We start from the raw sequence: 57,671 nt of genomic DNA, 5'->3' as shown, positions 1-57,671 counted from the left end.
TAATCATGATGGGGTTTGCCTTAAATAAATTATCAGTCATGTCTGTTAAATAATAACAGCAAAAGAATAAATTTTCCTCATTTGGTCATACTGTTTGATAAGAAAAAAGCGTAAAGTGAGGGTTTGTCATATGTTATATTTACATGATGTATGGGTGAATTGGTTTGAAGGCGAGGAGAATGGTTATAACATCTGTTCTTTTCACGAATGGCGGACTTCTGATGGTATTGAAATATTAGATCAAGTCCCTGTACTTTATATTGATGAAAAAACCTTTCATACGATTGAGAACGACTTACATGACATACCACGGGAAATATTAGACCAGATTTATAAGCGTGCATATACACGGAAAAACCAAGACAGAAAAGTATTAGAATATGCATGTATAGTGACAGATGGTCAGGCTATTATTGCTTTTGATACGATGGGGTATCAAATACCAATAAGGAAAAGTCGCTTAATCCCAAGACAGGAAAGGCTTGTATTAGAGTTAATTGAAGGAAGAGAAGCAAAAACATATCATATTGATAATGTAGAGGAAAAGGAATTCCATATCCTTTCACTGCCTCCTGAATCTATGACAGGTCTGACAAGAAGAGAACGGCAATTAAAGCAGCTGCTCATGATCGCTCTGGACCAGCTCCAAGTTTCCCAATGTCTTGAGGAAATCAGATATTGGCTTACAGAATGGCAGCCTGAGAATTATTCTGTAATAAAAAGAATGAATTTTAATCAAGCATGGGAGCATTTGTACAATGATTTAGTAACAGGATGGTCGAACAAACATGAAAACTTCTGCAGGCAAATAATGAAAGGGCAAGCCTTTTATGAAAACATACTGGAAGAAGAACAAAACAATATGACAACAAAGTCTGTAAAATAAAGGGACTCTGGTCAGTGGGGGTGTCTGCTGCTGTAAAGGCTGTTCGAAATCAAAAAGAGCATTCAATAAATGCTCTTTTTATTATTTCATTTAGTTTCCATATTACTTCTTCTTAACGCGTCCAAGCCCCATTGCTTTTTTCGCTTTAACAATCATTTTATTAGCAACAAAGTTTGCTTTTTCGGCTCCTTGGTCAAGTAATTGATCAAGTTTTTCCGATTCCATCAATTCCTGATACTTTTGCTGAATTGGTCTTAGTGTACTGATTACTGCATCAGCAGTGTCCTGCTTGAAGTCTCCATAACCTTTTCCTTCATATTTTGCTTCCAGTTGTTCAATACTTTCTCCAGTACAACTAGCATGAATTGTCAGTAAATTACTGATTCCTGGCTTGTTCTCTTTGTCAAACTTCACAATCCCTTCAGAATCCGTTACTGCACTCTTAATTTTTTTCTCAATTTGCTTTTCTGTATCAAGCATAAAGATTGAAGCTTTCTGATTTTCATCAGATTTACTCATTTTCTTCGTTGGTTCCTGCAATGACATGATCCGTGCACCAACCTTAGGAATGCTGATTTCAGGGATGGTAAAAATATCATTATATCGATTATTGAATCGTTGAGCTAAATCACGAGTTAATTCCAAGTGCTGTTTTTGATCTTCTCCGACTGGCACAATATCTGTTTGATATAAAAGGATATCTGCAGCCATCAGTGGTGGATATGTCAGTAAACCTGCTGATACTGCTTCTTTTCCTTTTGATTTATCTTTAAATTGCGTCATTCGTTCTAATTCCCCGATATAGCTTACTGTTTGCAGCATCCAGCCAAGCTGTGTATGTGCCGGCACTTCTGATTGGATAAATAATACCGACTTATCCGGGTCGATACCTGATGCTATATACAATGCTGCAAGGGATTTGATATTCTGACGCAGTTCCAGACGATCCTGCGGTACGGTGATGGCATGTTCATCAACCACACAGAAATAACACTCATTTTCCTCTTGTAATGTCACGAAATGTTTCATTGCTCCTAAATAATTTCCTAATGTTAATGTTCCACTTGGCTGGATTCCTGAAAAAATCTTTTTCATCTTCTCACCTCATAAAATTATTAAATACAAAAAAGGCCCATTCTCCCTTCAGACAGAAGGGACGAATGAACCCCCGTGTGCCACCGTACCACTATACTTTGGGTATGCAAATTCCTCATTCGTCCCATTAAATTCATCTAAAGCCTCTATTATAAAGTTTATTATACTAGCCTCATCTTTTCCAATTTTGTTGGGATCTTTATCCCATAAGGTAGCTAAAAGACTAAATAGGACTATTTGATTTTGTTCTTTTACTTTCTTTTTACTAACTCTTCCTTTTTCCGTTTTTATTTCTTGTTTTAATTCTTTAAACTTTTCAGTAGGTACGGTGGCGATGCTCATTGACTTCTTCGCAAACTTTAAATTCATTACAATTTCCTTATTTGGCTTATACTCAATTGATTCTATCACATGTTTTAAATAATTTCTTACTTGCTTAGTTGTTTGATTTTTATAAAGGGTTTCAGGCTGAAGTAATAACCCTACGACTTCCTGCAATTCAACTTTTTTCATATTTTGTTCTTCTTGTTCATCATTTAATTCATTTTTCTGCTTTCTTAATTGTCTAATTTGTTTTGATAATTCCTCACCTTGACTTATTAATTTCATCTTAAAATCTGGATCGGTTACCTCGCCAATACTTGATATAACATTCTGCTCTGCAATTTCCGCTTTTTTTATTTTGTTTTCAAGTTCATTAATTTTTTCGAGATATGCAGTATTGTTTTCTAATGCATCCTTTTGATAATTATATAACGTCTTTAATACATTAAGCAGTACAGTTGCATTACCAAATATGTCAAGAACTATATTATCAACCTTTTCACAACGTACCATTTTCTTATTACTACAGTTTTGACCTTTACTTTTTATAGCTACATCACATTTATAGTAATAAAACTTTGAGCGTGTACCATCTTTTTTTGTTTTTCCCATTGTATAAGTACCATTCATAGCCCTTCCGCATTCATTACACTTTAACATGCTAGATAATAGATAGGGGCTATTTTCTCTTTGAGGATCATAGTGCTCTTGTTTAGGCTTTCTTGCTTGCATTTTTTGTTGAACCTTCTCCCATGTTTCAAATGAAACAATTGGAGTGAAATCAGGTTCTTTTCCTTCTCTAAAATTTTTACTCCAATACCATTCTTCCATCGGATTATCTTTTCTTTTCTTTTTAGTTATTCTTTCTCTTCTGTTCTTTACCATATAACCTGTGTAAGATGGATTTCTAAGTATTCTCCAGATTTTCTTACTGTTAAAGTACACTCCGTTATAATGGTTCTCAGTCCCATTTTTACGGTATTTTTTTATATCATTTTCATTTAAAATATCGGCATATTGCTCATCTGCTAAACGTACTATTTCACTTAGGCTTTTATCATCTTCTAAATACCATTTAAAAATATTTTTAACCAACTCAATTTCTTTTGTATCCCCTAAACAATACCTTTTTCTTTTTCTTTCATTAATTTCTACTTCTTCTATTGAAAGCCCAATCGGAATGGGCCCTCCTATATAGCAACCCATATCTACAAGTTCATTTATATTGGCTTTCACCTTCTTTCTCACATCTTCACGCATATTTTGGTCAAAAATTGACTGGATTAAATCCATCATTGTGTTATTGTTCCAGTCAAGGAGATTTACTTCCTTGCCACTATTTGCTAAGAAGATTTTAACGCCTTTTTCCTGTAAGTTGGTGGTCATATTTATAAAATCCTTAACCACACGAGTGTAACGACTGCTATCATAAAATATAATGTACTTAATATTGTACTTATCAATATCTTCTAACAGTTGTTGGAAAGCAGGACGGTCTTCAAAGTTTTCACTAGAAACATCTTCATCGTAATAACCCTCATTAACAAGTGTAATAGAGTTGTTATCTGCAAAGCCCTTAATTGCATTATATTGCTGTTGTGGACTAATTTTGTTTCCAGTTTTATCTACACTTGTTCGTATATAAGCGGCACCTAGTTTCATTATATAACCTCCATTTCCACCATTAATTTGGGTAAAAACCCTTCTGTATTAAGAGTTATAACCTTAAATATGTATTTACCTTTGTATAAAATTAATTAAGATTACAAGGCTTCTTTTTTATAATACTTTGTCCTTGTCTTTTGCACAAAATTTTTGTACGAAGAAGACACTTCAGATAAAACAATTATACTACCTTTTTCCTAATTTGATAAAGAATGAATTAGTCGTATTTACCAGTTTGATAATTGGACGAAATTTAGAATGGCAAATTTTGATTGTCAATAGTTATTCTTCTACCCAAGGATGTCGTAAATTAAAGAATATGAAACTCAAAATGATACGGGTCTTAACTTCTTTTATATTATTGGCGGAGAAATTAGAGAAAACGCGTTAAAATAGTTTTAAATAAAACGGAGGTGGGTGGACGTGGGGAAAGTGATTGACTCACTATGGCATAAGTTGGCTTTGTTAGGTTTAATGATTTACTACTCAGGAATTTTTACAACTATTTATTTACCCATGATGTGGTTACATTACAGTATACCAGCTATAGATTATTATATTTTTTCTTTAGGGATATTGTTTTCGGGTGGGTTGATATTCAATGTGATTTTGAATATTTATCCAATAAAAGAAGAGGAATTAGAGGAGTGCATCCCCAAGTATATTGTCATCAGGGCTTTTGCTGGCAAATTTATTGCCTATATTGTATTAAGTCTTGTCATTCTTGTTTTAACAGACAATTTTATTCTTAGTGTATATAATTTATTGTTTTTGTTGGCTGGAGGATTTTTTTGGTTCTGTATTCTGAGGGGCTATATTTTAGCAAAAAATGATTATAAAGAAAGTGAACTTGACAAAGGGATTACTTGGCAGGGTAGGGTTATGGTGTTTAGTATCCCAATTTCTTTGATACTGGGATATTTTATGCTTCGTTAACGGGTTTTAAAACATCTACCACAACATCAAAGGGGGTGTCTCATTTTTATAAATACTTGATTAGGACCCCTTATAATTACAAGAGAGATACAAACGTGAAAGGGCGGGATATAAATGAATAGCGAAGTATCAAAAGTAATGATAGGAAATCAACTACAGCATTTGTTAGAAATTAATGGTTTTAATATTTCTGGAGATATTCTGTTAGAGGATTTGGGTTTTAACCGATTGACTCTGCAAAAATATTTAAGCAATGCAGAAAGACCAACCTTGGAAGAAATCGTTCAACATGCAAAATTCTTTAATACCTCAGTTGATTATATCGTAGGAAATTCGGGGTATGTATTGGATACATGGGACTTTAACTTCCTAGAAGAGTTTTTTCAATACTCATCAAAAAAAATTAAAGACCATTTTGAGGATCGGCATAATACACAAATACCTAATGAAGATAATCTAGAACCAATACTATTTGGATTATTAACTTATATGACACTATCAAGAACTGGGAGGTCATTTGAAGACCTAACGGAAGAAGAAATTGCAAATAAAAAAGATACATTTGCAGAAATAATCTCACTGTTTCATAGTTGTATAACGATGAGTAATCAAGATTGTTTTGATATAAAAGAGTTAAGGGATTTAAATAAAAATATTGTAGACTATTTGTTTGGAGATTTCAGTTTTGCCAAAGAAGGATCTTAAAAGAATTGTTTAGCGTGACCAGATAATTCATTTGATAATTAAGTAATAATATAGGATAAGGGCCTAAATATTGAACATATTCATTTGAGGTGAGATTCAATAATGGAAAACAAAAGTCTTTACATTAAAGAAAGAGACAAGCTGCTAATAAAGGTGAGAAGTTTTAATTTAAAGGAAGTGCATGTAGGATATAAAGCATTAATTAAAGAAAGTTATTCACATAGTAAAGTTTATGAGCAATGTTCTAGAGTAGGAGTAATTAACAAAATTACTCCTAACCATATAATTGTTAAATTTGAGTCGGATGTGCTTGTCTTAGTTAAGAGAAAAGATATTGAATGTCTTCTGTTGGAACTAAATGGATAGTTAGAATTACATTAGTATCACTTGTAAAATATGTTTCTATTAAAATATTTAAATGAAAGAAATTTATGTATGAGCACATTATTCACTTTTTTTCAGGAATAATGTGCTCATATACATTTTTATCAAAAAATTTTATCAATTTGATATGTATGTAATCCAAAGTAAAGATGTATTCCTATTTCTGCTTGTTACAAACAACTAACAATAATAAATATTTTTTACATCTAATGAAAAGTTATAATTTCTTTATAAAAATAATTTAAACTGTAACAGGGAAGTCACTAAATTATCTACATAGCAGGTAGGTGTTAATACATGAAGAAAGTCATATTATTTATTACAATTATCGTTTCATTGAATATCTTGTTTATGTCTAAATCATTTGCTGACCTTAGAGTTTAAGTCATAAAAGTTAAATACAAATAGATAATCCCAAATCCAAATGCCCCAATAATTGAGCAATATAATGCAGATGAATTCTTAACTGCCTCTCCAAAAATCTCTTTTATTGCAACCATAAAAATCACAGCAATGGCAAGGTTAATCATGAACGCAAGTGATAATGGCATTCCGATATCAAAAAATTGTCCTAATAACGCCCCTAATGCAATAGGGATCGCAATAATTGTTGTGAATAAAATCCAAGTAAGGAAACCAAATCCGGCTAAAAACAGTGGTGTGAAAACAATAATTCCTTCTGGTATGTTATGTAATACAAGTGTTGTTAACATCAAATTTCCAATGTCTGTACCTATTGTAGGTCCAAGTGCAATGCCAACAGGGAAGTTGTGAATCGCAATACTAATTGTTAAAAGTACACCAGAACGCACAAAGATATCTTTTTGATGACTGTCGGTAATAATCGTAATTTTACCCATTAATCGATGTATATATATAAAAAGTAACAACCCAACTATTATACCGAATACTAACACGACCCATCCGCCTAATTTAATGCTTTCTGGTATCATTTCAAGAAATAAAAGTCCCATTATCAGCCCTGTACACAGTGAATAAATAAAATTAAAACCACGTTGAACACCTTTCATTATCCATGCTAGTCCACCGCCAACACCAATTCCAATAGCTGAAGCGAACGCCCCAATCATCCATGCTGCACTCATTAAATCGCTCCTCATAAAAAAGACTGTGTTAATTTTATATTACTAGTGACAATCAAATATAATACATGTATAAATCAATATATATTTGTTGTTTGACAATGACAATTGATATTTATATAATATGAGCATATGTTAATATATGCAGATATACAAATGAATATTATTTGAACTCTTCTGAATATAAGATCTGTTAGGTTGTATGCTATACATAAAATTTTGAATTAGAATTAAAAAGCGAGGGAAAATTAATGGAAGAACACAAAGAAAATGTGGGAAAAGAAAATGATAAAGAATTGGATGAGGAAACATTATTTGTAGTATCACAGACATTCAAAGCATTAAGTGATCCAACCAGAATTCGAATTCTTCATTTACTTTTTCATAAAGAATACCCCGTAAATGGGATAGCAGAGAATTTACAGCTCAGACAATCAACTGTTTCTCATCAATTACGGTTTCTGAAAAATCTTCGGTTAGTAAAATATCGTAGAGAAGGAACAACATTATATTATTCTCATGATGATGAGCATGTAATGCATATGTTAAAGCAGACGATTGACCATGCTTGTCATAGTTAATATTTTAAACACTTTTAACTATGAATAATAACCTACATCATTAATATTATTATATGAACATATGCGAATATATATAAATAATTTATAGGAGGTATTACAAAAATGGGACACGATCATGGGCATGACCATACGCATGGTGCAAACAAAAAAGCGTTGATGATTAGTTTTATTATTATTACTGGGTATATGATTGTCGAAGCTATTGGAGGGTTCCTAACCAACAGTCTTGCTCTCTTATCAGATGCAGGACATATGTTAAGTGATTCTATATCATTAGGAGTTGGGTTGTTAGCCTTTACATTAGGAGAAAAGGTGGCTAGCTATAGTAAGACTTATGGATATAAACGTTTTGAAATACTGGCTGCTGTATTTAACGGGGTCACTCTTATATTAATTTCAATTTACATTTTCTATGAGGCTTTCCAACGGTTTTCAAATCCACCTGAGGTAGCCTCAACTGGAATGTTAATTATCGCTTCCATCGGCTTGCTAGTAAATGTTATTGTTGCATGGATGCTTATGAAGGGTGATACAGAAGAGAATCTAAATTTAAGAGCCGCTTTTCTCCATGTATTAGGTGATTTACTTGGTTCCGTTGGTGCAATTGTAGCGTCATTATCAATTATATTTTTTAACTGGGGTTGGGCCGATCCACTAGCGAGTGTAATTGTGGCTATACTTGTATTAATAAGTGGTTGGAGAGTTACAAAAGACGCTATTCACGTATTGATGGAAGGTACGCCAAAAAATGTAGAATTGGATGATATTATAAATTCTATGGAAAAAACTAAAGGTATTATTAGTATACATGACCTGCATGTATGGAGTATAACAAGTGGACAAAATGCTCTTTCCTGTCATGCGGTAGTAGATGGTGATTTATCCGTTAATGAGTGTCAAGAACTATTACGAACAATAGAACACGAATTAGAGCATAAAGGTATTGGTCATGTAACAATTCAAATGGAAAGTAAAGAACATCCACACGATGATTCGCTAATGTGTCAAAATGATGAGGATTCATCATCCCATACGCATAATCATGAACATTAAAATCAACTTAGTGAAAATACCATAAATAACCTCCACCGAGAAGTCGATGGAGGTTATTGTATGTCTGAATATCACTCGCGTTATATAAAATTTATGTTTGACGATTTTCTTACATTTAGGGGTGAGGAATCACTTTATAGACAGTTAATGCTATTATTACAACTGTACGGATTAACAACGAGAAAGTAAATATTGCACAATTAAATGGAGAGGAAGATTTTATGTTGAAAATTAGAATTTCCCATTTACTATTAATATCATTATTGCTATTTAGTCTATTTCCGATTAATGAAGCCAATGCACATTCTGTTTTGGTAGAAGCAACACCGAAAGATGGGGAACAACTGATGGAAACCATAAACAGTATAGAATTAACTTTCAGTACAAAAGTTGAAAATGGAAGTACCCTTTACCTAGTAAATGATAAGGATGAGGAAATTGAACCAACATCCGTTGAATTAACCAACGACATTTTAGAAGCAAAATTTAAAGACCCTCTCAAACCGGGTTCATATCAAGTAAATTGGAAAATAGTTGGGGCTGATGGTCACCTTATTGAAAATCAATATTCCTTCTCAATCGCAGAACCTGAAAAAAAAGAGCCTGAAGATAATACCACTCAAACAGAAGATGATCAAAATAGCGCAACGAACAAAAACAAACAAAATGATGACGAAACAGAAACTGGACAGAGTAACCAAGATGGAGAACAACAGAAATCCTCTAATGAGCAGACAAAGAATGACAGTGAGCAATCTTTTTTAGGAAATGGAATTATTATATTTCTGATTATTGCTGGTTTAGTATTAGTAGGTTGGATGTTGTTTAGTAAACGACAAAAATAGGAGGAGAATTAGGATGCTTTTAGTCTCATTAAGTGAGTTTATACTGTACATTTGTTTCTCAATTCTTATCGGTGCCTTGATTTTATTTATGGTTCCCGAAAATAAGAAACCTCCTATGTACATACCTAAGAAAATTCTTTATTTAGCTGCGGGTCTAATACCTATAGCAGCTTTTTTACCAGTATTCCAAGTGGCTAAAATATTAGCAGGCGAATATAGCCTCTGGTTAGTTTTAAAAAACGTTCTATTAACTTTTGAAATTGGGAATGCTTGGCTATTTATTAGTTTTGTATCAATTATTCTCATTTGTGTATTACTAGCCAAAAATTTAAAGACAAAATTACATTTAAAGGCATGGGCTATAGTCCTTACTTTATTAATGCTTTTTGGTTATACAAGTTCAAGTCATGCAGCCACCATTACAGAATGGCAAGGATTCGTTTTTCACACCCTTCATTTTCTATCTATTACAATATGGATAGGTATTCTTTTAGTTGTTAGTTGGTTTTCCAAAAATAAATCGAACTGGTTAACCTTTTTGAAATGGTTCACTCCTGTCGCTCTAATATGCCTTATTATCACGATTGTAGCAGGCTACTTTACAATGGAAATTGATATTAATTCTTATGTTGACCCTAATGCTACAATTTTACAAGAATATCAAAATAGTCTTGTCGTTAATTATGGACAAGCCTTACTTCTGAAGCATATATTTATTATTTCGCTAATATTGTTTGCTTTGATTAATGGGATTCTATTTAGAAAAAAATATAATCAGGATTCATTCAATCCGTTAAAATGGGCTAAATTAGAAAGTGTTTATGCATTAATTGTATTCGGATTAACAGCATTTATGGGGCAGTCGTGGCCTCCACACCAAATTAATATGTTAATAAAGACAGATGGTGCATCACCGCATTTAAATGCATTATATGACGGAGAAATAATAAATTCTATGCAAAATGCGAAGAGTATGGAAATCATTAATGTTACGACATCCTTTGGCTTTGAGAGTTTCTTATTATTTGGATTAGGTTTTCTATTTATGGTGGTAGCCACTTTCGCAGCTGTAAAGAAGAGGTCCGTTTTCGTTTCTACATTATCTTCATTATTAATGGTTCTATCTATCTATTTTGGGATAATGATGGGGATTCAGTAGGTTACAAAGAGTTAATTTTATTTAAAGAGGTGCAATTCCTACTTAATGAATTGCACCTCTTTTATTATTGTATTTTATTAGGCTTCTTAATAAGTAGCATGAATATGATAATTAAGGTGAAAGCGATTAATGCTAGGAATGGTATTGTAATAAATCCAAGCCAATTAATATATTCAGCACTACATGGAACACCATTGGCACAAGGTTTAATTTCTGCAAAACCCGGAACCTTTTGCTCTAAATAGTGGAAAAGTGAAATACACCAGCCAATGACCACAGTAGGTAGTACATATTTTTTAACAGATCGATCATTTTGAAATGTTGCTATTCCAAGTATTAAAGATAATGGATACATCAAAATACGCTGATACCAGCAAAGTTCACATGGGATAAACCCGCGTATTTCACTAAAGTAAAGACTCCCAAGTGTGGCAATAACGGAAACTAACCATGCCGCATAAAGTGAAAACTGTCGGATATCTACTTTATTCATACTTTAATTTTCCTCTAATGCATTTTCTATAGCTTTTTTAATAGCATCATAGTCAAAGGGATCTTCAATCATTGTTCCATTAACCATAATAGTTGGTGTGAGTTGTACTTCGAAATCTGTAACCATCTCTGTATCTCTATTTACTTCATCCATTTCAGAATTACTTTCAAGTGCCGATTTTAATTTATCCGTGTCAATCCCTGACACACCACTCGCTACTTCTAGAATCTTCTTTGTTGTAACCCAGCTGCTGTCATGATTCGCACTTGGCTGCGCCTTAAAGAGCGCTTTGTGAAACTCCCAATAGGCATCGGGGTTTTGCTTATAGACTGATTCGGCAGCAAGTGAAGCTAACTTTGATTCTTCACCGTGAAATAATACATTAATAAACGAGAATTTAACCTTTCCCGTATTAACATAATCACTTACTAATTGTGGGAAGACATTTTCCCCCCATGCTTTACATGAAGGACACTTAAAATCACCGAATTCTACAACAGTTACTGGAGCATCAGGGTCTCCTAAAGTGGGTTGTCCTTCAATTGATGGCTGTTTATCAAACGTTTTTCCTACGTTTGATTCGGAATTATTGTTGTTAATGACAACCAATGCAACTATTAATGCAACAACCACTAATGTGATAATTACAACAAATTTAAATGGCGAATTTTTACTTTTCATCAAAACACCTCTCCATATCTTATGTAAAATTAATTTTACCATTAAACTTTTCTTTGAATGGGTCAATAGAGTATTGTTCAAATACTTTTCACAAATAGAAGTTTGACACACATATTAGGTATTGCTAATATGATAATATCAAAACATATTAGTGGTGTCTAATGTAATGGGAGGATAACAGATGTTAAAAGTTGATATTGATACGAAAATGAAGTTTATGCACGGCTTTTCACATAAAACAAGAATCCAAATACTCGAAAGTATAAAGGAAGATGAAAAAACAGTTTCACAAATAGTTGAAGATCTTAATGGTAATCAGTCAAACATATCCCAGCATTTAGCGTGCTTAAAAGGGTGCGGACTTATTGTTGGGAGACAAGACGGAAAATATGTATATTACCGTGTACGTAATCAACTAGTGCGGGAGCTTTTAACCATGTTCGATGTTGTGCTTGAGGACGTTCAAAACGATGTTGCTTGTTGTGAAAATCATATAGATTAATGAGGTGAAATGAATGGCAGACAAATGCTGCGGTTCAGAAAAAAAAGAACTTATAACTATTGAAAATGAAAAAGGCTGTTGCAGTAGTCAGGCTGAAAAAGTGGATTCTACAAATGCGATAGAAACAGATAGTTGTTGTTCTACTGCACGTAAGGAAATGAAAGGATTAGAATCTTGTTGCAGTAGCAAAGATGCGGAGAAATCAAGCAGTTGTAGTGGTGAAATTGAAGAAAGTCCAATTAATAATATAACTCCTGTTGAAGGTGAAAAAGTTGAATATCGGATACACGGTATGGATTGTCCTTCTTATGCCTTAACCATAGAAAAGGGATTAAGTAGGTTAGATAACATACAAGAAGCAAAAGTAAATTATAACACTGCGAAATTGCAAGTAGTTGGCAATAATGCCCTGTCCCTTGACAGTGTAGAAAATGAAGTCCAAAAGTTAGGGTTTAAGACTGAACCACTGAAACAAAACAAAAATATGAGAATATATAATGTTGAAGGGATGGACTGTGGTAGTTGCGCCAAAAGTATTGAAAATCATTTAAATACTATTCCAACAGTTACTAATGTAAGTGTAAACTTTTCAACTGGAAAAATGAAAGTGGAACACGAAAATAGTGTTGACGAAATCGTTTCTGAAGTTTCTAAAATTGGTTTTAAAGCTTCTGAGCGCGAGAAAGGTAGCAAACCCACAGAAACTGCAAAAGGAAAGGAAGGGTATGGTTTAATCACCCTCACTGGAATATTAATTGTTCTTGGCTTTATTGGTTCTTACAATGGAGTCTCTCCAATAATGACAACTATTTTATATGCTGTTGCTATCGTTATAAGTGGCTTTAAACCAGTGAGAAGTGCCTATTATGCTATAAAAAGTCGTTCGTTAGATATGAATGTTCTAATGTCAGCAGCAGCAATTGGAGCTGCATTAATTGGAGAATGGTTTGAAGGTGCAACAGTAGTATGGTTATTTGCATTGGGTAATGCCCTGCAAAACAGATCAATTGAGCAAACAAGAAAGTCTATCCGCAATCTAATGGATTTGGCTCCATCAGAAGCTTGGATTAAAGTTGGATCAGAATTAGTTAAAAAGCAAGTGGAAGAGGTTTCAGTTGGTCAGATTGTTGTTATTAAGCCCGGTGATCGAATTCCATTAGACGGTGAAGTTATTCAAGGTGAGACTAGCGTTAATCAGGCACCTATAACTGGAGAGTCAATTCCAGTCGATAAATTAATCGGAGATTCTGTATATGCAGGTACAATCAATGAAAGTGGTTCTATTGAAATTAAAGTCACTAAGTTAGTCGAAGATACAACAATAGCAAAAATCATTCATTTGGTTGAAGAAGCACAAGAACAGAAGGCTCCTACCCAAGCATTTATAGATAAGTTTGCCAGTATCTATACACCTATTGTTTTCGTTTTAGCACTAGTTGTCATTGTGCTACCACCACTTTTCGGTTTTGGTACTTGGGGAGAATGGGTTTATAAAGGACTTGCATTATTAGTAGTTGCATGCCCTTGTGCATTGGTTATCTCTACTCCTGTTGCAATTGTCTCAGCAATTGGAAACGCTGCAAAGAACGGTGTCTTAATAAAGGGTGGAACGTTTCTGGAGAGAGCAGGTGCTATTAATGCGATAGCGTTTGATAAAACAGGGACATTAACAGAAGGAAAGCCAAAAGTTTCTGAAATTGAAGCGTTAACGACCTCTGAAGACGAATTAGTATCACTAGCGTTTACATTAGAAGATTACTCAACACACCCAATAGCAAAAACGATTGTTGAATATGCGAAAGATAAGGGAGTTCGGTCTAAAAACGGAGAGTTATTTAAAAGTATAGTCGGTAAAGGTGTTCAGGCAACAATCGATAATGAAGTTCATTATGCAGGTAATCTAAAACTTTTTGATGAAATGAATATTTCTATGGATGATGTAAAGTCCAGAGTAGACGAAATACAAAGTCAGGGGAAAACAGTAGTAATTGTCGGTACGCAACAAGAAATTATGGGGATTATCTCTGTTTCTGATACCATTCGTACAACTACTGTAGAGGCATTAAACGGATTGAAACAGGTAGGTGTAAATCAACTTGTCATGTTAACTGGTGATAATGAGGGTACTGCCAAAATGATTTCAAATGAAACGAATGTCAATCGCTATTTTGCAGAACTATTGCCAGAAGATAAAGTGGATGTAATTAAACAATTGCAAAGCGAAGGTCATAAAGTAGCAATGGTTGGCGACGGAATAAACGATGCACCTGCACTCGCTACATCTGATTTAGGGATCGCTATGGGCGGAGCAGGAACCGATACAGCAATGGAGACTGCTGATATTGTTTTGATGGCAGATAATCTGGAAAAATTGCCACATACGGTTAAATTAAGTAGAAAAGCATTAGCGATTATCAAACAAAATATTTGGTTTTCTTTAATTGTGACATTTATAGCATTGATTCTTATATTTCCGGGTTGGCTTACACTTTGGATGGCAGTACTTAGCGATACAGGGGCTGCTATCATCGTAATTTTAAATGCCCTACGACTTTTAAAAGTCAAAGGATGATTAGAAAAGCTGTTCAGTTGAAAATTGAACAGCTTTTCTGTTTATCCCATTTAAATCAAGTAAACTTCCTACTTATACTCACATGGTTAAGATAATTGACTTCAGAAAGATTTTAACAAGAGAATAAGAAATATGACCTTTCCCCTTAAAGAGGTGCGAGTGAAATGTTAAGGGTCAGACTTTAAGTTCAATGTTCCCAAAAATTCTAAAGAATAATACCTGTCCTCCCCTCATAGTCTTGTACAAGGAGGGGAAAGAAATGGAGTGGGCGACACATATTATAGACCAATTGGCAAATATACATTTCTCTATTGCATTAATCGTTAGTTTTTCGGTCGGATTATTGACAAGCTTTAATCCTTGTATGTTAGGGATGGCTACAAGCATCTTTGCCTTTAAGGAATCCAAGAACAAAAGCATTTTCCCCATCGCTTTGTCCTTTATGATTTCTTTTACAGTTACTTTCACGATTCTTGGTGTGGTTAGTATTCTTTTTAGTGAGCAAGTATTAAAATGGACGGAACAATATGAGTATTTATTTCATAATTTTCTAGGTTTCCTATTTTTATTTATTGGATTTTATGTTCTCGGATTAAGGTTTCATCACTTTCTAGGGTTACTTCCTTTTAGAGTTGTTACCTTTTATGCCAAACCTGAAAATAAACAACAAAAACCTCGTAATCCTATACTGAAGGCTTACTCGTTAGGTACCTTGTTTGGCCTTACACCATCACCATGTACAACACCTATGATTATTGCAATGATTGCCTTCGCATCAATTACTGGGTCATTAGTTAAAAGTACCCTTTTGTTACTAGTATATGGGATCGGACATGGCACGCCCTGTTTGATCATTGGATGGTTGGCTAGGGTATTGAAGAATACCAGATGGATGGTACGGTGGCAGAAACTCTTGAGTAAAGCAATTGGCGTTGGATTATTTCTTGTCGGTTTGTATTTCTTTTTTGAATAGCTATTAAAGAATCGGTTCTCTATATTACGAATGAACCGATTTTTTGTACATTTATATTTGGTTGTTTGTGTTCCTAATTCCACTAAAAATCCTCGTTTTAAACTATACTTTTTCATTTTCCTGTTTTTGTTGCCCCTTACGAGTTTCCAACCACATATCCAATATCATTAAAGCAACACCAGAAACTATGAAAACATCAGCTAGATTAAAGATAGGATAATCAATAAGCCGAAAATCAAGGCTATCTACTACTTCTCCTCTAATCAAGCGGTCAAAAAAGTTCCCTAATGCTCCACCTAGCAACAGTGATAAGGCAAAAGAGATTCGTCGGTTTTTCCTTCCTTCTGTTTGTAAATAATAAATGATACCCAGTACAACAATTAACGTTACAATAATAAAGAACCAGCGTTGACCTTGCAAGATTCCAAATGCTGCTCCTTTATTTCGAAGAGATGTAATATGGAATACGCCTTCCCATAAAGGAATTGTTTGACCTACTTCCATCCATTTGACAATCGCAGATTTCCATAGTTGATCAAGGATTAGAACAATGACTGCAATGATATAGTACATCGGGTTATCCTCCTCAAAAATTCATTTTTTCAAAGTATAACATGATATAACAAACAAATGTATATTTTATTGAAAAGGAGTAAATGTTATTTATAGAATCCCATTAAAAATAGGGTGATTTGTCAAGTGGACTAGACGGGAAAGGAGATATCATGTCTTAGATTTTTCACTTAAGTTTCAAAAAATCACAGATCAGTTCAATGTTACCGTAGATTCCGCAAAGAAAAACTCTACAAACCGCATGAAAAAACGCAGATTATGGAAAATATATAAAAGGCTTATTACTTAAGCATATTTCAAAAAGGAGGGGCTTTAATGGCAGAACAACTTGACTATTTAAACTATATTAATGGGGAATGGGTTGGTGACAGTTATAAAAAGATTAAAGTATTCAACCCCGCAACAGGAGAATACATCGGATCGGTCCCTGACGCTGATGAAGAACATGCCAAACAAGCAATTGAAGCAGCGTCTCAAGCGCTTCCTAAATGGTCCAAGAAGTCAGCAGCAGATCGTAGCGATGTGCTAAGAAAATATTTTGATCTCATCATGACGCATGAAAATGAGATCGCCGAAATCATGACAAAAGAAAATGGCAAGCCATTAAAAGAATCTAAAGGTGAGGTACAATATGCAGCATCGTTTATAGAGTGGTATGCCGAGGAAGGTAAGCGAATCTATGGGCGTATGATTCCTGGTAAGAGGGAAAACCATCGTATTAAGGTAATTAAACAATCTGTTGGCGTTGTTGCGGCAATTACACCATGGAACTTTCCAGCAGCTATGATTACAAGGAAACTTGGCCCAGCTCTAGCTGCAGGTTGTACGTTCATCGTAAAGCCACCCGAGGAAACACCTTTAACGTGTATGAAACTAGCAGAATTAGCCGAAGAAGCAGGTATTCCGAAGGGGGTTATCAATGTCGTAAATGGAAATCCAGAAAAATTCTCAGAAACGGTTATGTCTGATATGCGCGTACGTAAATTGACATTCACCGGTTCAACGCCTGTCGGTAAGTTGTTAATGAAACAGGGTGCCGAGCAAGTCATGAAACTTTCCCTTGAACTTGGCGGGCATGCACCAGTAATAGTATGTGATGATGCAGATCTCGATCAAACCGTTGAAATGTTAATGGCCGCTAAGTTTAGAAATAGCGGACAGACTTGTATAGCGGCTAACCGCGTTTATGCTCAATCAGGTATTTACGACGAACTTGTTAGACGCATGACTGCCGAAGTTGAGAAGCTTAACGTTGGTAACGGATTGGAAGATGGTATTGATGTCGGTCCCTTAATCAATAAGGAGGGCTTTGAAAAAGTAGGACGCCACGTACAGGATGCTCAGGAAAAAGGAGCAAGGGTAACCACTGGTGGTGAAGGGCAAGCAAATACAGAAAAAGATACCTACTTCTATATGCCAACTATAATAGCCGACTCCAATCATGACATGATTATCATGAATGAAGAGACCTTTGGACCAATTCTTCCCATTGCAAAATATGACTATGATAATGAGGCAGTAAAAGCAGCTAACGATACACCATTTGGTCTCGCAGCTTATTTCTTTACACAAAACGTATCAAGGGGTACCCGTATCTCGGAGGGACTTGAATACGGAATTGTTGGATGGAATGATGGGATTCCATCAGCGGCACAAGCACCATTTGGTGGTATCAAACAAAGTGGTTTTGGGCGTGAAGGCGGGCAAGAAGGCATTGAGGAATATTTAGAAGTGAAATATATATCACTTAGTGTTTAAGAAGAAATAGCATTTGCCTTTATTAGAGGTAGATGCTTTTTCTTCTAACTATTAAAAGTCTATTTTAATGTCCACAAAAATCCAATCTCACTCGACAAGATATATTAAATATCAACCTTGGGAATTAGCTGTTAAATAATATTTCAAAATTATTTCACCTATTAAAAACGTGGCTGATTATTTACGTTCATGATCATACTTTTTAGACTATGTTAACGATGTAACACACAAATGTATATTTTATTGTTGCAATAAAACGTTATAGAATTTATACTAATATATAAACAAATAATAATTTGAATGTCATTGTATACAATATTTACAGAGGAGGGCTTGTTTTGAGTATTACTTCCATAAATAAAAAAGAAAATGATTTAGATGGTGTAAAATCAGGGGGGAAAGATGCTTGTGAGACATTTATATATGACCCCGAAAAGGTTGAGCGCCGTCAGCAGGAAGTCGGTCAAACGGATGGCTTGTCACAATTATTTAAAGTTTTTGCGGATGATACACGATTGAAAATTGTTTATGCACTTACGCAAGAAGATGAAATGTGTGTCTGTGACGTAGCAACGATTATTGGTTCAACAAATGCTACTGCTTCACACCACCTACGTATGTTACGTAATATGGGGATCGCCGAGTACCGTAAAAAAGGGAAGATGGTTTTTTATAGGCTGGTAAGTAATCATGTGCATCACCTTATGCAAGAAGCACTACAGTTGAAGGAAAAGAAGTAAATGTAATGAGTGTTGGTAAAAATCTGTTTAAAATGTTACAAACAACACAGTCCTCCACTTTACATGATGGAATGCAGTTACTCAAAAGTAAACCATAAAAATCACCTAAGAAAAGACCAGCAGATAAATGATTATCTAAGGAGATTTAAGCCCTGGTATCCACTGGGGCTTAAATTTTGTTTTTTCTCTGAATTGTCACCTGATGGTCCGAATTATTTGTGAAATGGAATGAATCAAAGTAAGGAGAGTTTGTAATGTTCTCATGGACTGTAGTATCTCTTGTGTTACTCATAAGTACAGCCAATCTTTTTGGGGTACTTATTGTCCTGAGAAAAGAATGGTCCCCCAAAGCTCTTACATATTTAATGGCTTTTTAGTGCAGGTTTTCTTTTATCCATAGGTATTCTTGATCTAATGCCAGAAGGATTAGAAAATTCACCTGAAAATGGAATTTATATATTAACAGGATTTTTAGTATTATTTGCTTTTCAAAGAATCCTCATAACTCATTTTGAAACACATGAGGATAAACTCAGTAAAAAAACGGGCGGTTTAGGTGCCTTCATCGGAATGACCATTCATAGTTTCTTTGATGGGGTCTCCATTGTTGCGGGATTCGAAGTAAGCAGTGAATTAGGGTTCCTTGTGTTTGTTGCTGTATTACTTCATAAAATACCAGATGGCTTAACCATTTCTTCGATTGTTCTTGCAGCATTTTATGACAGGAAAAAGGCGTTTATTGCCTCTGCAGTACTGGCTTTGGCTACTATATTTGGAGGAGCTTTAGTATGGCTACTTAGTGACACAGGATTTGCAGCTGAAGTACTTGGTGATTCTTTTGCAAGAATTGCTTTGTCCTTTTCAGCAGGTGTTTTTCTATATGTTGCGGCAACGGACTTACTTCCAGTTGTTAATCAATCTGAAAATCGAAAAACTGGTCTTTACGTTTTGCTTGGTGTAGCCGTTTTCTATATAGCTTCTTGGATCATAGGAGTTGTTGGGTTGGAATGAAAATATTAAAGGAATAGCCTTGAATAATAAGTTGAGGAAATTAAACAGAAAAGTTGAGTTTAGTCTTAGCAAAAAAATTTAAAATACAATCAAATAATCATTTGACTATCTATATGTGTGGATATATAATAGCAACATAACGTAATATTCAAATGAATATCATAATGAGAGGTGGTCAAGAAAATAGGAATTCCACATGCATTGATTGATAAAAGATATGGTTAATTAAGAAGGAGGTTATTAAATATGAGTGAAGCAACGAAGCCATTAGAGGAGAAATATGTCTATCGTGTTGATGGATTTTCATGCGCAAACTGTGCAGGTAAATTTGAAAAAAATGTTAAAAAAATTCCGGGAGTAGAGGATGCAAAAGTAAATTTTGGAGCATCCAAAATTTCCGTTTACGGAGAAGCAACGGTTGAAGAATTAGAAAAAGCAGGTGCCTTTGAGAACCTTAAAGTGGCTCCAGAAAAACCTAGGCGGCAGGCTCCGCAAGAGGCTAAAAAAGACAAAAATATATATCGTGTTGAAGGGTTTTCATGCGCAAACTGTGCAGGGAAGTTTGAAAGAAATGTTAAAAAAATTCCGAGTGTGGAGGATGCAAAAGTGAATTTTGGAGCATCTAAAATTTCTGTATACGGTGAAGCAACGATTGAAGAATTAGAAGATGCAGGTGCTTTCGAGAACCTTAAAGTGGCTCCGGAAAAACCTGTACGTCAAGCCACACAAGAGGTTAAAGAGGAGAAAGAGGTTGAAAAAGAAGAAAAAGTGCCATTTTATAAAAAGCACAGTACTTTACTCTATTCGACCTTATTGATTGTTTTCGGATACCTTTCATCATTTGTAAATGGGGATGAGAACATTGTTACTACATTATTATTTGTAGCATCGATGTTAATCGGGGGATTATCGCTCTTTAAAGTCGGTTTCCAAAACTTGTTGCGCTTTGAATTTGACATGAAAACACTTATGACAGTGGCTGTTATAGGTGGTGCCATTATAGGTGAATGGGCAGAAGTTTCTATTGTTGTCATACTCTTTGCGATAAGTGAAGCTCTAGAACGTTTCTCTATGGATAAGGCAAGACAATCGATTCGTTCATTAATGGACATTGCACCTAAAGAGGCACTTGTTAGACGAAATGGTCAAGAAATGATGATCCATGTAGATGATATTGCGGTTAGAGATATTATGATTGTCAAACCTGGTCAAAAGATTGCCATGGACGGTGTGGTTGTAAGTGGGTACTCTGCTGTGAATCAAGCAGCCATTACAGGTGAGTCAGTCCCTGTTGAAAAAACGACTGACGATGAAGTATTTGCAGGTACTATAAATGAAGAAGGATTACTTGAAGTAGAAATAACTAAATTAGTAGAAGATACAACCATTTCAAAAATTATTCATCTTGTAGAGGAAGCACAGGGAGAACGCGCGCCATCCCAAGCGTTTGTTGAAAAATTCGCGAAGTATTATACACCAATCATTATGATTATTGCTGCGTTAGTTGCGGTAGTCCCGCCATTATTCTTTGGTGGTAGTTGGGAATCATGGGTTTATCAAGGTTTAGCTGTTTTAGTTGTAGGCTGTCCTTGTGCGTTGGTTATTTCCACTCCGATTTCGATTGTATCGGCTATCGGGAATGCAGCGAAAAAAGGTGTCCTTATAAAAGGTGGCGTTTATTTAGAAGAAATGGGTGCCTTAAAAGCCATAGCATTTGATAAAACGGGTACACTAACAAAAGGAGTTCCTGTTGTAACTGATTTTAACGTGTTAAACAAACAGATAGATGAAAATGAAATGCTATCCATCATTACTGCATTAGAGTATCGTTCTCAGCACCCTCTTGCATCAGCAATCATGAAAAGAGCAGAAGAGGCGAATATTTCTTATTCAGATGTTGTGGTAGATGACTTCTCCTCCATTACGGGAAAAGGAATTAAGGGTACAGTGGACGGAAAAACCTATTATATTGGAAGTCCAAAACTATTTAAGGAACTGTCAAACTCTAGTTTTGATAATAATTTAGAGGAAAAAGTTACAGCACTTCAAAATCAAGGGAAAACTGCTATGGTCTTTGGAACTGACAAAGAAATACTAGCTATTATTGCAGTAGCAGATGAAGTACGTGAATCAAGTAAAGAAGTCATTCAAAAACTACATCAACTTGGCATCAAAAATACTATTATGCTTACAGGTGATAACAAAGGTACTGCGCATGCGATTGGTAGTCATGTCGGAGTATCGGATGTTCAGGCTGAACTGATGCCACAAGATAAATTAGATTATATTAAACAATTTAGATCTCAATACAGCAATGTAGCCATGGTTGGAGATGGTGTCAATGATGCCCCTGCATTAGCTGCTTCTACTGTTGGAATAGCAATGGGGGGTGCTGGCACTGATACAGCACTAGAAACGGCAGACGTTGCTCTAATGGGGGACGATTTAACAAAACTTCCTTTTACTGTAAAACTTAGTCGTAAAGCACTAAATATAATTAAGTCAAACATTACTTTTGCTATTGCAATTAAATTGATTGCTTTGCTTTTGGTTATCCCTGGTTGGTTAACACTGTGGATTGCTATCGTTTCAGATATGGGGGCAACCCTTCTTGTAGCGTTGAATGGTTTACGACTTATGCGAGTGAAAGAGTAAAAGTAAAAGGGCTTTCCGTTTATAATTTGGAAAGCCCTTTTCATCAAATATAGGTTAATTTTTTTAAATGTCGAGTTTAGTCTAATAAGTGAAGAAAAATAGGTTAAAGTAAGAAAAAAGTTATTTGTATTAGTTATATATTGCACAACCATATTCTTAAGTGTAAATAGTAGTAATTATTTTTTACTCATCAAAGGAGGAAACTAGAATGACCAGGGAAGGGAAAAAAGATGTAGATCTATTAGTGATAGGAGCAGGGTCCGGAGGTTATGTGGCGGCTATACGTGCTGCTCAATTAGGAAAAAAAGTGGTCTTGGTTGATAAGGCCGAGCTAGGAGGGGTTTGTCTCAATCGCGGCTGTATACCATCAAAGGCACTAATTAGTGCATCTGAACGAGTCAAACATATTAAACATGCCAATGCAATGGGCATCAAGGTGTCGGGAGATATTGAAATAGATATGCCAGAAGTAGTGAAGTGGAAGGATGGAATCGTTAACAAGCTAACAAATGGGATTCGCACCTTGTTAAAAGGAAATGGTGTAGAGGTCATCAATGGGGAAGCCTATCTCACTGAAGCACATATTGCAAAAATAAAAATAGAGAATGAAGAACAAATTTTTTCTTACAAAGATTTAATTCTTGCAATAGGTTCTTTGCCAGTCGAGTTAAAAAGTATGCCATTTGATCAAAAAAGAATTATCTCTTCAACCGAGGCATTGCAACTACAGGAGGTACCCAATCATTTAGTTGTGGTAGGTGGTGGTTATATCGGATTAGAGTTAGGTACTGCTTATGCAAAGTTTGGGGCAAAAGTGACCATCCTTGAGGGATCGGATACAATTTTGTCTGGGACGGATCCTATCCTAACAAAAACGGTAAAACGTCATTTAAAGGAACTTGGAGTCACTGTTATAACAGATGCGCTAGTTCAAGGTGGGGAAAATACAGGGGATGAAGTTAACGTTCATGTTCAAGTTGATGGAAAGGAAGAAAATATTCAAGGTGATTATTGCTTAGTTTCTATTGGGAGAAAACCAAACACAGGAAAAATCGGTCTGGAAAATATCGGAGTAGAGTTAGACGACCGAGGTTTTATTAAGATAAATAACAAATGTCAAACAAACGTTGACCATGTTTATGCAATAGGGGATTGTGCTGGTGGTGACCTCCTTGCTCATAAAGCTAGTTATGAAGCGAAGATAGCAGCAGAAGTGATCAGCGGTCAAAACAGTGTGATTGATTTTCAAGCGATGCCTTTTGTTATTTTCAGCGATCCTGAAGTAGCCTATACAGGTTTAACAGAGAAGGAAGCAAAGGAAAAAGGATACGAAACAGTATCCAGTCGTTTTCCATTCCAAGCAAATGCTAGGGCGTTATCTGTCTCGGATGCAGATGGCTTTGTACAAGTTGTAGCCGAAAAGAATACGAAAAGAGTGTTAGGAGTACAGATGGTAGGGCCGGAGGTATCCTCTCTGATTGCAGAGGCCGTTTTTGCGATTGAGGCTGGGGCAAATGCGGAAGATCTTAGCCTCACGATTCATGCTCATCCAACCTTACCGGAGCCACTTATGGAGGCAGCAGAAGGTGTGATGGGACATGCTATACATATGTTGAATAAAAAACAATAATGAATGCAGGCAGACCTGCACTTTTTATAGTGCAGGTTGAATTTTTTATTAAAGGATGGAGATTCATGCACATTTTGTATTGATGGGTGCATTACTGTATAAAATTCCGGATGGTATGGTTTAATCACTATTCATGAATCTCTAATGAACTGGGTTAATATAAATTATGAAATATATCCAATCGTTTTTCTAACTGTTTATGAACGATGAAGGAGTTGATATAAATGAATTTAATTTTAACCATTCTCTCTGCTTTAGGTTCTTTTATAGTAACCAATGTCGATGATATTTTTGTCTTGATGTTGCTGTTCTCTCAGGCAAGGTCACAAGCTCAAACGAGTAACAGCGGAGTAGTTAGCATGGAATCGAAAGGAAACCGTATTTTTCCAAGAGATATAGTCATTGGCCAATATCTTGGTTTTGCACTTTTAGTTTTAATCAGTCTCTTAGCAACATTTGGAGTAACACTCATTCCTGATCAGTGGGTAGGTTTGCTAGGGTTAATACCGATTTATCTAGGAGTAAAACTCTTTATAAAGGGTGAAGATGAGGATGAAGGTAACATTCTTTCCAGCTTAAACAAATTTAATAAGTTCTATTTAAGTGTAGCCTTTATCACATTCGCCAATGGCGGAGACAATATTGGAATTTATGTTCCATTCTTTTCTACCTTAAATAACAGCCAACTGATAATTACAGTTGTTACTTTCTTTATAATGGTTGCTGTTTGGTGTTTAATTGGCTATCGTCTGGCGAGGTTCAAATATGTTTCTGAAACACTTGAGAAATACGGCCGATGGATTATTCCAATTGTGTTTATAGGATTAGGAATATACATTATGGTAGAGAACGAAACTTTACGTGCCCTTTGGAGTTTAGTGGATTAAAAATTTTTCAAAAGTCCCTCTGGTTAACAGTAGGGACTTTGATATTTAGAGTAAACATTCATCCTCTGAAATAATTCCATGAATACACTAATCTATTAACTTTGAATGTATTTTGATTTAAATAAACAACCTTATATTCAAGCACCAAATAACCCCTTAGCCATAGCAGAGGGGTTATTTACTTAATATAACGTGTATATTAAAAAGGTAAATTATCGACATAAATATTCTTAGGTGTATCCACACTATTTACTCTTTTAATTAAATTATCTAAATCCATACCATGGTTAGATGATTTTTCAATGGTCCTTAATAAATCTGACAGTAGAGCGTTAATTTTATTGTTGCAGATGAATGGATAGGGGGTTGGGATTTGAGACAATATAGAATCAATTAAGAGTTGTGGTGATCGAAAATATTCATATGGAAGTAAATCTTTCTTAACCCTGTAACACCCCTCTAGACAATTCCATTCAACCAAAAACTCTATTTGAATATTTTTATCCTTAATCTTAATGGAAAAGTTATTATAGTATGAGCATCTGTCTTTCCGTATTTGGAAGGGTTCTTGAAGTCTATCTTCCATAGTCTCAACAACGATAGCCTCTACATCTGAAACTGTAATGTTACCCAGGTATTCATAAGACGCGAAAAAATCAAATAGATAAGATGTATCAATACACTTTTCCAATTGTTTTTGATCGTTTACTTTAATGTCCAATTCAAAGTAGTTAATAATATCTCCAATCTTAACTGCAGGATTTATTTCATAATGACTCCTGTTTAAATTAGACATGCTGTATCTATTTTGAGGGCTTAGTAATTCTACTTCAATCATTGAAGTATATAATTCTCCCTTGGGATTACCTTCTGACATAGTATTATAAAAATAATTTTGAAAATTCCTTATCTCTTTGCAAAATCGTGTGAATGTTTCATAGTCATATATACTTGAAGACTCTTTCAAAAGAAAGTTTGTCAGAGCATAAAAGCCAGTATATCCATACTTTGAATTATTTAAAATAAAACGAATATCTTCTCCGGCTTTATTCCATTCAAAAATATAAGAATATTCAACGTTGTCGTTTTTAACGTGGAAACTATATGAGTGGAAAAAACTTCCATGGACACTGCCTTTTAGAATAGAAGATATATCGAAGTTCTCTTTTGTTTGCAGATATTCCTCGAAACTAGTCTTTTTATAATATTCGTGTGTAATATAAGTATTATAGAAACTTAATAATCTTTGAATATTAAAGATGACGTTCTCAACACTTTTTTTAGTTATCTTTCCTAGTATTTCCTTAGTAAGAAGTAAATGAGGAGAAGGGATGATGTTCGACAAATCCTCTCTATCTTTTCTATAAAGCCAATTACCATCTGACAAAAACAAAAATTCTCCGCATTGAACTTCCAGAAGAAGATATTTCAATTCCCCTACCCTTTGCAATGTTTCTACCCTTTCGCTACTGTTTAACTTTAATTGTTTTACATTACTTTCATCATGATTTAACATAATATCAACCTCCCTAAGTATTGATTGGGCTGATTATAATCGGTTTTTTGATGGAATGTTTTAATTGTTTCAATGAACTATAATCTATTTATAAAACAAAAAAATGACTGAATCAAATCTATAGAGTATATTTTTATATTTTGTAGCTTAGGTAAATACTTTAGATAGTCCAAGTTATTATATAAGTGGATATATATTATATGTTATTTTAGTGTTTATATAGGTTTCACTTACCTAGTATTAAACATTATCATGATGAATATTTATACGAATTATAAAATGGTAACCAAATCCTCACAGAATCTACACAATTAAATGATAAGATATCAGGAAATATAAAGGCAATAATCCCTAACCCACATATTTCTAGTACAATGATTTCCGCATGTATAATTGCTAAATATCGGAAAAGTAAAAAGAGAATAAAGAATCCCAAAGTGATACAAATTTTTGAGCTAAGATGAATAGTGCAATCAAAAAATGAGGGTTGTATATGAAAAAAAAAATTCTGGTTGTTGATGATGAATGGAACATGAGAAACTTAGTTAAGATTTATTTATCTAAAAAAAATTTTCAAGTTGCAGAAGCAGTTGATGGTAAAGAAGCTATACAAATGGCTCAACAAATCTCCTACGATTTAATGATTTTAGATATCATGCTGCCGGATATTGATGGTTGGGAAGTGTGCAAAACCGTTCGCAAGACGAGTCTTATACCTATTTTGATGTTAACTGCTCGAAGTGATGTTAAGGATCGTGTACAGGGCTTGAATCTTGGTGCCGATGATTATTTAATAAAACCATTTGCCGCAGAGGAATTAGTTGCCCGTGTTAAAGCCTTGATTCGCCGGCAGAATGTTAAAAAAGAGGAAACTACTGAGACTTTAATGTGTTTTGGAGAATTATCAATCGATAGTGAAAGTAGAGAAGTCAAGGTTAAAGAGGCTCCAGTTGAGCTCACTCCAAAAGAATTTGATATTTTTTATTCAGCAGCGAGCCAACCAAAAAGGGTATTTACTCGCGAGATATTATTAGATAAGATTTGGGATTCTAATGAAATTCGCGATTTGCGAGCGATTGATACACATGTGAAAAATATCCGGGAAAAACTTCGAAAAGAAGGACTTTCCTTTAATCCAATCAAAACGGTTTGGGGTGTAGGATACAAATTTAATACACAAGAGGAACAAACATAACATGAATAAAATAGTTTTGAAACTCGGTGGAACCATTATGGTCTTGTTTTTAGTCGTATTGTTTCCTCTAGGTTATGTAGCTAATCTAATATTCACTAATTTTTATTATAGTCAAGTTACTGATGAAATTAGTGAACTTTCTCAAAAGTATGCTCTTACTATTACTTCTATTGAAGATGAGAAAATATTAATTATGTTTAAAACACTGGCTGATTTAACCAATAAAGAAGTTTATATTATTGATGCAAATGGAGATGTTGTGTCAGACTCTGGTGTGCGAATAATGAACCTTTCAAGTAATGATGTAGGTCAATTATCTCAAGGGAAAACCGTAAAAAAAATGTTACGTGATGATAAAGCAGAAGTTACGTACCTTGGCTCTGGTCATCCTATTATTCAATCAGGGACTTTCAAAGGGGCTATTTTTGTTTTAGCACCAATAAGTGATGTGCAAGAACCAGTGGGGAAAATCAGAGATTTACTAATATTATCTGCAGCAGGTGCATTATTCTTAGCACTTGGGTTCACATTTGTACTCTCTAAGAAAATGTCAGACCCACTTTTAGAAATGGAAAGAGCAACTCGGGAAATTGCAAAGGGAAATTTAGACATAAGGGTAAGTATTCCTTCAAACGATGAAATAGGTTCATTAGGAAAAGCAATTAACGATCTTGCACTAGAAACAAATAGATACCGTTCTAACCGAAGAGAGTTTTTTGCAAATATATCTCACGAATTGCGTACACCTATATCATACCTAAAAGGGTATGCTGAAGTACTAAAACAGGATCTTTACCAAACAGAAGAGGAAAGACAGCAGTATTTAAAAATCATTGATGATGAAACGGAACGGATGATTAGGTTAATCAATGATTTATTTGAGTTATCAAAAATGGAAGAAGGTAAAATAGATCTCCAGATGAATGCCATTGATCTCACAGATGTAATAGAAACAGCCCTTTTTAAAGTCAGAATTGACCTCAAAAAAGAAGGATTAACGTTAAAAAGCCAATTAGACAGGAACGTTCCTTACATTGAGGGTGATGGTATCCGTTTAGAACAAATATTTACAAATTTGCTGAGGAATGCGGTTCGGTATACAGAAAAGGGATCAGTGAGTGTTAAAATTTGGAGTGCACTTAACAAAGTACATGTAATTATTGAGGACACGGGTATTGGGATTCCCGTGGAAGATCTTCCTCTCATTTTTGAACGTTTTCATCGAGTTGAAAAATCTCGTTCAAGAGAGCTTGGAGGGACTGGACTGGGTTTGGCCATTGTAAAGAATTTGGTTGAACTACAAAATGGGACTATTTCGGTGAATAGCCAAGTGGGCAAAGGTACGAGATTTCAGCTAAGTTTTCCTGCAGCTGAGTAAGGAGGTAGTATGAAAAAGATAGAATGGTTGATTGTCGTACTATTGATTGCAATGGGTTTAATGTGTCTGACTGTTTCCGGCACAATGATGTGGGGAACTGAATCAATAGAGTCCTATTTAAAAACATTTATACAGATTTGTTTTTGGATGTGTTTACCGATTTCAATAATAGGAATTGTCTATTTTGTTTTTATAAAAAAAAGAAAGGACAAGTGAAGTATAAAATAAAAAGATTTTGATGATAAAAAATTATATTCCCTCACAATTTCAACAAATTTGTAGTCTATACTATAGTTGTCCTAGTAATAATGATTAGAAAGGGGACGGAGATATGAAACTCAAAAAAGTGCCATTTGTATTATCACTTGCTATTGCCGCTCTATTAGTAGTAGGAACAACAGCATTTGCCCAAGAACCAGATTACAATGGAATGGGTAACATGCTGAACGGCAATGGTAACGAAATGATGGACATGATGAAAAATGGAAACATGTCTCAAATGATGGAAGCAATGAATTCATTTGAAGGGCAAAAGATGATGAACGCCTGTAGTGATTTCATGGAGTCCTTTGGTAAGAATAAAGAAGAAAAGTAACCATACTCCCCCTCTATAAAAAAAGGCCTCCAGTTGAGGCCTTTTTTTAATCTATATGGATCCTCTAGGGGTGAACGAACAATGGAAAAATGGTTTCCCTCGATTTATTTATTAAAAATAAAATGAATCAAGATATATCTATGAATAGGTAAATCAATAGTGGATAGAACAACAGTGAAAAGTATATCTTTGATAACATTCACTTTCTGTAACTATTCATTTAGTTCACAAAGTTATCAAAGTACTCTCGTACCTTTAATTATTTTTCTTTATAAGAGAAGAGAGAACCCGATATCAAAGATATTGCTGAATCTATTTTTGCACTAATAAGGGCTATGAATTGTACGGAATATGGAAAAATGATTTTCCTCACAAAATCTACACAATTTTTGACTATAATCTATAAAGACTAAAATTTCGGGAATGTTCCTTTTGATTTTCCAAATCCAAGTATAAAGATAAAAGGGATTGAAATTGTTGCAGTTAGTCTAGACGCAACAGTCTTGGTTATCTATTCAATTCATAGATCAGTATGTTTAATATTTTTGGCCAAGTAAGGGATTTATACGGTATAGGGCCTATTCCCACTATGTTTTATTAATCCATGAGGTGAAGGTGGTGGAAAGTGCTGTTGGTGCTTTAAAACTGATTAGAAGGTTATTTATAAAAAGTTTAACCAGAATAAATTTTGAACAATACTATTGCGAGGGATAAAATGAATAAAATTAAATGTGAATGTGGGCACGTAAATCATGAAGGTACAGTCCTTTGCGAAGCCTGCGGGAAGCCAATTGAAGGAAACCAACATATTGATGGAAATGATAAAACAAGACTATTAAACATGCGATATGATGGGAGCGCTCGCCGGTCACAAACATACAAAAAATCCATAATCGATAAGATATGGAATTTCTTTTCCTCTGTGAAAGTAGGAGTATGGCTTATTGTTTTAACATTAGTCGCATCGGCAATGGGGACAATATTTCCGCAGGAACAGTGGATTCCCGCAAATGCAGTTTCTAGAGATCCTGCAATTTACTACGAAAGTACATATGGGATTTTCGGACAAATTTACTACCAGTTAGGGTTCTATGACCTTTATAGTTCATGGTGGTACCTCCTATTAGTTGCACTTATTGGTATTTCGTTAGTTATCTGTAGCATTGATCGTTTTGTGCCACTTTATAAAGCGTTAAAAAATCAGAAAGCAAAAAGGCATGAAACGTTCCTAAGTCGTCAACGTTTATACAGCGAATCAGACAACGTATCAAAAGAGGAAAAGCAACAAATTATCAAATCATTGAAAAAACAACGTTACAGTGTTCGTGATGAGAATGGCCATATTTTAGCTGAGAAGGGTAGATTTTCTAGATGGGGTCCTTATGTCAATCATATTGGATTAATTATCGTATTAATTGCGGCCGTTTTACGCATGACAACACCAATGTACATAGATGAATATATGTGGATCCGAGAAGGGGAACGGACAGTTATCCCGGGTACCAATGGAGAATATTATGCGAAAAATAAGGACTTTATTCTTGAAACCTATGACAAAGATAACCAACGTTTTGAAGAAGCTATTAAAAAAGAAGGCGTAGTTGCTAAAAACTTTGAAACGGAGTTAGTGATCTATAAGGACCAAACGTCAGCTACCGGTGCTGAGCCGAAATTAGAAAAATTAAAAGAAGGCAGTACTCGGTTGAATCATCCAATGAAGTTTGACGGTTATGCTTTATATCAAGCAGGGTACCAAAGTAATGAATTTTCCAGCATGTCATTTAAAGTTCATGAAACAGATGATCCAAATGAAACTGCAATTGGTTCGATTACCATTGATTTAACATCACCAAAGTCAGAGTACAAACTAGACAATGGATTACGCGTAGTGATTGACCAATATTTTCCAGATTATTACTTGGACAATGGAGAACCTAGATCAAAGTCGAAATATCCTAAAAATCCAGCATTTGTATTCTTTATCTACCCACCAAATAGTGATGACCCCGAAGTAAGTTTTGTGGGTATTCGCAAAAACATTGACGCAACTGGAGAAAATGAGTATAAGCTAGGGTTACAAGACTTTGAAATGCGGGACGTAAGTGGGATTATGGTAATAAGGGACTATACATTGCCGTTATTTTTCCTTGGTGGGGTAATCTTTATGATTGGTGTCATACAAGGCATGTATTGGCACCATAGAAGGATTTGGATCAATCCGAAAAATGGAAAACTCTTGTTGGCTGCACATACAAACAAGAATTGGCATGGGGTAAAAACCGATATTGAAAAAGCTATAGCTAATACAAATGTTAATATGGTCAAGGATCAGCAAGAATTACCGGGTTAGATAGTTTGTTTTAAAGGAGGATTTTTATGGATACGTTACTTAATATAAGTAGTACAATGTTATTGGTGGCATTTATCTTGTATTTGCTTGCTACCTTTTTCTTTGGAGCAACGATTCGTGACAAGCGAAATAAAAGTAAAGAAAGTAAAGCTGGAACAATTGGTATTACTATTACAATAATTGGATTTCTAGCCCAAACCGTGTATTTTATTACCAGATGGATTGCTAGTGGACATGTACCTGTAAGTAATATGTTTGAATTTGTTACATTCTTTGGTATGTCAATAGTGTTAGGGTTTATCATTTTATATTTCATATACAAAATGAGTGTCTTGGGTGTGTTTGCATTGCCAATTGCACTAATTGTTATTGCTTATGCAAGCATGTTTCCAACTGAAGTTTCACCATTAGTACCATCCTTACAAAGCTATTGGCTATATATTCACGTTACAACAGTGTCAATAGGTGAAGCGATATTATCCATTAGTTTTGTTGTTGGGCTAATTTATTTGGTACGTACGATTGATCAAACGAAAAGCAGTAAACGAACTACATGGTTAGAGATTGTATTGTTTTCGTTACTTATTTTTATCGGCTTCAGCTTGATTAGTGTAATCTTCAATGTCACTGGTTATAGCGCTCAGTTTGAATACACTGCAAATAATGTAACGATGACAACTGAATACCAGTTACCAGCAATTGTTTCTCCTTATGAAGGTGTATTGATTACCGATGGAGTTATGCAACCATGGTTTGATGCTCCTTCATGGATGCATGGGGCAGATGCAGGAAGGAAGTTTAATACATTAATTTGGTCTGTGTTTGTGGGGTTAGCCCTGTACGGTCTGTTGCGACTAGTCCTTCGTAAACGAATTGGAGCAGCAATACAACCAAAGTTAATGAAAACAAAGCCTGATTTATTAGATGAAATATCCTACCGCGCGATTGCTATTGGCTTCCCAGTATTTACATTAGGGGGTATTATATTTGCTTCCATTTGGGCACAAGAGGCCTGGGGTAGATTTTGGGGCTGGGATCCAAAGGAAGTTTGGGCTTTAGTTACATTTTTCTTCTATGCGGCGTTTTTACATCTACGACTATCAAGAGGATGGCATGGCGAAAAGTCAGCTTGGCTTGCGGTTGGAGGATTCGCGATTATTATGTTTAACCTTATTGCAGTGAACCTTGTGTTGGCTGGTCTACATTCATACGCATAAAGGGGAACTTCATTCATTAGGGGCTCTTTCTTTCCTTACTGAATGTTGGTTAAACCAATTTTAGCAACCCCCAACTAACATATATAGAAATCTGATAAGGGGTTTTCAATGTAAAGAACACTTGGTTGGCAGTACTAATTGATACGGGGGTTGCTAAAATCATAACTTTAAATATACTATGTCTTTTGAGAGGTGAATAATTAAATACAAAGGGCTGTTCAATGGTTTTTGAACAGCTTTCTGTATGGTCCAATCAAGACAGATAAGAGGTGAAAATAATTGAACAAAATTAATAGAAAAAAAAGAAGGTATTTTCGAGCCATCTTGCTACTATTTATGTGCTCGATTGTACTTTACACGCTTTTTTCAAATATCTCTAAAGATAAATATGTTGTTTCAGAAGGTGATTATGCTCCAAACTTTTCCTTGGAAACACTTCAAGGTGAACGTGTTGAGCTAAAAGATTATAGAGGAGAAGGTGTATTTTTAAATTTTTGGGGAACGTGGTGCAAACCTTGTGAAAGAGAAATGCCATATATGGAGGAAGAATACAAGAATTTTAAGGATCAAGGTGTTGAAATTCTTGCAGTTAACATTGAAGAATCAGATTTAATCGTTCAAAATTTTGTAGATAGGTTTAATCTTAGTTTTCCAATACTGATGGATAGAGACGGTGAGGTTACAGGAAAGTATAAAATTGGTCCTATTCCAACTACATTCCTAATTGATAAGAATGGTAAAGTAGTAAAAATCATTACAGGCAGTATGACTCAACAAGACGTAAAAAAATATATGAACTTGATTAAACCATGATTTTTAAAGGGAGTTAATCTTATGCAGGATTTAAATGTTCTATTTGCTTTCGGAGCTGGTTTATTATCTTTTCTTTCACCTTGTACGTTACCTATTTATCCAGCCTTTATGTCTTACATAACCGGTATGTCAGTTGAAGATTTAAGTAATAAAAAAAGTGTTCGGAAGGTTACCTTATTGCATTCTGTATTTTTTCTAGTTGGATTTTCCATTATATTCTTAGCTTTAGGATTATCTGGGTCTTTCATAGGCTCTTTCTTCGTTCAAAATAAAGAGTTCTTACGTCAGATAGGTGCCATTCTTATTTTCTTTTTTGGACTCGTGATTACAGGTATTCTAAATCTGGATTTTCTTATGACAGAAAAAAGGATAAAATTTAAAAGAAAACCATCAGGTTATCTAGGGACCGTTTTGATAGGGATGGGATTTGCAGCTGGATGGACACCATGTACAGGGCCGATTTTAGCTGCTGTAATTGCATTAGGTATAACAAACCCAAGCGCTGGATTATTTTACATGATGTGGTATGTAATAGGATTTTCACTTCCATTTATCCTTTTAACCTTCTTTATTGGGAAGATTAAATGGATAAATAAGTATAGTCAACGTATTATGAAAATAGGTGGCTATTTAATGCTTGTAATGGGAGTTGTACTATACTTTGATTGGATGACAACAATTATATCATTTTTAACAAATTACCTTTTTGGTGGATGGACTGGTTTTTAAGCCTAAATTTTCATTTAGATTTACTAATGATATCTAATACATTTAATAAGCATATCGGGAAATGATTATTTTTATCATAACTCTATATGCTTTTTCTATAATTAAAAAATAAATGATGGAGCTGCATTTAAAGCGATAGAAAGAATAAAAGGTATCAAAGTGTGTTTTATTTTATATTTGGAATAGGCCATTATTTCCAGATCCATTGTTTTTGCTTGTGGTATATTAGGAGGGCTAACATTTGTTGCCAAAGATAGTGCCCAAACTAGCGCAAAAAGGGAGAGAGTAGGCATTAATTTATTTCCACCTTCAAAAAATATTTAACTAATTTCTTTTGTGGATAATTGTTTTAATGTGGTAATATTACCCTATATTAATTTGGGGTGTGACAAACCATGTATCAGACAATTATAATCGGTGCCAGTCAAGCAGGGTTAGCAATGGGGTATCACTTAAAACAATCAAATCATTCTTTTCTCATATTAGATAAAAACCAAAAAGTAGGAGAAGTTTGGGATAGGCGATACGATTCATTAGTTTTATTTACTCCAAGGTCATACAGTTCGTTACCGGGGCTAAAACTCAAAGGGAATGCTCAAGGCTTTCCTACAAAAGATGAAATATCACAATATTTGAAGGTCTATGCGGAATCTTTTAAACTACCGATTAAACATAATACAAACGTAACTAGTGTTCGAAAAAAGAATAATACTTTTCACATTTCGACTGAGCATATGGAATATAAGGCAGAGAATATCATAATAGCAACGGGTCCTTTTCAGAAGCAAAGAATACCTGCTTTTGCGAACAAGTTATCAAAGGAGATTGTTCAGTTACATTCTTCCGAATATCGAAACCCTTCTCAATTAAAAGAAGGAAATGTGTTAGTAGTTGGTGGTGGAAATAGTGGATCGCAGATAGCTGTAGAAGTTTCTCAAGAAAAGAAGACTTATCTATCAACTGGTAAACGTTTAACATTTCTGCCTTTGACAATTAAAAATAAAAGTATATTTTGGTGGTTTGACAAGGTTGGAGTATTAAAGGCAACTTCAAATTCATTTTATGGAAAACTAATTCAAAAAAGAGGGGATCCAATCTTTGGTCTTGAATTGAAGTACGCTATACGAAATGGTGATGTTGTCATTACAAATAGATCAATTGATGGTAAGGAAAATAAGGTTATATTCCAAGACAACACGTTTCTTGATGTCCATAACATAATATGGGCTACAGGATTCGAATCTAATTATTCTTGGTTAGATATATCAGGTGTATTGGACGAGAAAGGGAAACCTGTCCATAATAGAGGTATTACCAATATAGAAGGTTTATATTTTTTAGGTTTACCTTGGCAATTTAGACGGGGTTCTGCACTTTTGCAAGGTGTCGGGAATGATGCAGAATATTTAATGAAACATATTCAGAAGAATAACTAGTTAGTTCAAGAAGAAGTAAGGTGATAACTTTGGGTTTATTGGAAAAATTATATACGGTTTTAATTATCTCTTCCGTTTTGATTGGATTAATCATTTGACAAGTAGATGGAATTGAAATATTCGCTGATAAGATTATCCTCCCGTTATTAATTATCATGTTATATATAACCTTTTTACAAATACCAGTGAAAGATATTAAACGTTCTTTTTCAAATCGAAAATTTACATTGATAAGTTTAGGTATGAATTTTATTCTTACACCACTATTGGCATGGATGCTTGCAGCAACATTTTTAGCAGATAATCCAGCATTATGGCTTGGTTTTATCATGCTAATGGTTACACCATGTACGGATTGGTATATTATCTTTACTGGTTTTGCAAAAGGAAATGTTGCATTATCAACAAGTGTACTACCACTAAATTTAATTTTACAATTATTATTGTTACCATTATACCTCTACTTGTTTTCAGGCACTCTGGGTGTCGTTGATTTTTCCGTTGTTGTGGAGAGTGTCTTATTTGTATTGATACTTCCTTTCACTGCAGCTTATATAACAAGATCTTATCTTTTAAAGAAGAAATCAAGGGAAGAGAAACTACTAGAAAAAATTAGTTCATTACCAGTTGTATTCTTATTCATGGCTATCGTAGCAATGTTTGCTTCACAAGGAAAATTATTACTAGATAACTTGGATTTATTACTACAATTACTGGTACCAATACTTGGGTTCTTTATCATTAATTTTATAATTGGGCGGATTATAGGCCGATTATTTAAGTTTGATATTGCTAACACAGCAAGTTTAAACTTAACGACACTGGCGAGAAATTCTCCAATTGCATTGGCTATTGCTATGACAGCTTTTCCTCAAGAACCGCTAATTGCTTTAGTATTAATTATTGGACCATTAGTTGAATTACCATTGTTATCTTTAATATCGTATCTGATTTTAAAATTGGTTAAGGAGCCAGATGATATGCTTTAAAGATAGTTACCGTGTAGACCAAAAAGAGAGCAGAACATAACATTGGAAGGAAATACAGAACTAGATCCCACTTCTACTGGTGGATCTAGTATCATAAAAGACCCGCAATTAGAGTATTTAAGTGAAATTGTTCGGGACTTTAATGAAAAGTTTGGTAAAGACATGGCCGAAAATGACTCCATTCGAAAATTTATGATGGAAGAGCTTCCGCAAAAAGTAGTTGAAAAAGAAGAGTACCAGAACACGAAAAGCCATTCTGATCGTCAAAATGCAAAAATTGCTTTCAAACGTATTATGCAGGAAGTGTTTCAAGATTATATGTTTGATCAATTTGATATGTATCAGAAATTTACTGAGAATGAAGAGTTCCGTGAATGGTACACAGATAAAATGTTTGAAATGGATTATCGGTTTGATGGAAATAATCCATTATAATATAAAACTGCCCTAAGCTGTTGCAAAGGGCAGTTTTTAAGTGGGCTCTAAAATAACAAGGTGACAACATTAGAAGGGGAAATCGTTGTAAAGTATATGTTCTAACCCTTTAGGGTCTTTAATGTCATTAATTAGATATTCTAGGCTAGTATCCACTGTTGAAGACTTTTCAATCGCTTTGATTAAATGTACGCATTCCTCTATAAGTTGTTCCCAATTAATACTTTTTTCGTTTCTGAATGCTCTAAGTATGTGATGTATTAGTAAATCGTATGATTGAAAGTATGTATAAGCATTTTCTCCCCTTCTAAACCTGTAACACTCCTCTAGATAGTGCCATTCTGCAAGACATTCCATTTGATTAGTTCCATTATTAATCTTAAAATTATAACTGTTTATATACGTACATTTATGTTTTCTTACCGAGAATGGCTCTGGAAAGATATCTTCAATTGTATCCATAACTATTGCTTCAACTTCTGGGACTGTTATATTATTGAAAAATTCATAGTACCCAAATTGAGTATATAGATAGTGTGTATCAATATACTTTTCCATTAATTTTTCATCGGTTACTTTAATATCCAAATTAAAATAATCAATAATATCTGCAATCCTGACTGCAGTATTCACCATATAAGAACCTACTTTAGAGTCAAAACGTTTTACCCTGTTTTCTGGGTTTAGCAACTCAACCTCAGTAAAAGAGGTAAATAACACTCCCTCAGTATTCGAAGTGGTTTTGTAATAGTGACGTTGAAATTTTCTCATTTCCTTGCAGAACTGGGTGTACGTTCCATAATCTGCAATTCCCCATGACTCCTCTAAAAGGAACATTGTCAAATCGTAAAAGTATGTAAACCCGTACTTTGAATTATTAAAAACTATATGAATACCTTTCCCATTCTCATTCCATGAAGAAATATAATTGAATGCAATCTTGTCATTATGTACGTAAAAACTATAGGAATGGCATAAACTATTGTGTGCTCTATCATGTAAAATAGTTGAAATATCACTATTTTCTTCTTTCCTTAAATAATCCTCGAAACTAATGCCGCTGTCATAATGAAAAATAACGTACGTATTATATAAATTTAGCAATCTAAGAATATTTAAGATAACATTCTCTACATTTTTTTCATCGATATTTCCTAGACTTTCTGAATTAAGGATAAAATGGGGAGTAATAAAACCCTTAGGGAAATTGTACTCATTGCTTCTATAATGCCATTCACCATTTATCCAAAATAAAATATCACCGCTCTGGATCTTTATAAGAAGTGTCCTTAATTCCTCAACCCTCTCCAAAGTCGCCATCCATTCGTTATTTTTCATATCTAGTATTTCTTCTTGATTTGTCATAATCATCTACCTCCTTTGTGGTAGGCTGATTATAAATAGTGGTGTGATGGATTCTTTTAATCGTTATAGTAATGCCTACAATCTATTTATACAAACAAAAAAATAATTGAATCAAATCCATAAAACTATTATTAATATTAATTTTTAGCAGCTGTCAAACATGCTGCTATATCGGTTACTAGAATGGTAAGTCAGGGTCATTTAGTAGGCTATTTCTCCACAGTTTTGTCTCTTCATAGGTTGTAATCAAATTCAATAAATAGTTATATACATGATTATCATCCAAGTTTTCACAGATTACATAAGCCAATTGTTCAATTTGCTTATTATAAACATCCTTAATATCTTTATCTAAATCTGAGACTATTGAAAGAAGATAATCAATTAATGACCCAGCAGAATCAAAGTATTTATAACTCTCATCTGCTTTTTTTATCCTGAAGCATTCTTCAAGGTAATTCCATTCTATGGGGTACTCTTTGTCTAAAAAAATCTTATAACTTTTGGTGTAGATGCATTTTTCTTTTCTAATATCAAAGGGTTCTAAAGTATTGTTTTCAATAAACCAAAAAATGTAGTCTTCAATGGCTCCAACATCCATATAACCGTAGAGGTCATGATAATGGTCAAATAAATGGTTGAAATCAACATATTTTTCTTGATCGGTTCTTTTGGCAATAGGTATATTCAATTGAAAGTGGTTTATCAGGTCCGCTACTTTAATGTAATAGCCAAAAAGGGCCATTTCACCTCGCAACATGAGTACTTCTGTGGGTGTTGTTGTTTGAGACTTAGACTCATTCATTGAATTGCTATAAAACGCTTCGAATTCCCTAATCTCCTTACAAAATAATGCAAAGGCCCGACATTCATCACTTATCTCATCTGAGAGATCGAATAGATAGTTTATGATATACCTTATACCGTCCGCAATTCCAATTGTTCCATCATCCAGTATAACTCTCAAAAAGCGACTAGAATTTTCCCACTCAATAATACAGTTAAAATCAAGGTTATCGTATGTAAACGCAAAATTGTAGGAGTGAGAATTTTGCTCGAACAAATCTTTTTGTATAAAACTTTTAATATCAGTGTTTTTTCCTTCTAATAGATATTCTTGAATATCTAGATCACTTACAGGGTGATCCAAACCAAAAATCAAATGATAAATACTATAGAGTGAATTATCAATTGTATCTTGGTTTATAAATCGGATCTCATCCTTTGTAAGTATAAACAATGGGTCTTCATTATCATTCCGAAATTCATTTTGCTTCCTACTTACCCATATACCATCCGACCAAAATTTAACCTCTTCGGTAGAATTTGAGAGTAAGATTTTTTTGAGTTCCTTCCCCCGCTTCAGTGTACAAATCCAATTATTACTGTACCTTTCTTTAAAACTTCTCTTTTCATTTTTCATATGAATCAACCTCCTTAATTTGTGTGGTAGGCCGATTACGAATTGTATTATGATTGGTTGTTATGATTGTTATGCTAATGTCCTACAATCTATTTATAAAACAAATAAATTATTGAATCAAATCTATAGAGCACTTTTTTTGATTTATTTTTGCAGCTATACAAACTTTTATAGTAATTGAGCATGTTAGTATCGGCCTATATAATCATATTAATATTTTCATAACGTTGATTTTAGGGGCAATTTACCCTTAAATATTAGTGCGTTTAAACAGGTTTTACCGTTCCTGTATGGAATATCATCATGATAAAAATTCTATACGAAAGAGGGAGAGGAAATGAACACAAGAACGGAAGCAAGAATTGTCTATACTGATGATAGTATGGTTTTGGCACAGAGTGACCAGTATTATGTTTCGGTAGTAAAAGTTAACAATTTCATAAGTGACAGTAATTATGTAGTAATTGTTAATGAGGAAGACCTACAAGGTGAGCAAAGGGATGTTATATTGCAAAGGTTTTTCAATACCGGCCACCTTGCTAGATTTCTATTATCTGTGATCCCGGAATACTTTGTGGAGAAAAAAATTATTAAAGAAACCTATGATGCCATTCAGGAGTTAATTGCCAGAAAAGATTGAGATTTGGTTCCTAGAAACAAGGGATTCGGCTTGGTAAATATAAGTTAATAGTGTAGATAATTTACTCTAGAAAGGGAGATTTACATGGATAAGTATAAGGATCGAGTACTACAAGAAGACAATTTGGTTTATTCATTTTTCGGTGATTACAACATTGTCATTTCTAAGGAAACTGGTTATGGATGGATGGGGAAAAGTTCATCTGAACCACTCTTTTATGTAATGATAGAAAAAGATATGGGAGTAGAACGACAACAAGTATTACACTTAAGGGTTTTTACAACTATTGGTTTAACAATAAAATATCTGTCCGCAATTTTATCGGATTATGTATTTGATGAAAGACTTGTAGAGAGTATAATAAGTACAACAAACCGATTAGCGTTTGAAAAAATAAGTAAGGGATAATCCCTTGCTTATTTTTTTGGTTATGAGTGACAGTGAGCTACAGCATCTTAGGATGTTTCTTTCCCGCTAAAAGCATGTAACATGATAAAAACCATCTAGATATTTAACAAGATTTATGACTATTGACAAAGGAAAAGTTATTTAAATGTTTAATTGTTCATGTGGAAAGGGGGAATCCACATGAATAATGATTTTATATGGCAAGACGACATTGATTTTCGTGGCATTGTAATACGATTAGCAATTTTGAAGTTTGATGAAAGTGATAAATATGGTGCTTGTATTGCACAAATGTTTGAAGATGAGTTTGTTATGGTAGAAGCAGCGATTTTTGATGATTTTCTTGATGCTAAAATTTTTCTTTTGGAAAATGTTATTAAAGGTAACTTGATCAAATTAGAAAGCATACAGGGTACCTTAAAAGTGCTTTAGCAATAGACTGATATGAAAGAAAATTAGTATGGTTAACAGGAATTTTTAAAAATAAAGGGCTGTCTTGTCAATTCAAGACAGCCCTAAGTTATGGGTGAAACACTTGAACTTATTCGACAGGAGATAACTCACTTTCTGTTACCCATTTATGATTTGTCACCTTTTCACCGCCAGTTGTTGGCATATAATCTACCATATATACTGTAGTTTCTTTGGCTGAATCAATTACTGCAGTTACACCGTCCATTCCCTCCATATGGGAAGCATCTATTGTTACCTCTGTTCCGGGTTCTAATGGTTCTTCGCCAGCGTCTGCAATTTCTTCATGGATGACCCATTTATGATTTTCAACTCTTTCTCCACCATTTGTTGGGGTGTAAGATACTGTATAGACTGTGGTATTATATGCGCCTACAATAGTTGCTTCAGCACCTTTCATACCTTTCATGTGATCTGAGGTTATAATCGCTTTACTTCCCACTTCATAGGTTGAATTTTCAGCAACTGTTAGATTTTCAGGAACCTCCCCTGACCCAGAATGATCCATCTCCATATGTTCATCTGAACCAGATTCCATTTCCATTTCCTTATCTTGATTTTCTTCTGGAGTAGTTTCATCATTATTTCCAGAACACGCTGATAACGTAAATGCTGCGATTACAGAAACCATTCCAGCCATTATTTTTTTACCTTTCATCTTTATGCTCCTTTCATTTTGCAATTCATGAATACTCTACCTCAAAAGTATGCAAATTTTTTGCAGTGTTTATGACATCTTTGTTAAATATTATTTCTCAATTAATTATTTTTTGATAACCTTACTACATGCAAAGTTTCTTGATAAATTATCTGTATACTAGTGGAAACTGTTTAAGAGGGTGGCAAAATGCACTTTATGCATGGATATGGTTCATATTGGCCAATGATATTAATGATGATTATTTGGTTAGGATTAATTATTCTTGGAGTTTTACTAGTTGCAAATTTCATTCGAGGCGGAAGCAGGAAAAATCCACAAAAAATTATCAAGGAGCGATTAGCCAAAGGTGAAATTGATGAAGAGGAGTATGAACAATTAAAATCTATTTTAAAGAAATAGACGGAAAGTTGCAGAAAGTATTATTATCATACTATCTGCACAAAAAATGGGTATTTTTTTAATATGATACCGACAAAAAGATATTTATTATTTGGAGGATAAACGAACATGAAGAGATTAATGATTGTTGTAACAATTCTTACAGGTTTACTAATTGCAGGGTGTAGCAGTAATAGCACCGATAAACCGTTCGAAGTTTCTTATGATGGAAATTTGGAGCATGTACATGGAATGGGCTATGCTGGAAATGACGGTGGATTATATTTTGCATCTCACACTGGTTTGAAAATTTATCGTGAAGGCGAATGGTATAAGACGTCGAAGAACTTAAATGATTATATGGGGTTTAGTGCAGTCGATAAAGGATTTTATACTTCAGGACATCCCGGAAAAGATTCTGATTTACCCAACCCAATTGGAATTCAACGTAGTTTTGATGGCGGTAAGACACTAGAAAGTCTAAAGTTTGAAGGGGAAACAGATTTCCACGCAATGGCAGTAGGTTATAACAGCCATGATATTTTTCTAATGAATCCAGCGAAAAATTCAGAGTTAGAAACAGGACTCTATACAAGCTCGGATGATGGTGAATCATGGGAAAGTGTTGATGGTAAAGGCTTGGAAGGTAAAGTGTTTGCTTTAGCAATACATCCGACTAACTCAAACATTGCTGCAGCTGCGACAACTAATGGAATTTATCTTTCGGATGATGGGGGAGAAAGTTTTCAATTAATTACTGAGGCATCACAAGGAACTGCAGTATATTTTAATGACGAAAACTTATATTATGCAACCTATAAAGCTGGTCCAGATTTAGTTAAATATAATCTTAAAAGTGAAGAAAAAGAATCTTTGAATTTACCTGATTTAAATGAAGATGGACCTGTTTATATTGCACAAAACCCTCAAGAAAGTCAGGGATTTGCAATCTATACGACAAAAGGCCAAGCATATATAACCAAAGATGGAACAGAGTCATGGCAACAAATTGTAGAGAATGGAAAGGTAAAATAAACGCAAGGTGAGCTGAAACAATATGTTTGATCTGTTTAATCAAATTAGTAGTACTTTAAGTGGTCCAATTATGGATATAGCATATGGTCTTGAACATTTACCTTTGTTATTTGCATTCTTTATTGGTGTTGTTGGTGCGGTTGCACCGTGCCAACTCACTGGTAATATTAGCGCAATCACCATTTATGGTAATAAATCATTAGTTGAGAAGGTTCCATGGCTACATGTATTACTATTTATACTTGGTAAAATTTTTGTCTTTTCCATATTAGGCTTAGTAATCTGGCTGGTGGGTCAAGGGGTTTATGGTACACTTTCGCAGATTTTACCTGTATTAAGAAAGTTAATAGGGCCGTTACTTATCCTAATAGGATTATTTATGATAGGATTATTCCGTTGGAAAAGAACATGGCGATTTTTTCAACTTCCCACTAAGGTATTTAAAGATAGTCATCTTGGAAGTTTCCTAATGGGAGTAAGTTTTACATTAGCATTTTGTCCAACAATGTTTATATTATTTTTATTTACACTAATGCCAGTGGTGTTGGTTTCTTCATATGGAGTTGTTTTGCCGTCTGTTTTTGCATTAGGAACCTCTCTACCGCTAATAATTGTCATATTCTTAATATGGTATTTTGGAGCAAGTGGTGCCATTTTGAAGAAAAGTAGGAAAGTCGGGGCAACTATCCAGAAACTGGCTGGTATATTAATTCTGTTAATTGGTATTTTAGATACTCTTACTTACTGGGGCTAAAGAGGTTATACAATGTTAAATAAACTCTCATTTAAAATTGGATTATTATTTTTTATCTTTATTTTAATCATTGAATCGGTTCTGTTTTTTGTCTTGTATACCAATCTGGTAAATGATCGAATAGACGAAGTAATGGAAAGCATACTAGCTCGTGGAAATACACACCGAGACGTTTTAGAAGATAATTATAATCGATCAACTATGAGGCATGTTGGGATTATGGAATCTACATCTAGTTATATTGTCATTATAACTGATGATAGTGGCAATGTAATTGTTTCTTCTGATCCAGTTGAACAGGAAATGTTGAGGGTAATTAATCATGTAGATGGAGAAGTTGTACCATCGGAGGGTAAAATAATTGAAGATCGATGGAAACAGAAAGAATATATTGCTACAGAAAGTCCAATTACAATTGATGGTGAACATAAAGGGCATGTCTTCATGTTTGCAGATACAGGTACAGTTAGGAAAATTGTTGAACAGCTTAACAGTCAGTTCATAGTGGTTGGTATTATTACAGTAATTCTAACGATTTTAACTGTTTTTATTTTATCTAGGTTTATAACAATTCCTTTAGTAAAGATGAAAGAAGCAACGGAGCAATTGAGTTTGGGAATGAACAAAGTTGAACTACACACTGAACGGAAAGATGAATTAGGGGAGTTAGCAAACGCCATCACTAAACTTTCAAATGATTTGGAACAGTTAAAAATGGCAAGAAACGAATTTTTAGCAAATATCTCACATGAACTTAGGACACCATTAACATATATCAAGGGATATGCTGATATAGTTAATCGTCAAGATACGTCTGAAAAAGATAAAAAAGAATACATTTCTATTATTCGTGAAGAAACAGAGCAACTAGCTTTATTAATTAAGAATTTATTTGAGTTGGCTAAAATGGATCAAAATAAATTTACAATTAAGCAAGAAGAAGTTATTTTGCATGAGTTAATTCATACTGTAATTGACCGTATTAGTCCTGTTTATGAAGAAAAGAATATTGATTTAACAACCAGTTGTCCCAGAAACATAATTGCTTGTGTTGACCCAGAGCGCTTTCAACAAGTCCTAATTAATATTTTGGATAATGCCAGAAAACATACCTTTAATGGTGGGCAGGTTTCACTTAGTGTTAATCAGAGTGATCAAGAGACCAGTATTATAATCACAGATAATGGAGAAGGGATACCTAAAGAGGACTTACCATACATATTTGATCGTTTATATCGGGTTGAAAAGTCACGTTCAAGACAAAGTGGGGGAACGGGCTTAGGTCTCGCAATTGCTAAGGAAATTGTAGAATCCCATGAAGGAACCATCAAGATTAATAGTAAACAAGGAAAAGGGACGAATGTGATCATTCGATTAAAAAGAGGTGGGACATAGTGTATAAAGTCCTGTTAGTAGATGATGAAAAGCGTATGCTGGATTTGTTAGCGTTGTATTTAAAACCACATAACTACACCTGTAAAAAAGCACAAGGGGCTGATGAGGCACTATCTTATATAGAAGATGAACCCTTTGATATCGTTTTGCTGGACATTATGATGCCAGAAATGAATGGTTGGGAACTTTGCCAAGAAATAAGGCAGACTTCAGATGTGCCAATTATTATGGTTACCGCTCGCGGTCAACAGGATGATATTGTTAAGGGCTTGAAATTAGGTGCTGATGACTATATTACTAAGCCTTTTGATGAGAGTGAATTGCTGGCTAGAATGGAAGCACTATTACGAAGAAGGTTCCCCACGAATCGCATTGAGGTAAATGATCTGTTATGGAATGAAAAACAGTACGAACTTACTTACCTTAATCAACCAATAAAACTAACTCCAAAAGAATTTGCAATGATTGGCCATTTAATGCGGAACCCTAATCAAGTATTTACTAGAGAGCAGTTGATTGAAATAATCTGGGGCTATAATTCAGATACAGAGGGAAGAACAGTTGATTCGCATGTAAGAAATATGAGGGACAAAATTAGGTCTGTTGGATTTCCAATTGACGATCATTTTAAAACAGTTTGGGGAGTAGGTTATAAATGGATAAACCAAACCTAGCATTCTACATTCAATAATTTGTAACAGTATCTTGATATTTTCTCGAAATTCCTTTCTTACAATTGTATGTGAAGGGAGGATTATAAATGAAAAAGAAGATAATATCATTATTATTCGCAGTTACTATGGTTTTGGGCGTAGGAAATGTGGTTTTTGCACACAATGATTCAGGTAATGAAGGTTGGAGATTTGAAGAGATGTTACATTTAATGAAAGAGATGCATCCAAAGATGGATCAACAGGACATGAAACAAATGTATCAGGAGTGTCATGGTTGATTTTTTGGGTATGAAAAATGACTAGGAAAATGTAAGCAACATTTTAAGAAAATGATCTATATTTTTGAATGACTGGGACTATCTGAATTGGGGATAGTTCTTTTTTATTTTAGTAAATTTAAATGGTTAAGAAATACGGTACTAGGGTAATGTAGTGAGGAAAGGTGATTATGTGAGGAATAATTTTCGGAGAAACAGGATGGGATATTCCATAGTACTCATTGGAGAATACTTTTACTATCAAGAAAGGCTTTCAAAAAATGAAATGTATAACCAGAAATATTATTTAAAAACATTAGGTAATAATAATTGAAAAGGAGAGACATGTATGGCAAATTATGATGACAAAGAGGGACATGGGCAACATATGCATCACGAGCACCACAATTCCCACGAACATCAAAACCATCAAAATCATGTAAAGCGTGAGCAAGACGATGCACATAATCATGGCAGTCATGACAATCATGATAAGCATGGCCATGGAGGACACGAAAATCACAGCCATCACAATCATGGAGATATGGTTAATGATTTTAAGAAACGGTTTTATATTTCATTAATCGTTACGATTCCTATTCTAGTTTTATCTCCGATGATACAGGACTTTATTGGGGTCAATTGGCAATTTGCAAATGATCAATATATTTTGTTCGCACTTTCAACCTTTGTATTTTTCTATGGTGGCTGGCCGTTTATTACAGGAGGAGTTAGCGAGTTAAAAGATAAGAATCCGGGAATGATGACGCTTATTGGTCTTGCTATCGTTGTTGCTTATGGTTATAGTTCACTTACCGTTTTCGGCTGGGAAGGTAAAGACTTCTTTTGGGAATTGGCCACTTTAATTGATATTATGCTACTTGGGCACTGGTTAGAAATGCGTTCCGTAATGGGTGCATCTAACGCACTTGAGGAACTTGTTAAGCTTATGCCTAGTGAAGCCCATAAACTGGATCAAAATGATGAAGTTCAGGATGTTTCAGTATCTGATTTGAAAAACAATGATAAAATTCTTGTGAAACCGGGTGAAAAGGTTCCAGTTGATGGAACTATTTTGGACGGAAAATCGACAATAGATGAATCAATGCTTACTGGGGAATCAGTCCCTGCCGAAAAGTTCAAAGGCGATGAAGTAATAGGTGGCTCTGTAAATAAAGAAGGATCGCTTACCATACAAGTTGAAAAAACCGGAGAAGACTCGTACTTATCGCAAGTTATTACGTTGGTTAAAGAAGCACAAGAATCAAAATCAAGAACACAGGATATTACAAATAAGGCAGCAAAATGGTTATTTTATGTCGCATTGCTCTCGGGTTTCTTAACATTATTTATCTGGCTAATACTTGGTTATTCGTTTGATGTCGCCTTGGAGCGAATGGTAACAGTAATGGTCATCACATGTCCACATGCACTTGGACTAGCAGCTCCGCTTGTGATAGCAGTATCTACTTCTATTTCCGCAAAACAAGGATTGTTAATTAGGAACCGTGCTAATTTTGAAGGTGCTAGAAATCTTAATGCCGTTGTTTTTGATAAAACTGGAACCTTAACAAAGGGTGAATTTGGTGTGACAGATATTGTACCAAGTGAAGGGTATGAAAAAGAAGAAGTCCTCACTTGGTCGGCAAGCTTAGAACAGAACTCGGAGCACCCATTAGCGTCTGGAATAGTTAAAGAAGCGAAGGAAAAAAACATTAAATTAAAAAAAATAACTGAATTTGACTCAATAACTGGTAAAGGTATTGAAGGAACTATAGATGGGAAAAAAGTAAATGTTGTTAGTCCGGGGTATGTTAATGACAACAATATGAAATATGATCGTGAATCTTTTAATAAAATGTCTGCTGAAGGAAAAACAGTTGTATTTGTTTTACTAGATGATAAATTAATCGGTATGGTAGCACTTGCCGATATGGTTCGCGAAACGGCGAAAGAGGCAGTTGCTGTATTAAAAGATAATGGTATTCAATCAATTATGCTCACAGGAGACAATGAAAAAGTAGCACATTGGGTGGCGAAACAATTGGATATCGATGAAGTTTATGCAGAAGTACTACCGAATGAAAAATCTGATCAAGTGAAGAAGATAAAAGAAAAAGGCTGGAAAGTTGCTATGACAGGAGATGGTGTTAATGATGCCCCTGCACTAGCAACAGCAGATTTAGGTATTGCAATCGGCGCAGGAACAGATGTAGCAATGGAAACAGCCGATGTAGTTCTTGTTAAGAGTAATCCAAAAGATGTAGTGGCTCTAATCAATTTATCAAGAAAAACCTATCGAAAAATGGTACAAAACCTATGGTGGGCAACTGGATATAATATTTTTGCAATTCCTTTAGCTGCAGGTGTACTAGCACCAATTGGAATTGTATTAAGTCCAGCATTAGGCGCGGTATTAATGAGTCTAAGTACGGTTATTGTTGCTATTAATGCGAAATTGTTGAAAGCGTGATTATTTAGTATCAGGGTTTTTTATTTACTCCGATTTTAATGTAGTGCTAATTGTTTAGTATTCGAACATTAAATGACTGTGCTGAAATTTGTGGACAAGCATCCCAATATATGTCAAGGAATAGTTCATTTTCTGCCGACTTATGTAGCCTGTGCGAAAAAGTATGTGAACAATGTGCACAAGAATGTGAACAAATGAAAGATACGCATTGCCAAGAATGTGCAGCAATATGTCGTGAGTGTGCTGTACAATGTAAACAAATGGCTGGTTGAAAGTAAAAGAAATAAATTAGGGTGTAATTCTGCACCCTAATTTTATTTTATTGATTTAACATATGTTGAAAGTGCTGATAGGTATTGACTTGATCCTGAACAGACACGTGGGGAACAAATGTCCAGCCCATTCGGTTAATGAATTCCGAATATCTCTTCTGAGCTTCTAACTGTTGTAATGCCATTTCTACATGTGCATTTCTAGCATTTTTATCTTTCATCATAATAGCTGAGATGTAATTTTCGTTGGACATAAGCTTGGCAGTGGAATGTGCTTCCAATGCAATCCATTTATTGTCATAATCAACCCAATGTTTGTTATCTCTCTGATAATAACCGTTTCCACTATAAACACTCAAGTCTGGAACTTCAACATAATCGTTATAATGTGGGTTTATTAGGGCTAGCATAACCTTAACATGTATACGCATCATGTTTCCTTGAAAAGCAATAATTTCTTTTAATTCTATATTTGTTGCCTTCTCATGGTAAACATTCAATTTATTAATTATACCCTCATGGGCAGATAAATGTTCGGCCATAATCCCAAGGTCTATAGCGGGTAAAGATGCCATATAATCACCTTCCATAAATAAAGTAACTCTTTATACTTTATGATTTTGAATTATTTTTGTTCAAGATGCCTAATTATTTTTAAGAGGTCAGCCATTGCTGAGGTATGTATAATAAATGTTTAATTACTAAAAATACATCTGTAAGTATTATTTTTGAAGGGAGCCTTGTACTATGGCGAGCAATGATATACAAAATTGTATTAATGAGTGTGAGAGCGCATTAGGACACTTGAATAAAGCACTAACGGGTGCACAACATGGTCACCAACAGAAAATGCAACATGCTGTAAAGGATTTAGAGGAGTGTATTGCAGCGTGTCGTGAGTTACTATAACTAGCAAAAGGGTCGTCCACTAGGACGACTTTTTTATTTGAATTAAACAGATTAGAAGGTAATTTGAGTTTGGGTTTATGGTATGTGTGTTTTGTTACTTATCCATTACCACTGGATCAATATAATCAAATCCGATGAACAAAATTACTATTATAAAAAGCAATAAGAATGGATGCTTAAAGAAAGAAAAAATGTCTTGATTGGATTTTTTACGAATTGAATCTTCAGTTGCGTATAAAACAAGAAACAAAATCATGGTTACGATAATTGCCATTATGTTAATGATTGCATTGGGTTTACTCATTGCAACCATATCCCCAAGCATCGCTCCCATCATTCCACCCATTAATCCTGAAAGCATACCATCAATGATGGCTGGTAATCCAACTGGAATTCCAGCAATAAACCCAACTATCAAACCAATCATAATAGAATATATGGTGGACTCAAATAAATTGCCATGAAGTAATACCCCAAGAATTGTTCCCATTAGAATCCCTACCGACATCCCTAATGACATCGAAATCAGCATTCCATTCATTTTTGTTACAAATTTACGATAGTGTGCCATATAAAATATGGTTGTGACAACTTGAATTGTACACAGTACAAATATAAAAATTAAGGAAAGTGACATGGTTTCAACTCCAATCATAATTTGTCCACTTTTATTGTATTCACGGTTTATTGACAATATGACATACCCCTGTAGGGTTTTAGGTGTTAACTTCAAATAGGTAAGGGATCATTGAGGTATAGAGGAATATGCTAATTGAAATAATAGGAATAGAACGTTAGAAAAAAGTAACACTTTATTATTGAAATGAATACAATACCATGGTAGGGTATTAATATAAAAGAAAAGGAGTGGGAAAATGGAACAAGAAAAAAAGCCTATTAAACCACGTTCTGAAAATGAGAGGCAAAATGTTATAAATCGCTTAAAACGAATTGAGGGTCAAGTTAGAGGTATTCAAAAAATGGTCGAGGAAGACCGTTATTGTATTGATATATTAGTTCAAATATCCGCTATTAATTCGGCATTAAAGAATACAGGTTTTCAATTAATGGAAAGGCATATGCACCACTGCGTATCACATGCCATTAATACTGGAACGGGTGATGAATCTATCGAAGAACTAATGAAAGTTGTACAGCAATTTTCAAAGTAATTGTCAGGGGTGAGGAAAGTTGACTACAAAAAATGTATATATGGGAATTACCGGCATGACTTGTGCTGCTTGTTCAAATAGAATTGAAAAGACACTTAACAAAATAGATGGAGTAGAAGCGAACGTTAATCTAGCGCTAGAAAAAGCCAATATTCAATATGATGAGGAAAAAGTTTCTCCTCATGACCTTTCTAAACGTATTGAAAAACTTGGATATGGTGTGCAGAAGGAAAAGGCTGAATTTGATATTTATGGTATGACGTGTGCAGCTTGCTCTACACGTATTGAAAAAACATTAAATAAAATGGACGGTGTTAATGCGTCCATAAATCTAACAACAGAAAAAGGTCAGGTTGAATATGAACCTAGCCTTGTGACTGTAGATCAAATCAGCGAAAGAGCCGCTAAACTCGGTTATGAAGCAAAACTTAGTCAAAGCCGTGAGGAACAACGAAACCATAAAGAAGAAGAGATTCATGATAAAAAAGTTAAATTATTGATTTCAACCATCTTAACATTACCGCTTCTTTATTCGATGGTTGGACACCTTCCATGGAACTTGGGATTGCCAATGCCTGAATTCCTAATGAACCAATGGGTACAGTTTCTACTTGCTACACCAGTTCAATTCTATGTTGGTTGGCAATTTTATGTTGGTGCATATAAGAATCTAAGGAACAAAAGTGCAAACATGGATGTCCTTGTTGCTTTAGGTACATCTGCTGCATACTTTTACAGTTTGGTTGAAGGAATTCGAGCAAGTGTTAATCCCGGTTATGAGCCACATTTGTATTATGAAACTAGTGCGGTTTTAATCACACTTATTTTAGTTGGGAAACTTTTTGAGGCAATGGCGAAAGGAAGGACAACTGCAGCTATTTCTAAATTATTGAGTCTCCAAGCAAAAGATGCAACTGTTATTAGGAATGGTAAAGAAATGAAAGTGCCATTAGAACAGGTTGTTGCCGGAGACAAAATTATTGTTAAACCCGGTGAAAAGATACCTGTAGATGGAGCAATTTTTTCTGGAAAATCTGCAGTTGACGAATCAATGATTACTGGAGAATCCATTCCGATTGAAAAGAGTATTGGGGATAATCTAATTGGATCTACTATCAATAAAAATGGAACATTACAGATGGAAGCAACAAAGGTAGGGAAAGATACCGCTTTAGCATCAATTATTAAAGTTGTAGAAGACGCGCAAGGTTCGAAGGCTCCAATTCAGCGTATGGCAGATGTGATTTCGGGTATTTTTGTTCCTATAGTTGTAGGAATTGCAGTGCTAACATTCCTCATATGGTTCTTTTTAGTTGATCCGCAAAATTGGCCAGCAGCCCTTGAGGCGTCAATTGCTGTTCTTGTCATTGCCTGTCCTTGTGCCTTAGGATTAGCCACACCAACTTCGATTATGGTTGGAACAGGTAAAGGCGCAGAAACGGGTGTCCTCTTTAAAGGAGGTGAACACTTAGAGGCTACGCACAAAATCAATGCAATCGTGTTAGACAAAACTGGTACAATAACAAAAGGAAAACCAGAGGTAACTGACATCCAGTATTTTATTGAAGGTTCATTACCTTATTTAATTGCAGCAGAACGCTCATCTGAGCATCCACTTGCAGAAGCAATTGTTGAATACGGAAAGAAAGAAAATATAGAACAATTAGAAGCAGATCACTTTGAAGCAATACCCGGACATGGTATTAAGGCTCATATAGACAAAAAACAAGTTTTTGTTGGTACTCGTAAATTAATGAAAGAAAATAATATTGAGTTTGGACCATATGAGTATCAAATGGCACAATATGAAACAGAAGGTAAGACTGCGATGATGTTTGCAATAGATGGTAAATTAGTAGGAATTGTGGCTGTTGCTGACACAGTAAAAGAAAACGCAAAGCAAGCCATCGGGCAGTTAAAAGATTATGATATTGATATCTATATGATTACTGGCGATAATGAGCGAACCGCTAAAGCAATTGCTAAACAGGTGGGAGTTGACCATGTATTTGCTGAAGTTCTGCCGGAAGATAAGGCGAATCATGTGAAATCCATACAAGAACAAGGCAAAAAGGTTGCAATGGTTGGGGATGGAATCAATGATGCTCCAGCATTAGCAACTGCTGACATTGGAATTGCAATTGGAACAGGTACAGATGTTGCGATTGAAACAGCAGGTATTACATTGGTTGGTGGTGATCTAACCAATATTCCGAAAGCGATTGGTTTAAGTAAAAAAACGATGACAAATATCCGCCAGAATCTATTTTGGGCATTAGCCTATAATACAGCAGGTATCCCAATCGCTGCTTTAGGACTTCTTCAGCCATGGATTGCTGGTGCGGCAATGGCATTTAGTTCAGTTTCTGTCGTTTCAAACGCACTACGTTTGAAACGTGTAAAAGTATAATTAAAATATTGTAGGAGGTTTTTTTAAAATGAAAAGTTTAACATTAGATGTAAAAGGTATGACTTGTGGACATTGTAAAATGTCTGTTAATGGCGCACTTACAGATTTAGATGGTGTAAGTAATGTAGAAGTAAACCTAGAAACTGGTAAAGTTGAAGTGACCTATAACGGGAATAAAGTAGATACTGGAAAATTGAAAGAAGCAGTAGAAGATCAAGGATATGATGTTGCTTAATACAATTAAGATAGGAGCTTGGAATAATCCAAGCTCCTTATTTTTTTAATCTGATAACCACAATTTTGACACCGCTTCTTCTTTATCCTCTTCATTTGGGGCAGAGTATCTGATTACCATATCAGCGTTTGCATGCCCAGATAATGACTGTACTAGACTAAAGTCTTCACCATTGCGTACTAGTTTTGTGATAAAGGTGTGCCGAAATGAATGTACATTTATTTCATATTTTTCAAAGATATGTTGAACTGTACGTTCTGATAATCTTATATTTCGATTGGATAGAAACAATGCCTCGATTGAATCGTCCCTTGTTTCTAGGTACTTTGTTATCGCTCTTCGTACTTCCGATGATAAAGGAAGTTGTCGTTCTTTGTTCCCTTTAGCAAAACGAACTGTTAAGTTTCCTTTTCTTTCACTAATATCAATATCAGTACGATTCAGATTGACAAGTTCATTGAGCCTAATTCCGGTATTAATTAAAATCTGTGCAATTGCGAAGTTTCTTTCGCTACCGGATCGATCAATTTCCCTAATGACTTTGTTAACCTCATTCCTCGAAAGTGCTTTTGGTGCCTGATTTAGAATGTTAGGTGGGGTAATGACTGAGATATCCTCAATAGCATCTTCTTTTTTCACCCAGCGACTAAAATGTTTTATTGCACTCCAATTTTTATTTATTGTTGTAGCTGAGTAACCTTTGCTTACTAGGTAATCAATGTACTGTTGAATGTCAGTTCGAGAATATTCTTCTAAATTTGTTCCTGCTCCATCTAACCATTCTACAAATTTTGATAAACAGAAGATGTAAGTTTTTTTAGTTTGTTTAGATTTCGCTCTAAGTCCTTCTGCTTGGTATGTGTCTAACAAAAAATCACCTCTTTTTTGAGTTATATAATTCCACGACATAATTTTCTTGAGTTAATGGTCACTTTTGGAGCTTTATCAAATAAAAATAAAGCCAACTATTGCGTAGAATAGTAGTTCCACGACATTTTTCCACGACATTCTCCTTTCTTGTCTTTAGTAGGTTTTAAAAGGATATTTCATTAACATGATTCAATATGTGCAGCCAATATCCTTTAAATTATATTTTTTACGAATCAGAGTGTGATAATTACTTAACAAGAAAATTTTAATAGTATACTTGACAATGTACTATAGTACACGGTTTATAATTTTGTATGAGGTGATTAAGGTGAGTTATCGTATTAGTCAGTTTGCAGATAAATGTGGAGTTAATAAAGAAACCATTAGGTATTATGAAAAAAAGAATTTATTACAAGAGCCTTTCCGAACAGATTCTGGTTATCGGTTATATTCAGATGATGAGGTTAAGCGTGTAGGCTTCATTAAACGGATGAAAGAACTTGGCTTTTCATTGATTGAAATTTACAAATTACTTGGGGTTGTGGATAAGGATGAAATTCGTTGCCAAGACATGTTTGAATTTGTATCAAAAAAAGAAGGAGAAGTTCGAAAACAGATAGATGATTTGAAGCGTATTGAAAATATGCTGATAGATTTAAAAGAGCGATGTCCTGATGAGAAAGAATTACATGAATGTCCCATTATTGAAGTAGTGACAAAGTATTGAAGAAAGGAAATGTAAAATGAAACATAAAAAAACTTTTATTGCAGGAACTATAGGTGCATTTCTTGTGTTGCTATGTTGTGCCACGCCTATATTAGTTATTTTATTAGGCACTATTGGATTAGGAGCAATAACAGGCTATTTAGATTATGTTCTAATTCCAGTTTTAGTAATTTTGCTGATACTAATTTATTACTCCTATAACAAGATGAATAAATCAAATTGTAAAAACGACTCGTGTTGTTCTTGATAAGTAGGTGGTAGTGATGATAAAGAAAACTTCACAATTAGCAACTATATTTTCTGGTTGTGATGGCAGGGTGTTGCTTAGAACCTTTGATTTTGATTCCTAAAATATCAGGCGATGTTAGTAATGGTAACGTTGATTTTATTAACGTATTCATTCTATTTGGTTTATGGTAGTGGAAAGCTCGATTTAAAAAGTAGATGGTGTGAAGGTTGTAATTATAAAAAGAGAAGTGACAAAGGGAAAATTTACAGTTCGTTATAATGATAAAAAACTGCTGTAAAAATTATTCATGAATCTGTTTCAGATTTAAGATTTGGTGTGAAATAAAGGAGGATAATAACATGAAAGTGAAAAAGTATCGGATAAACGTTGAAGGAATGACATGTATAGGTTGTGAAGAGCATGTAGCGGTAGCACTTGAAAATTTGGGAGCAAAAAACATTGAAGCTAGCTTTCGCAGGGGCGAAGCAGTATTTGAATTACCTGAAAATATAGCAGTAGAAAATGCAAAAAAAGCCATTAATGAAGCAAAATATCAGCCTAAAGAAATAGAGGAAGTTTCATTACAAGAAGAAAATGTAGTTTTAGGTGATGAAGTGGAGTATGATTTGATCATTATTGGTTCTGGTGGAGCTGCGTTTTCGGCTGCCATTAAAGCAATCGAATATGGGGCAAAAGTTGCGATGATTGAACGCGGAACAGTTGGTGGAACATGTGTAAATATTGGTTGTGTTCCATCAAAAACCCTTATTAGAGCAGGGGAAATCAATCAGTTAGCAAAAGTCAATCCATTTACAGGATTACAAACGTCTGCTGGAAAAGTAGAATTAGCACCTTTAGTGAAGCAAAAAAATGAGTTAGTAAGTGATCTTCGTAAACAAAAATATGTTGATTTAATTGATGAATATGGATTTGATTTAATTGAAGGGGAAGCCAAATTCACTTCAGAAAATACTGTTGAGGTAAATGGGAGAAAGTTCTCGGCTAAACGCTTTTTAATTGCGACGGGGGCTTCTCCATCTTTACCGTCG

56 protein-coding genes and 1 pseudogene (2 of these 57 cut by a window edge) are annotated in these 57,671 nt (G+C 34.5%); 44 read left to right on the top strand and 13 right to left on the bottom strand.

From position 1 onward, the window contains the following. A protein-coding gene (locus tag F9U64_RS01895) for a YuzI family membrane protein (RefSeq protein WP_153401112.1) crosses the window boundary here: on the top strand, nucleotides 1–53 show its end. Its footprint begins 160 nt before the window's first position; 53 of the gene's 213 nt are visible here — the last part of the coding sequence; its start codon lies off the left edge, out of view; it ends in the stop codon at nucleotides 51–53. Nucleotides 54–130: 77 nt separating this feature from the next. Beyond that, nucleotides 131–886 (top strand): DUF3603 family protein, encoded by a 756-nt coding sequence (locus tag F9U64_RS01890; RefSeq protein WP_153401110.1) that lies wholly within the window; start codon nucleotides 131–133, stop codon nucleotides 884–886. Between the two features lie 102 nt (nucleotides 887–988). On the opposite strand, the gene trpS is transcribed toward F9U64_RS01890, so the two are convergent. Together trpS and F9U64_RS01880 are read right to left on the bottom strand one after the other, a co-directional pair. Continuing rightward, entirely contained in the window at nucleotides 989–1,981 is a 993-nt protein-coding gene (trpS, locus tag F9U64_RS01885) for a tryptophan--tRNA ligase (RefSeq protein WP_153401108.1), read from the bottom strand. Between the two features lie 48 nt (nucleotides 1,982–2,029). Then, nucleotides 2,030–3,967: a recombinase family protein gene (locus tag F9U64_RS01880; RefSeq protein ID WP_153401106.1), complete on the bottom strand. Its 1,938-nt coding sequence runs from the start codon at nucleotides 3,965–3,967 to the stop codon at nucleotides 2,030–2,032. A gap of 426 nt (nucleotides 3,968–4,393) precedes the next feature. Here F9U64_RS01880 and F9U64_RS01875 point away from each other — a divergent pair, with 426 nt between their 5' ends. The 3 genes from F9U64_RS01875 to F9U64_RS01865 all read left to right on the top strand — a co-directional run bounded on the left by F9U64_RS01875 (nucleotide 4,394) and on the right by F9U64_RS01865 (nucleotide 5,977). After that, entirely contained in the window at nucleotides 4,394–4,906 is a 513-nt protein-coding gene (locus F9U64_RS01875) for a hypothetical protein (protein ID WP_153401104.1), read from the top strand. A 114-nt stretch (nucleotides 4,907–5,020) separates the two neighbouring features. Further along, complete coding sequence (locus F9U64_RS01870; protein WP_153401102.1) at nucleotides 5,021–5,611, top strand: hypothetical protein; 591 nt, start codon at nucleotides 5,021–5,023, stop codon at nucleotides 5,609–5,611. Nucleotides 5,612–5,713: 102 nt separating this feature from the next. Next, nucleotides 5,714–5,977 carry a hypothetical protein gene (locus F9U64_RS01865; protein WP_153401100.1) on the top strand — a complete coding sequence of 88 codons (264 nt, stop codon included), beginning with the start codon at nucleotides 5,714–5,716 and terminating at the stop codon, nucleotides 5,975–5,977. Between the two features lie 398 nt (nucleotides 5,978–6,375). Here F9U64_RS01865 and F9U64_RS22765 read toward each other — a convergent pair whose 3' ends face one another. Then, nucleotides 6,376–7,101, bottom strand: a complete 726-nt coding sequence (locus tag F9U64_RS22765; RefSeq protein ID WP_228275549.1) for a ZIP family metal transporter — start codon at nucleotides 7,099–7,101, stop codon at nucleotides 6,376–6,378. Between the two features lie 248 nt (nucleotides 7,102–7,349). On the opposite strand from F9U64_RS22765, the gene F9U64_RS01855 reads away from it, so the two are divergent. The 4 genes from F9U64_RS01855 to F9U64_RS01840 all read left to right on the top strand — a co-directional run bounded on the left by F9U64_RS01855 (nucleotide 7,350) and on the right by F9U64_RS01840 (nucleotide 10,736). Further along, nucleotides 7,350–7,679 (top strand): ArsR/SmtB family transcription factor, encoded by a 330-nt coding sequence (locus F9U64_RS01855; RefSeq protein ID WP_153401098.1) that lies wholly within the window; start codon nucleotides 7,350–7,352, stop codon nucleotides 7,677–7,679. 102 nt (nucleotides 7,680–7,781) lie between these two features. Beyond that, nucleotides 7,782–8,732: a cation diffusion facilitator family transporter gene (locus F9U64_RS01850; protein ID WP_153401096.1), complete on the top strand. Its 951-nt coding sequence runs from the start codon at nucleotides 7,782–7,784 to the stop codon at nucleotides 8,730–8,732. 221 nt (nucleotides 8,733–8,953) lie between these two features. Further along, nucleotides 8,954–9,577, top strand: a complete 624-nt coding sequence (locus tag F9U64_RS01845) for a copper resistance CopC family protein (protein ID WP_153401094.1) — start codon at nucleotides 8,954–8,956, stop codon at nucleotides 9,575–9,577. A 13-nt stretch (nucleotides 9,578–9,590) separates the two neighbouring features. Then, nucleotides 9,591–10,736, top strand: coding sequence for a copper resistance D family protein (locus F9U64_RS01840; protein WP_153401092.1), 1,146 nt, complete (start codon nucleotides 9,591–9,593; stop codon nucleotides 10,734–10,736). A gap of 64 nt (nucleotides 10,737–10,800) precedes the next feature. Here F9U64_RS01840 and F9U64_RS01835 read toward each other — a convergent pair whose 3' ends face one another. Both F9U64_RS01835 and F9U64_RS01830 read right to left on the bottom strand, forming a co-directional pair. Beyond that, nucleotides 10,801–11,229 (bottom strand): disulfide oxidoreductase, encoded by a 429-nt coding sequence (locus F9U64_RS01835; protein WP_153401090.1) that lies wholly within the window; start codon nucleotides 11,227–11,229, stop codon nucleotides 10,801–10,803. A gap of 3 nt (nucleotides 11,230–11,232) precedes the next feature. Further along, nucleotides 11,233–11,913: a DsbA family protein gene (locus tag F9U64_RS01830; protein WP_407647258.1), complete on the bottom strand. Its 681-nt coding sequence runs from the start codon at nucleotides 11,911–11,913 to the stop codon at nucleotides 11,233–11,235. A 178-nt stretch (nucleotides 11,914–12,091) separates the two neighbouring features. Between F9U64_RS01830 and F9U64_RS01825 the strand changes: the two genes are divergently transcribed. From F9U64_RS01825 to F9U64_RS01815, 3 genes are all read left to right on the top strand, one after another. Next, nucleotides 12,092–12,412, top strand: a complete 321-nt coding sequence (locus tag F9U64_RS01825; protein ID WP_153401086.1) for an ArsR/SmtB family transcription factor — start codon at nucleotides 12,092–12,094, stop codon at nucleotides 12,410–12,412. A 13-nt stretch (nucleotides 12,413–12,425) separates the two neighbouring features. Further along, on the top strand, nucleotides 12,426–14,984 hold the full coding sequence (locus F9U64_RS01820) for a heavy metal translocating P-type ATPase (protein WP_153401084.1): 2,559 nt from the start codon (nucleotides 12,426–12,428) through the stop codon (nucleotides 14,982–14,984). A gap of 259 nt (nucleotides 14,985–15,243) precedes the next feature. Beyond that, complete coding sequence (locus tag F9U64_RS01815; protein ID WP_194287250.1) at nucleotides 15,244–15,957, top strand: cytochrome c biogenesis CcdA family protein; 714 nt, start codon at nucleotides 15,244–15,246, stop codon at nucleotides 15,955–15,957. Nucleotides 15,958–16,059: 102 nt separating this feature from the next. On the opposite strand, the gene lspA is transcribed toward F9U64_RS01815, so the two are convergent. Continuing rightward, on the bottom strand, nucleotides 16,060–16,530 hold the full coding sequence (gene lspA / locus F9U64_RS01810; protein WP_153401081.1) for a signal peptidase II: 471 nt from the start codon (nucleotides 16,528–16,530) through the stop codon (nucleotides 16,060–16,062). A gap of 315 nt (nucleotides 16,531–16,845) precedes the next feature. On the opposite strand from lspA, the gene F9U64_RS01805 reads away from it, so the two are divergent. The 6 genes from F9U64_RS01805 (at nucleotide 16,846) to F9U64_RS01780 (ending at nucleotide 25,211) form a co-directional block, all read left to right on the top strand. Continuing rightward, on the top strand, nucleotides 16,846–18,288 hold the full coding sequence (locus F9U64_RS01805; RefSeq protein ID WP_153401079.1) for an NAD-dependent succinate-semialdehyde dehydrogenase: 1,443 nt from the start codon (nucleotides 16,846–16,848) through the stop codon (nucleotides 18,286–18,288). Between the two features lie 338 nt (nucleotides 18,289–18,626). Continuing rightward, nucleotides 18,627–19,028, top strand: a complete 402-nt coding sequence (locus F9U64_RS01800) for an ArsR/SmtB family transcription factor (RefSeq protein ID WP_153401077.1) — start codon at nucleotides 18,627–18,629, stop codon at nucleotides 19,026–19,028. Between the two features lie 414 nt (nucleotides 19,029–19,442). Next, nucleotides 19,443–20,039: a ZIP family metal transporter gene (locus F9U64_RS01795; RefSeq protein ID WP_228275548.1), complete on the top strand. Its 597-nt coding sequence runs from the start codon at nucleotides 19,443–19,445 to the stop codon at nucleotides 20,037–20,039. Nucleotides 20,040–20,285: 246 nt separating this feature from the next. Beyond that, nucleotides 20,286–22,694: a heavy metal translocating P-type ATPase gene (locus F9U64_RS01790; protein WP_153401075.1), complete on the top strand. Its 2,409-nt coding sequence runs from the start codon at nucleotides 20,286–20,288 to the stop codon at nucleotides 22,692–22,694. 208 nt (nucleotides 22,695–22,902) lie between these two features. Continuing rightward, nucleotides 22,903–24,324, top strand: coding sequence for a dihydrolipoyl dehydrogenase (gene lpdA, locus F9U64_RS01785; protein WP_066189901.1), 1,422 nt, complete (start codon nucleotides 22,903–22,905; stop codon nucleotides 24,322–24,324). Between the two features lie 224 nt (nucleotides 24,325–24,548). Then, nucleotides 24,549–25,211 (top strand): CadD family cadmium resistance transporter, encoded by a 663-nt coding sequence (locus tag F9U64_RS01780; protein WP_153401073.1) that lies wholly within the window; start codon nucleotides 24,549–24,551, stop codon nucleotides 25,209–25,211. 199 nt (nucleotides 25,212–25,410) lie between these two features. Here F9U64_RS01780 and F9U64_RS01775 read toward each other — a convergent pair whose 3' ends face one another. Further along, the gene (locus F9U64_RS01775; RefSeq protein WP_153401070.1) at nucleotides 25,411–26,727 is read right to left on the bottom strand and encodes a hypothetical protein; all 1,317 of its coding nucleotides are present in this window, start codon (nucleotides 26,725–26,727) and stop codon (nucleotides 25,411–25,413) included. A 493-nt stretch (nucleotides 26,728–27,220) separates the two neighbouring features. On the opposite strand from F9U64_RS01775, the gene F9U64_RS01770 reads away from it, so the two are divergent. From F9U64_RS01770 to F9U64_RS01720, 10 genes and pseudogenes are all read left to right on the top strand, one after another. Continuing rightward, a complete protein-coding gene (locus F9U64_RS01770; protein WP_153401068.1) occupies nucleotides 27,221–27,922 on the top strand; it encodes a response regulator transcription factor in 702 nt (233 codons plus the stop codon). A 1-nt stretch (nucleotide 27,923) separates the two neighbouring features. Beyond that, complete coding sequence (locus F9U64_RS01765) at nucleotides 27,924–29,300, top strand: ATP-binding protein (RefSeq protein WP_153401066.1); 1,377 nt, start codon at nucleotides 27,924–27,926, stop codon at nucleotides 29,298–29,300. A gap of 331 nt (nucleotides 29,301–29,631) precedes the next feature. Continuing rightward, nucleotides 29,632–29,895, top strand: coding sequence for a hypothetical protein (locus tag F9U64_RS01755; protein ID WP_153401063.1), 264 nt, complete (start codon nucleotides 29,632–29,634; stop codon nucleotides 29,893–29,895). A 715-nt stretch (nucleotides 29,896–30,610) separates the two neighbouring features. Next, entirely contained in the window at nucleotides 30,611–32,245 is a 1,635-nt protein-coding gene (gene resB / locus F9U64_RS01750) for a cytochrome c biogenesis protein ResB (RefSeq protein WP_153401061.1), read from the top strand. Between the two features lie 26 nt (nucleotides 32,246–32,271). Beyond that, entirely contained in the window at nucleotides 32,272–33,462 is a 1,191-nt protein-coding gene (gene ccsB, locus F9U64_RS01745; RefSeq protein WP_153401059.1) for a c-type cytochrome biogenesis protein CcsB, read from the top strand. A gap of 279 nt (nucleotides 33,463–33,741) precedes the next feature. Then, nucleotides 33,742–34,275, top strand: coding sequence for a thiol-disulfide oxidoreductase ResA (gene resA, locus F9U64_RS01740; protein WP_228275547.1), 534 nt, complete (start codon nucleotides 33,742–33,744; stop codon nucleotides 34,273–34,275). Nucleotides 34,276–34,296: 21 nt separating this feature from the next. After that, a complete protein-coding gene (locus F9U64_RS01735; RefSeq protein WP_153401057.1) occupies nucleotides 34,297–35,004 on the top strand; it encodes a cytochrome c biogenesis CcdA family protein in 708 nt (235 codons plus the stop codon). Nucleotides 35,005–35,399: 395 nt separating this feature from the next. Next, entirely contained in the window at nucleotides 35,400–36,440 is a 1,041-nt protein-coding gene (locus F9U64_RS01730) for a flavin-containing monooxygenase (RefSeq protein WP_153401055.1), read from the top strand. 29 nt (nucleotides 36,441–36,469) lie between these two features. After that, a pseudogene (locus F9U64_RS01725) lies at nucleotides 36,470–37,429 on the top strand (arsenic resistance protein). Between the two features lie 42 nt (nucleotides 37,430–37,471). Further along, nucleotides 37,472–37,864: a hypothetical protein gene (locus tag F9U64_RS01720; RefSeq protein ID WP_153401053.1), complete on the top strand. Its 393-nt coding sequence runs from the start codon at nucleotides 37,472–37,474 to the stop codon at nucleotides 37,862–37,864. A 69-nt stretch (nucleotides 37,865–37,933) separates the two neighbouring features. Here the strand turns inward: F9U64_RS01720 and F9U64_RS01715 are convergent, their stop codons facing one another. Next, on the bottom strand, nucleotides 37,934–39,229 hold the full coding sequence (locus F9U64_RS01715) for a hypothetical protein (RefSeq protein WP_153401051.1): 1,296 nt from the start codon (nucleotides 39,227–39,229) through the stop codon (nucleotides 37,934–37,936). Nucleotides 39,230–39,407: 178 nt separating this feature from the next. Continuing rightward, on the bottom strand, nucleotides 39,408–40,652 hold the full coding sequence (locus F9U64_RS01710) for a hypothetical protein (RefSeq protein WP_153401049.1): 1,245 nt from the start codon (nucleotides 40,650–40,652) through the stop codon (nucleotides 39,408–39,410). A gap of 337 nt (nucleotides 40,653–40,989) precedes the next feature. Here F9U64_RS01710 and F9U64_RS01705 point away from each other — a divergent pair, with 337 nt between their 5' ends. The 3 genes from F9U64_RS01705 to F9U64_RS01695 all read left to right on the top strand — a co-directional run bounded on the left by F9U64_RS01705 (nucleotide 40,990) and on the right by F9U64_RS01695 (nucleotide 42,132). Continuing rightward, complete coding sequence (locus F9U64_RS01705; RefSeq protein WP_153401047.1) at nucleotides 40,990–41,292, top strand: hypothetical protein; 303 nt, start codon at nucleotides 40,990–40,992, stop codon at nucleotides 41,290–41,292. 84 nt (nucleotides 41,293–41,376) lie between these two features. Next, nucleotides 41,377–41,700 (top strand): hypothetical protein, encoded by a 324-nt coding sequence (locus F9U64_RS01700; RefSeq protein ID WP_153401045.1) that lies wholly within the window; start codon nucleotides 41,377–41,379, stop codon nucleotides 41,698–41,700. Nucleotides 41,701–41,880: 180 nt separating this feature from the next. After that, nucleotides 41,881–42,132 carry a hypothetical protein gene (locus F9U64_RS01695; RefSeq protein WP_153401043.1) on the top strand — a complete coding sequence of 84 codons (252 nt, stop codon included), beginning with the start codon at nucleotides 41,881–41,883 and terminating at the stop codon, nucleotides 42,130–42,132. A gap of 109 nt (nucleotides 42,133–42,241) precedes the next feature. On the opposite strand, the gene F9U64_RS01690 is transcribed toward F9U64_RS01695, so the two are convergent. Next, complete coding sequence (locus F9U64_RS01690; protein ID WP_153401041.1) at nucleotides 42,242–42,829, bottom strand: YdhK family protein; 588 nt, start codon at nucleotides 42,827–42,829, stop codon at nucleotides 42,242–42,244. Between the two features lie 189 nt (nucleotides 42,830–43,018). On the opposite strand from F9U64_RS01690, the gene F9U64_RS01685 reads away from it, so the two are divergent. The 7 genes from F9U64_RS01685 to F9U64_RS01655 all read left to right on the top strand — a co-directional run bounded on the left by F9U64_RS01685 (nucleotide 43,019) and on the right by F9U64_RS01655 (nucleotide 49,798). After that, entirely contained in the window at nucleotides 43,019–43,231 is a 213-nt protein-coding gene (locus F9U64_RS01685; RefSeq protein ID WP_153401039.1) for an SHOCT domain-containing protein, read from the top strand. A 108-nt stretch (nucleotides 43,232–43,339) separates the two neighbouring features. Next, nucleotides 43,340–44,245 carry a F510_1955 family glycosylhydrolase gene (locus tag F9U64_RS01680; protein ID WP_153401037.1) on the top strand — a complete coding sequence of 302 codons (906 nt, stop codon included), beginning with the start codon at nucleotides 43,340–43,342 and terminating at the stop codon, nucleotides 44,243–44,245. A 22-nt stretch (nucleotides 44,246–44,267) separates the two neighbouring features. Further along, the gene (locus F9U64_RS01675; protein ID WP_153401036.1) at nucleotides 44,268–44,999 is read left to right on the top strand and encodes a cytochrome c biogenesis CcdA family protein; all 732 of its coding nucleotides are present in this window, start codon (nucleotides 44,268–44,270) and stop codon (nucleotides 44,997–44,999) included. A 12-nt stretch (nucleotides 45,000–45,011) separates the two neighbouring features. Next, entirely contained in the window at nucleotides 45,012–46,394 is a 1,383-nt protein-coding gene (locus F9U64_RS01670) for a sensor histidine kinase (RefSeq protein ID WP_153401034.1), read from the top strand. Beyond that, nucleotides 46,394–47,068 carry a response regulator transcription factor gene (locus tag F9U64_RS01665; protein ID WP_194287249.1) on the top strand — a complete coding sequence of 225 codons (675 nt, stop codon included), beginning with the start codon at nucleotides 46,394–46,396 and terminating at the stop codon, nucleotides 47,066–47,068. Before F9U64_RS01670 ends, F9U64_RS01665 begins: the two co-directional genes overlap by 1 nt. Nucleotides 47,069–47,154: 86 nt before the next feature. Beyond that, nucleotides 47,155–47,346: a hypothetical protein gene (locus F9U64_RS01660; protein WP_153401032.1), complete on the top strand. Its 192-nt coding sequence runs from the start codon at nucleotides 47,155–47,157 to the stop codon at nucleotides 47,344–47,346. 328 nt (nucleotides 47,347–47,674) lie between these two features. Beyond that, nucleotides 47,675–49,798 carry a heavy metal translocating P-type ATPase gene (locus F9U64_RS01655; protein ID WP_228275546.1) on the top strand — a complete coding sequence of 708 codons (2,124 nt, stop codon included), beginning with the start codon at nucleotides 47,675–47,677 and terminating at the stop codon, nucleotides 49,796–49,798. 319 nt (nucleotides 49,799–50,117) lie between these two features. Here the strand turns inward: F9U64_RS01655 and F9U64_RS01650 are convergent, their stop codons facing one another. Continuing rightward, complete coding sequence (locus F9U64_RS01650; RefSeq protein ID WP_153401421.1) at nucleotides 50,118–50,645, bottom strand: hypothetical protein; 528 nt, start codon at nucleotides 50,643–50,645, stop codon at nucleotides 50,118–50,120. Nucleotides 50,646–51,073: 428 nt separating this feature from the next. Further along, a complete protein-coding gene (locus F9U64_RS01645; protein ID WP_153401030.1) occupies nucleotides 51,074–51,673 on the bottom strand; it encodes a hypothetical protein in 600 nt (199 codons plus the stop codon). A gap of 181 nt (nucleotides 51,674–51,854) precedes the next feature. Between F9U64_RS01645 and F9U64_RS01640 the strand changes: the two genes are divergently transcribed. Genes F9U64_RS01640 through copZ form a run of 3 tightly spaced genes read left to right on the top strand, consistent with a single transcriptional unit; the run spans nucleotide 51,855 to nucleotide 54,796 of the window. Further along, nucleotides 51,855–52,151, top strand: a complete 297-nt coding sequence (locus F9U64_RS01640; protein WP_153401028.1) for a metal-sensing transcriptional repressor — start codon at nucleotides 51,855–51,857, stop codon at nucleotides 52,149–52,151. A 40-nt stretch (nucleotides 52,152–52,191) separates the two neighbouring features. Further along, nucleotides 52,192–54,561 (top strand): heavy metal translocating P-type ATPase, encoded by a 2,370-nt coding sequence (locus F9U64_RS01635; RefSeq protein WP_153401419.1) that lies wholly within the window; start codon nucleotides 52,192–52,194, stop codon nucleotides 54,559–54,561. 28 nt (nucleotides 54,562–54,589) lie between these two features. Beyond that, on the top strand, nucleotides 54,590–54,796 hold the full coding sequence (gene copZ, locus F9U64_RS01630; protein WP_153401027.1) for a copper chaperone CopZ: 207 nt from the start codon (nucleotides 54,590–54,592) through the stop codon (nucleotides 54,794–54,796). Nucleotides 54,797–54,841: 45 nt separating this feature from the next. Here copZ and F9U64_RS01625 read toward each other — a convergent pair whose 3' ends face one another. Further along, nucleotides 54,842–55,666: a tyrosine-type recombinase/integrase gene (locus F9U64_RS01625; protein ID WP_228275545.1), complete on the bottom strand. Its 825-nt coding sequence runs from the start codon at nucleotides 55,664–55,666 to the stop codon at nucleotides 54,842–54,844. Between the two features lie 328 nt (nucleotides 55,667–55,994). On the opposite strand from F9U64_RS01625, the gene merR reads away from it, so the two are divergent. From merR to merA, 3 genes are all read left to right on the top strand, one after another. After that, entirely contained in the window at nucleotides 55,995–56,393 is a 399-nt protein-coding gene (merR, locus tag F9U64_RS01620) for an Hg(II)-responsive transcriptional regulator (protein WP_153401025.1), read from the top strand. A 16-nt stretch (nucleotides 56,394–56,409) separates the two neighbouring features. Beyond that, on the top strand, nucleotides 56,410–56,640 hold the full coding sequence (merF, locus tag F9U64_RS01615) for a mercury resistance system transport protein MerF (protein WP_153401024.1): 231 nt from the start codon (nucleotides 56,410–56,412) through the stop codon (nucleotides 56,638–56,640). 341 nt (nucleotides 56,641–56,981) lie between these two features. Then, nucleotides 56,982–57,671, top strand: partial view of a mercury(II) reductase gene (gene merA / locus F9U64_RS01610; protein ID WP_407647256.1) — the start only. Its footprint extends 960 nt past the window's final position; only the first 690 of its 1,650 coding nucleotides appear in the window; the start codon lies at nucleotides 56,982–56,984; its stop codon lies off the right edge, out of view.

The sequence above is a fragment of the Gracilibacillus oryzae genome (assembly GCF_009498735.1).
GTDB classification, from domain to species: Bacteria; Bacillota; Bacilli; order Bacillales; family Amphibacillaceae; genus Gracilibacillus; species Gracilibacillus oryzae.
The sequence above is the reverse complement of the archived record's forward strand: the minus strand, read 5'-3'. Positions and strand labels throughout refer to the sequence as shown.

Excerpts from the sequence above, each read along its gene's own strand:
- F9U64_RS01655 (WP_228275546.1), top strand. The coding sequence starts at position 47,675 with ATGGCAAATTATGATGACAAAGAGGGACATGGGCAACATATGCATCAC.
- trpS (WP_153401108.1), bottom strand. The coding sequence starts at position 1,981 with ATGAAAAAGATTTTTTCAGGAATCCAGCCAAGTGGAACATTAACATTA.
- merF (WP_153401024.1), top strand. The coding sequence starts at position 56,410 with ATGAAACATAAAAAAACTTTTATTGCAGGAACTATAGGTGCATTTCTT.
- F9U64_RS01780 (WP_153401073.1), top strand. The coding sequence starts at position 24,549 with ATGAATTTAATTTTAACCATTCTCTCTGCTTTAGGTTCTTTTATAGTA.
- F9U64_RS01855 (WP_153401098.1), top strand. The coding sequence starts at position 7,350 with ATGGAAGAACACAAAGAAAATGTGGGAAAAGAAAATGATAAAGAATTG.
- F9U64_RS01870 (WP_153401102.1), top strand. The coding sequence starts at position 5,021 with ATGAATAGCGAAGTATCAAAAGTAATGATAGGAAATCAACTACAGCAT.
- F9U64_RS01670 (WP_153401034.1), top strand. The coding sequence starts at position 45,012 with ATGTTAAATAAACTCTCATTTAAAATTGGATTATTATTTTTTATCTTT.
- F9U64_RS01880 (WP_153401106.1), bottom strand. The coding sequence starts at position 3,967 with ATGAAACTAGGTGCCGCTTATATACGAACAAGTGTAGATAAAACTGGA.
- resB (WP_153401061.1), top strand. The coding sequence starts at position 30,611 with ATGAATAAAATTAAATGTGAATGTGGGCACGTAAATCATGAAGGTACA.
- F9U64_RS01660 (WP_153401032.1), top strand. The coding sequence starts at position 47,155 with ATGAAAAAGAAGATAATATCATTATTATTCGCAGTTACTATGGTTTTG.
- F9U64_RS22765 (WP_228275549.1), bottom strand. The coding sequence starts at position 7,101 with ATGAGTGCAGCATGGATGATTGGGGCGTTCGCTTCAGCTATTGGAATT.
- F9U64_RS01835 (WP_153401090.1), bottom strand. The coding sequence starts at position 11,229 with ATGAATAAAGTAGATATCCGACAGTTTTCACTTTATGCGGCATGGTTA.
- F9U64_RS01650 (WP_153401421.1), bottom strand. The coding sequence starts at position 50,645 with ATGGCATCTTTACCCGCTATAGACCTTGGGATTATGGCCGAACATTTA.
- F9U64_RS01770 (WP_153401068.1), top strand. The coding sequence starts at position 27,221 with ATGAAAAAAAAAATTCTGGTTGTTGATGATGAATGGAACATGAGAAAC.
- copZ (WP_153401027.1), top strand. The coding sequence starts at position 54,590 with ATGAAAAGTTTAACATTAGATGTAAAAGGTATGACTTGTGGACATTGT.
- F9U64_RS01705 (WP_153401047.1), top strand. The coding sequence starts at position 40,990 with ATGAACACAAGAACGGAAGCAAGAATTGTCTATACTGATGATAGTATG.
- F9U64_RS01680 (WP_153401037.1), top strand. The coding sequence starts at position 43,340 with ATGAAGAGATTAATGATTGTTGTAACAATTCTTACAGGTTTACTAATT.
- F9U64_RS01730 (WP_153401055.1), top strand. The coding sequence starts at position 35,400 with ATGTATCAGACAATTATAATCGGTGCCAGTCAAGCAGGGTTAGCAATG.
- F9U64_RS01825 (WP_153401086.1), top strand. The coding sequence starts at position 12,092 with ATGTTAAAAGTTGATATTGATACGAAAATGAAGTTTATGCACGGCTTT.
- F9U64_RS01795 (WP_228275548.1), top strand. The coding sequence starts at position 19,443 with ATGCCAGAAGGATTAGAAAATTCACCTGAAAATGGAATTTATATATTA.
- F9U64_RS01710 (WP_153401049.1), bottom strand. The coding sequence starts at position 40,652 with ATGAAAAATGAAAAGAGAAGTTTTAAAGAAAGGTACAGTAATAATTGG.
- F9U64_RS01735 (WP_153401057.1), top strand. The coding sequence starts at position 34,297 with ATGCAGGATTTAAATGTTCTATTTGCTTTCGGAGCTGGTTTATTATCT.
- F9U64_RS01765 (WP_153401066.1), top strand. The coding sequence starts at position 27,924 with ATGAATAAAATAGTTTTGAAACTCGGTGGAACCATTATGGTCTTGTTT.
- F9U64_RS01805 (WP_153401079.1), top strand. The coding sequence starts at position 16,846 with ATGGCAGAACAACTTGACTATTTAAACTATATTAATGGGGAATGGGTT.
- F9U64_RS01755 (WP_153401063.1), top strand. The coding sequence starts at position 29,632 with ATGAAACTCAAAAAAGTGCCATTTGTATTATCACTTGCTATTGCCGCT.
- F9U64_RS01840 (WP_153401092.1), top strand. The coding sequence starts at position 9,591 with ATGCTTTTAGTCTCATTAAGTGAGTTTATACTGTACATTTGTTTCTCA.
- F9U64_RS01775 (WP_153401070.1), bottom strand. The coding sequence starts at position 26,727 with ATGTTAAATCATGATGAAAGTAATGTAAAACAATTAAAGTTAAACAGT.
- F9U64_RS01790 (WP_153401075.1), top strand. The coding sequence starts at position 20,286 with ATGAGTGAAGCAACGAAGCCATTAGAGGAGAAATATGTCTATCGTGTT.
- lpdA (WP_066189901.1), top strand. The coding sequence starts at position 22,903 with ATGACCAGGGAAGGGAAAAAAGATGTAGATCTATTAGTGATAGGAGCA.
- F9U64_RS01890 (WP_153401110.1), top strand. The coding sequence starts at position 131 with ATGTTATATTTACATGATGTATGGGTGAATTGGTTTGAAGGCGAGGAG.
- F9U64_RS01865 (WP_153401100.1), top strand. The coding sequence starts at position 5,714 with ATGGAAAACAAAAGTCTTTACATTAAAGAAAGAGACAAGCTGCTAATA.
- F9U64_RS01820 (WP_153401084.1), top strand. The coding sequence starts at position 12,426 with ATGGCAGACAAATGCTGCGGTTCAGAAAAAAAAGAACTTATAACTATT.
- F9U64_RS01715 (WP_153401051.1), bottom strand. The coding sequence starts at position 39,229 with ATGACAAATCAAGAAGAAATACTAGATATGAAAAATAACGAATGGATG.
- F9U64_RS01675 (WP_153401036.1), top strand. The coding sequence starts at position 44,268 with ATGTTTGATCTGTTTAATCAAATTAGTAGTACTTTAAGTGGTCCAATT.
- F9U64_RS01850 (WP_153401096.1), top strand. The coding sequence starts at position 7,782 with ATGGGACACGATCATGGGCATGACCATACGCATGGTGCAAACAAAAAA.
- F9U64_RS01685 (WP_153401039.1), top strand. The coding sequence starts at position 43,019 with ATGCACTTTATGCATGGATATGGTTCATATTGGCCAATGATATTAATG.
- F9U64_RS01635 (WP_153401419.1), top strand. The coding sequence starts at position 52,192 with ATGGGAATTACCGGCATGACTTGTGCTGCTTGTTCAAATAGAATTGAA.
- F9U64_RS01845 (WP_153401094.1), top strand. The coding sequence starts at position 8,954 with ATGTTGAAAATTAGAATTTCCCATTTACTATTAATATCATTATTGCTA.
- lspA (WP_153401081.1), bottom strand. The coding sequence starts at position 16,530 with ATGTACTATATCATTGCAGTCATTGTTCTAATCCTTGATCAACTATGG.
- F9U64_RS01640 (WP_153401028.1), top strand. The coding sequence starts at position 51,855 with ATGGAACAAGAAAAAAAGCCTATTAAACCACGTTCTGAAAATGAGAGG.
- F9U64_RS01700 (WP_153401045.1), top strand. The coding sequence starts at position 41,377 with ATGGATAAGTATAAGGATCGAGTACTACAAGAAGACAATTTGGTTTAT.
- F9U64_RS01690 (WP_153401041.1), bottom strand. The coding sequence starts at position 42,829 with ATGAAAGGTAAAAAAATAATGGCTGGAATGGTTTCTGTAATCGCAGCA.
- F9U64_RS01815 (WP_194287250.1), top strand. The coding sequence starts at position 15,244 with ATGGAGTGGGCGACACATATTATAGACCAATTGGCAAATATACATTTC.
- F9U64_RS01695 (WP_153401043.1), top strand. The coding sequence starts at position 41,881 with ATGAATAATGATTTTATATGGCAAGACGACATTGATTTTCGTGGCATT.
- ccsB (WP_153401059.1), top strand. The coding sequence starts at position 32,272 with ATGGATACGTTACTTAATATAAGTAGTACAATGTTATTGGTGGCATTT.